The organism is Caballeronia sp. LZ043, from assembly GCF_031451075.1.
Classification (GTDB): Bacteria; Pseudomonadota; Gammaproteobacteria; order Burkholderiales; family Burkholderiaceae; genus Caballeronia.
The window spans coordinates 1-56,270 of the sequence record NZ_JARUXT010000011.1; the positions used below are offsets into that span (position 1 = coordinate 1).

A 56,270-nucleotide genomic window follows, 5' to 3' on the forward strand; every position below is an offset into this window, starting at 1 on the left:
TTCGCGGACCAATCAGGGAATGGCGCCACGGCCCAAAGAACGCAAGGTGGGCACGCGCACGCAGCGCGAACTGACCCTGGAGCGACTCAACGCGGCTGTATTGGGTTGCGCCGAAGAGCGGGCAGCCGCGGTGGGGAGATAATGATCTAAAGAAATTGGCAAGGCTTAAACCCTGACATTTCTAATGAGCCAGACATCGGACATTTGTATTTAGCCGTGACAAACTTTTGGGAGTCCGACCCGACGCGGCCAGTCGCGCTTCCCGAAAGAGGCAATAGAACTCAAGCTCATTCAGACCTGCCGCCGACAGTCATGGCAACCCATTCTTGCAATAAGTCGCAAACCCACGACATCCAGCCAAGCGTTCAGAATATCTCGACACTGCCGGAAAATCCGGATGTTCGAAGGGAGTACTGAGCCAACGGTTCACCGACAGTCCTATGGCAATGTCCGCGAGCGAAAAGTCTGTCCCGGCGACAAAGGCATCTGTCATTTCGATCTGACTATTCAGTATGTGCATGTGCTTGGTCCAGTTCCTGATCGACTCGGTTATGTGGTCCGGCTCCTGGTGAGAGGCGGATCGCCTGACCAAACCCAGGAACGCGTAACTCCATGAGCGATTCAGGTCCGTAGACTGCCAGTCCATCCATTGATCAATCCGCGCTCGTGCCAGCGCGTCAGATGGATAGAGATACTGGCCGCCATATCGTGATGCAAGGTAACGGATAATCGAGTTCGACTCCCAAAGAACGAAGTCTCCGTCCCGGATGACCGGGACGAGGCCATTGGGATTCAAGGCAAGGAATTCCGGCGTGTTGGTTGATCGAAACCCCGTTCCCCAGTCCTCTTGTTCAAAGGGAAGTTGCAACTCCGCACACACCCAGAGCACCTTGCGGACGTTGATTGACGATGCTTTTCCGAGAATTTTCAGCATGCGGGCGCCGTTGGAAATGTGGAACCGGTCAGTGCAGGCAAGCGGAATCTTGACCTTATTGTAGCGCCCGGCCCAGCGGTAATCGCCTGCCCCCGACTCGGAGCATGGGGCCGAGTCCGACCTCATCCTCCGCCCTTGCTCCTCGGCACACAGCGAACGATGCAATTTTTTGACGCGTAATCGCTTTATTTGTTGGCCGATGGTCTCCACAAACACTCGCCACCCGGTTCGTTCATTCCGTCCCCTGCACCACCTGATTCCAGACCGGCGCAGACAGATGCTGCGCGAAGTAATCGGCCAGCGCTGTGACCTTGGCCGGTCGCGCGCGCGCCGACGGCGTCACGAAAAACAGTCCGCCTCTCGTCAGGTGCCAGTCCGTCAGAATCGTTTCCAGGCGCCCGTCCGCCAGATATTCACCCGCGATGAACTCCGGCAGTTCTGCTATGGCGAGCCCTTCGAGCAGCATGGGCAGCAGCGCGTCGGAGTTGGTCACCCGCAGCGGACCGACGGGCGTAATCGGCTCTTCGTCGCCTGCATCGTTCACGAATCGCCACACATCGCTGCGCGCGCGGTAGGCATAAGACAGGCATGGCCTGTCGACGAGCTCGCGAGGATGCATCGGACGGCCGTGGCGCTGCAAATACCGGGGAGACGCGACGACCAGTTGCGACATCGGACACAGGCGTCTGGCCACCAGCGACGAGTCCGGCAATGCGGCGATCCTCAACGCCGCATCGAAGCCTTGCGCCACGATATCGACCGTGGCATCGGACAGATGCAGGTCGATCGACACCTCCGGACAGACCTCGAAGAAGCCCGGCAATAACGGCGCAACCCAGCGCAGGCCGAACGACATGGGCACGGCCAGACGCACGAGGCCACGCGGCTGAACCGACATTTCACGGGCCGCGTTTTCCGCTTCCTCGGCTTGCCGGTAGATGTCTCCGGCTTTCCCGGCGATCGTTCCGCCGAACTCGGTGAGCGCAAGTTGCCGCGAGGTCCGATTGAACAGCCGCGCGCCCAGCCGCTCTTCCAGCCGCGCGACACCCCGCGAGACAGTAGCGACCGACACGCCCATGGCCCGAGCCGCCGCTGCAAAAGAGCCCTCCTCGGCCACCTTGGCAAACATCGCCAGCCCTTCGAAATCCGGGAATCGGTTCATTTCATTTTTGCAATGATGGTTTGCAGGCGATTCTATTTCGAAAAGATCGGTGCGTCGATATTCTTCTCACATCGCTTCAACGAAGCACTCAACTGAACGCTCAAGGAGAAACACCATGGCAGGCAAGCTCGAAGGCAAGATCGCTCTCGTCACCGGCGGCACCAGCGGCATTGGCCTCGCGACGGCCAGGCGCTTCGCGGCAGAAGGCGCGCATGTGTACATCACCGGCCGTCGCCAGGCTGAACTCGATGCGGCCGTCGTGGAAGTCGGCAACGCCACGGGCGTACGCGTCGATTCGTCGAAGCTGGAACAGCTGGATGCGCTGTATGCGCAGATCCGTGACGAGCAAGGCCGGCTGGACGTGCTGTTCGCCAATGCAGGCGGCGGCGCGATGATCCCCCTCGGCGAAATCACCGAAGCGCACTACCACGACACGTTCGACCGCAACGTGAAAGGCACGCTCTTTACCGTGCAGAAGGCGTTGCCGCTTCTGTCGAAAGGCGCATCGGTCATTCTCGCCGGGTCGACGACGACCATCGAAGGCACGGCGGCGTTCAGCGTCTATTCGGCATCCAAGGCCGCGATCCGCAACTTCGCGCGCAGCTGGATTCTCGACCTGAAGGACCGCGGCATCCGCGTCAACACCATCAGTCCTGGCGCGACGAAAACGCCCGGTCTGGTCGAGCTTGCCGGGCCGGACGCTACCCAGCAACAAGGCTTGCTGGATTACCTCGCGTCGCGCATCCCGCTGGGCCGTGTGGGCGACCCGAACGAGATCGCTGCCGCGGCGCTGTTTCTGGCATCCGACGACGCGAGCTTCGTGAACGGCGCAGAGTTGTTCGTCGACGGCGGTCAGGCGCAAGTCTGAGGCGGCTTCCTGGTGTGGCAAGGCGAGGCTGCCTTGCTACACGCATCTGAAGAAGAAGGCCATGATCCAGCACCGCCCATTCGAAACGCTGGGGCGTATCGAGCGAGACTGGCTCGACGCACGACTGCATTTTCGCTTTGGCGAGATCGGTCGGCCGGAGCACTCGGCGCTCGGCGCGCTGCATATCTGGAACGACGATACGTTCGCGCCGCGGTCAGGCTTTGGCATGCACGCGCACGCGAACGTCGAGATCGTGAGCCTGGTGCGCTCCGGCGCGATCACGCACGAGGACAGCTTCGGCAACACGGGTCGCATCGAGGCAGGCAATGTCCAGGTGATGAGCGCCGGACGCGGTATTCGGCATGCCGAGCGCAACGAAGAAAACGAGCCTGCGCAACTGTTTCAGATCTGGTTGACGCCGCGCACTCGCGACGCTCAACCGCGATGGGCCCGGCGAAGTTTTGGTCTGGGCCAGCCTGAGGCAGGCTTCGTCATCGTTGCGAGCGGTGCATCCGCTGACATTGACGCTGGCGCCCTGCCGATCGATGCCGATGCCCGCCTGCTGGTCGCGGACATGCGCAATGGACAATGCCTTGCGCGCGCTTTGGCGAAAGATGCGCAGGCCTATATCGTGCCCATGACCGGGCGCATACGAGTGAACGATGTCTGTCTCGCGGCGCGCGATGGCGCGGCGGTGCGCAACGAGGCGGCGCTGTCGATCACTGCATGCGACTGCACAAGCATCGTGCTTCTAGAGACGCTCGACGGCTGATGCGTCTTCGGGACAGCGCTGGCACTTAACCTGGGAGAGAATCAAGCTGCCCACCAGGATTGAACCCGCGTCTTACGCGGGTTTTCTATTCGACGCCCGTGTGAAGTGACAACCTCTGCATGTTTGACCCGCGCCCGCACCCCTCAATACGCCCACCAGCCAGGCCCCCACAAGCCCCAGTTCCAGGCTGCGTTCTCGTTCATTTCGGCGTTCATGCGTTCCTGATCGAGGAAGCTCTGTTGTAGTTGGTCGCGCTTGAACGTATCCCATGCAGTTTCGTCGCCGATGTACAAGCACCCACACGCATAAGGGTCTGCGTACACGAAGATTGGCTTGCCGTCCTTGATCTTCTGGACCACGCGATTCGGCGGCAAGGTTTTCAGCTGTTGGCGCTGTTGGTCCGTCGTGACCGGGACGATGTGGAACCCGGCGGCTGACAAAAGATCGTCTTTTTGAGTGGCGCGCTGGGCCGGGGTGGCGCATGCCGTCATCAGCAGGCACGCACCAAGAACAGTCAAAAGCATAGGCCATCTGCGAATCATGATTCACCTCGAATGGGATAGACGAACAAGATCCACAGACTAGCGACAGATGCTTAGGTGAGAATGACAACCTGGAGGACGGTGCTCCCGCTCACCCCTTCGTCGCCCCGAACGTCAATCCAGCGACGAAATGCTTCTGCATCGCGAAGAACATCGCCACCGACGGCAGCGCCGCCAGGATCGAACCCGCCGACACGAGATTCCACGCCGTCGTCCACTGGCCCTTCAAGGCTGCGACACCGACCGTGATCGGCGCGGCATCGTCGCCTTGGGTGAGACACAAAGCCCAGAAATAATCGTTCCAGACGAACGTGAAGACGAGGACCGTAAGCGCCGCGAGCGCCGGACGAATCAGCGGCAGCACGATACGTGTGAACACCGTCCATTCGCTCGCGCCTTCGATGCGGGCCGCCTCGATCAACTCGAACGGTAACTGGCTGATGAAATTGCGGAGAAACAACGTGCAAAATCCGGTCTGAAACGATAGATGGAACAGGATCAGCGCGCCCACCGTATTGAACAATCCGAGGCTCAGCGAGAGATCGCGCACCGGAATCATCAGAATCTGGATGGGCACGAAATTGCCCGCGACGAACGTGGCGAACAGCGCCGTGTTGCCGGGAAAACGATAGATCGCGAGTGCGAAGCCCGCCATCGCAGCGAGCGCGATCGCGCCGAGCACCGCCGGCACGGTAATGAGCACACTGTTCATGAAGTAGTGCAGCATCGGCGACGCGGTGAGCGCCTCTCGATAGTTGGCCACGAGCGAGATGTGTTGCGGCCAGCCCCAGTAATTGCCGAGACTGAGTTCCTCGCTCGAACGCACCGACGTCACCAGCACGGCGATCATGGGCAATAGCCAGATCAGAAGCGCGATGGGAAGCGAGAGTCTATACAGACGCCGGCTGAGCGGCTTCCACTTCTGCACGGGCATCGGATACATGCTCGCTCCTCAGATTTCGTTGCGCAGCATGCGCCGCAAGTGATAGACGATATACACGAGCATGATCGCGAACAGCACCACCGCAATCGACGCCGAATAACCGATCCGGTAATACTTGATGGCCTGGTCGTACATGTAGTACGCGAGCACCGTCGAGCTTTCGAAGGGACCGCCGCCCGTCATCACCGAGATCAGATCGAAGCTGCGCAGCGCGCCGATCACGGTCACGACGATCGCCATGAAAGTCACGGGGCGCAATTGCGGCAACACGACATGCCAGAGCATCGTCCAGCCCTTCGCGCCTTCCATGCGCGCCGCTTCCAGTTGCTCGCTGTTGAGCGCCGTCAGGCCGGTCAGATACAGGATCATGCAGTAAGCGGTTTGCGGCCACAGCGCCGCGAAGACGATGCCGAACGTCGCATAGCGCGCGTCGCCGAGCACCGGCACGCCGTGTCCGAGTATCACCGCCAGCAGACCGAAGGTCGGATCGTAGAACCACGAGAAGATCAGCCCCACGACCACGCCCGACAGCACGAACGGCGCAAAGAACAGCGACTTGACGATGCGTATGCCCGCCACCGCCTGATTCAGATAGAGCGCGACGGCCAGACCCATCGGCGGCGCAAGGAGAAACAGCGCGAGCCAGATGATGTTGTTCTTCAGCGCGGTATAGAAGGTCGGCGCCTGAAACAGTTCGATGAAATTGTCCAGGCCGACGAAGGTCGGTTCCGTCATGCCGTCCCAGTTGTAGAAGCTGAGCCGGATCGACGAAAGAATCGGCCATATGACGTAGACGGCGACCATGACGCACGCGGGCGCGAGAAACAGCACCGCTGCCTTGCGTTGCCTGCGCGCCGTCGGCGACGGTCCGCGCCGCTTCGTTCGAGAATGCGGCGAACGTGGCGAACGTGGCGAACGTGGCGGATGGGACGCATCCGGCTCGCGCGGCTGCGCGTTGACGTCCTGACGGGTGGCGGAATGCGGCACGACGGCTCTCCTTCTCCTTTCTTCGCGGCGGCAGCGGCGCGCGGCATCGAGCCGTCGCGCGCCGGCTTGCCTTCGACCTTACTTCTTGTAGATGCGCTTGCGCGTCTGTTCGAGCTGGGCCAGGATACTGTCGAGCTTCGAAGGATCGGACACGAACTGCTGCATGCCCTTCATGCCTTCGTCGGCCATTTCCTTGGTCATGTCGCGATCATAGAACTGCGCAATGCCGCCCTTCGTGTTCGACAGGATCTGGAAGCCGATCTTCGAAATGGGATCGTCCGGCTCGGGCGACTTGCTGTTCGCCGAAAGCGACCCCAGCCCTTGCGCGAGTTTCACGCCCATTTCCGGCGTTTCCACGAAGGCGAGAAACGCGTGGGCATCGGCCTTGTTCTTGGCCTTCGCAGGAATGTGCAGCGACTCCACCGGACCGTCTTCGGCGGTCGGCACTTTCGGGTCAATGATCGGGAACTGGAAGTAGCCCATCTCCGGCTTCACGTTCGCGGGGAAGCCGCCCGTGATGAACGTGCCCATCAGCATCATCGCGGCCTTGCCCTGGAACAGGAAGGGCTGTGCGGCATCGAGATCGTAGGACAGCGAGTTGTCGATGAAATCCTTATCGTCGAGCAACTGCTTCCACGCGAGATAAACCTTCTTCACGCGCGGATCCGTGTAGGGCACGTTGCCCGCCATCAGCTGCTGATGAAATGCATTGCCGTTCAGACGCAGATCGAGATAATCGAACCAGCCGGCGAGCGTCCACGCATCGCGCCCGCCGACGGCGAACGGCGTCACGCCCGCTGCTTTCAGCTTCTTGCACGCGTCCATCAACTGGTCCCAGGTCTTCGGCTCTTCCGTGATGCCGGCCTTCTGAAACAAATCCTTGCGATAGAACAAACCCCACGAGTAATACACCGTGGGCGCGGCATACTGCTTGCCGTTGTAGCTCGACGATTCCTTGGTCGATGCATACATGCCGTCCCAGCCGTTCTTCTTCCAGTCGCCGCTCAGGTCTTCGAACAGGCCGCGCCGCGCGTAGTACGCCATGCGCTCGCCGTTGTGCCAGTTGACGATATCGGGCGCGACCGTCGACAGCCAGCCGGGCAGTTGCACCTTGTACGCTTCCTCGTCGATGAACGACACTTTTACGTCGACGTCGGGATGCGCCTTCTTGAAGGCATCGACGACTTCCTGCCATACCGCGCGCTGGCTCGCGCCCTTGAACGCGATGTTGATGGTCATCGTCGCGGCCTGCGCCGCGCTCGTGGTGAACGATGTCACGCCCATCGCCAGCGCGAACGCCGTTGCGGCGATGCGCATGCGTGTCTTGAGGCTGCCTGCTGTCATGTCTTGTCTCCTGATGATGTTGTGCTTTTTGTACGGCCTTCGCTTGTCAAGCTCGATAAATCGCCACGCCCTGCGGCTCCACTTCACGCGAACCGATGATGAAACGGTCGCCGCCAATATCGTCGATGGTGTAGGGATCGTTCGAATAATTGAAGACGTAAGTCAGCCCGCCACGGTGGCTCACGCGGATGCCGTCCGCAAGCGGCCTCGGCGCCAGACCCGCTTCTTTTGCAATGCGGGCGAAGAGCGTTTGCGTGAGCGCTTCGTCGAACAGGCTCGTGAAGTAATGCACCTTGTCCGCCTGGACATAAGCGGGATGTTCGTCCGCGAAGCGCACGTGTACCGTCGCTTGCGCCGGTTCGATCAAGTCGCGCCAATGACGCGCATGACCGCCCTCCACGGCTTCCGTCACGTTCGGCCGCATCGATTCGACGCGCCATACGCGCACCGGAAGAATCGAGGACAGCGAACCCGGCGGCAGGTTGGACGGAATCTGCACGCTCTCGGTCTTCGATCCGCAGCGCGGCCCGAACACGACATGCGCGCCCGATGCCATCAGCCGCGCGGCGAAGTCATCGGGGACGATGGGCAGCGGCGGCACGACGATCATCGCGTAGCCGTCGAGCGGTGCGTGCGCGGACACGATATCCACGTCGAAGCCGAGCGAGCGCAGCGCCGAGTAATACTCGAACGCAAAGCGCGGATAGAAAAAGTCCGCGCCTTGCGGGTGAATCGCGAACAGCCACTTTGCTGTGTAATCCCAGATGAGTGCGATCTTGCCGTGCACGGGCGCGTTGGCATCGGCGTGCGCTTCGACGCGGGCGATTTCTTCCGCGACGCGATGCGCCTCGCTGCCGCCCACATCGAGCCGGTTATCGGGCGTGTTCAGCCCCGCGTGCATCTGCTCCTGCGCAAACGGCGCCTGCCGCCATCTGAAGTACGACACGCAGCCCGCGCCGTGCGCGAACGCTTCCCACGACCACAGGCGCACCATGCCCGGCAGCGGCGACGGATTCCAGTGCGCCCAGTTGACCGGGCCGGGTTGCTGCTCCATCACCCAGAACGGCAGCTTCGACATGCCGCGATACACATCGTGATTGAACGATGCAAAATCTGGATGACCCGTGCGCAGATATTTCGCCTTCACTTCCGGCGCGTACCACTGCTCTTCCAGCGCGCCGAGCGGATAGCTGTCCCACGTAGCGATATCGAGATCGGCCGCGACGTCGTAGTGATCGAACTCCGTGAAAAGCTGCATGAAGTTGTGCGCGACAGGCCGCCCCGGCGAATGCGCGCGGATGATCTCCACCTGCATGCGGTTGTAGCGCGCGACTTCATCGGAGGCGAAGCGCTGATAGTCGAGGCGATGCGACGGATGCGCTTCCGTCACGGTGGCGATGGGCGCATCGATCTCGTCGAAGCTGCGATATTCCATGCTCCAGAACACGGTGCCCCAGGCGCGATTGAGCGCATCGACGCTGCCGTAGCGCGCCTTGAGCCACTGACGAAAACGCTGCACGGCCGCCGGCGAATAGCTGACCACGGTGTTGTGGCATCCGTACTCGTTGTCCGTCTGCCAGAATGCGACCGACGAATGCTGGCCATAGCGCTTCGCCACCGCCGTGCAGATCGCGCGCGACGCCTCGAAGTACGACGGCGACGAGAAATCGTAATGACGCCGCGAGCCGAACGCGCGCGGACGCCCATCGGCGCCGACGGGCAGCACGTCCGGATGCCGGTCGATCAGCCATTTGGGCGGCGTTGCCGTCGGCGTGCACATCACGACCTTCAATCCCGCCGCGCCGAGCACGTCGATCGCGCGATCCAGCCAGCCCCAGTCGTATTCGCCCGGCGACGGCTCCATGCGGCTCCACGCGAACTCCGCGATCCGCACCTGTTCGATGCCGAGCGCCTTCATGCGGCGCGCGTCATCCTCCCACATCGTTTCCGGCCAGTGTTCGGGGTAATAGCAGACTCCGAGACGCATCAGTTTTCCTTATAGGGTGTGGGCGACGGCGGCGAGCGGTTTCACGGAGAAATCATCCTGGGTAAAAAGATGGCAGCAGTCCGGGCGCGCCACGAAGCTCACGCGCTGTCCTCGGTCGACGTGCACATTGCCCGGCACCTTGGCGATCAGCACGCCACGGTCAGGCTGTTCGAGATGCACGTAGCTGTGTTCGCCGAGATGTTCGGTCAGCGAGACCGCGCGCGTGAGCGTGCTGCCCGCGTCCCGCGCATCGCCTGCCGACAGTTCCAGATGCTCGGGACGCACGCCGACCGTCACCGGCTCGTTCTCTTGCAAGCCGGTTCCGTCGACGGCGACACGCACCGCTTCGCCCGTCTGCACGAGCGTCGCCGTGACGCCTTGCGCGTCGATCGCGCTGACGGTCGCAGCCAGGAAGTTCATGCGCGGCGAGCCGATGAAGCCCGCGACGAAGCGGCTCGCGGGCCGGTGATACAGCTCGAGCGGCGCGCCCACCTGCGCGATGCTGCCGTGGCGCGCGGTGTCGGCGCCGGCGTGCAGCAGCACGATCTTGTCGGCGAGCGTCATCGCTTCGGTCTGATCGTGCGTCACGTAGACCACGCTCGCCCTGGCGAACTGCTTGTGCAGACGTGCGATCTCGATGCGCGTCTGACCGCGCAAGGTGGCGTCAAGATTGGACAGCGGCTCATCGAACAGAAACACGCCGGGTTCGCGCACGATGGCGCGGCCGATCGCAACGCGTTGCCGTTGTCCGCCCGACAGCTCGCGCGGCTTGCGTTCGAGCAGCGCATCCAGCTGAAGCACGCGCGCGGCCTCGCGCACGCGCGTGTCGATTTCGGATTTGGATTTTTTGGCCAGCTTCAGGCCGAACGACATGTTCTCGTAGACGCTCATGTGCGGGAACAGCGCGTAGCTCTGAAACACCATCGCCACGCCGCGCTCGGCTGCCGGCACGTCGTTGACCACGCGTCCGCCGATCAGCAGGTCGCCATCGCTCAGGTCCTCGAGACCCGCGATCATGCGCAGCAGTGTGGACTTGCCGCAGCCCGAGGGGCCAAGGAACACGCAGAACTCGCTCTCGCCGATGTCGAGATCGACATCGCGGATCACGGATGCATTATTCCCGTACGCTTTCTGCACGCCTCGCAACGAAACACTCGCCATTGCTTGAACTCCGTGATTTAATCGGTCCGGCACGGAGATTAAGCGCTTAACCTTGCGTACGAAAAAAATTGCTGCGAGTGCAGCATACGTAAGGCTTGTCTCCGTCAAATCGTTCTGGTGTTTCGCGCATAGTGCATGGCCTTCCTGAACGATGCAAATGCTGAACATGTCTCCCAGATACTGACCTCGCCCTCTGAATCATGTCCACGCTCAGCCAGGTTGCGAAGCACGCAGGCGTCACGGCCGCGACGGTGTCGAACGTGCTGCGCAATCGCGGGCGCGTCGGCGAGGAAACGCGCCGGCGCGTCCTGGAAGCGGTCGCCGCACTGAATTATCGCCCTCACCTCGCGGCGCGCGCGCTCGCGGAGGGACGCGCGCCGACCCTGGCGCTGATGGTATCCAGCATCGCCAATCCGTTTTATCCGGAGTTCGCGTTGGCTGTCGAACGGGCCGCGCGCGAGAGCGGGCATTTCGTGATCATCTGCAATACCAATGAAGATCCGCTGACGGGCCGCGCGTACCTCGAACAGATCGCGGGAACGCTGTCGGAGGGCGTGCTCGTGATGAACGCCAATCTCGATTTCGACGACTTGCATCGCACGCAGGCCGGCGGCACGCCTGTCGTGCTGTGCATGTGGGAGCGGCCCGCCGATCCGCCCGCGCTGCCGTGCGTCGCCGTCGACTTCGAACTGGCGGGAAGGCTTGCCGGCGAACATCTGATCGGACTGGGACATGAGCGAATCGGCGCAATCGTCGGCAGCAAGCCGATGGGCATTCATGCATCGCGCTACGACGGTTTCACCGATGCCATGCGCCGCGCCGGTCTCGACATCGCCGCGGGGAACGTGCTGCACGCGCCCGACACCGTGCAGGGCGGATACGCTGCTGCGCTCGCGCTGCTCGATCGCGACCCCGGCATATCGGCGATTTTCGCGACCAACGATCTTCCGGCGCTCGGCGCCATCGACGCCGCCGCCGATATCGGCCGCGCCGTGCCGCAGGATCTTTCCGTGGTGGGCATCACCGATATCCAGCTGGCGCAACAATGGCGGCCTCCGCTGACGACCGTCGCCGTGCCGACCGTCGAAGCGGCGAGCCTGGCCGTCTCGCTGCTGCGCGAATTGATTGCGCAGCCCGCGAGTCGCGCGAACCGGATGCGCGTCGCATCGGAACCGCGTCTGATCGTGCGTGGCTCGACGGCGCCTGTCGATCGGGCGCGGGCCGCCGATGCGGCGTGCCCGGGCCGGCCGTCTCTCCTATGACCTGCGCGAGTCGTAACAGCTCGCTGACAATATCGCAGATGTCCCAAAGCGCGGTTTTCGTTGCGGCCCGCAGGTCGGGCTCGCGGTCGTCAACAGACACTTCGCGACTGCGGCCCCGCTCACGATGGGCGCGCTCTATGGATAGACTGGCAAACTCGGCCTGCCCAATGCCTTGCCGGAGGCCTCCACAGGCTTGCCCCGATGCCTCATTGATGCAGAATCAGCGCAAACGCCACAACGACACGAACTGAATACGATGGACGATCCAGAATCGCTTTCCTTGGAACTATCCGATGGCACTAAGGTCTCCGCGCTGCTCCGAATGCCGGAGGACGCGCGAGCGGTATATGTCTTCGCGCACGGTGCCGGGGCGGGCATGCAGCATGTCGGCATGTCGACATTGGCCGACGCGCTTGCTGCGGCCAATGTCGCCACATTGCGCTACCAGTTTCCGTACATGGAGCGCGGCTCCAGGCGGGTCGACTCGCCTACCGTGGCACATGCTGCCGTGCGGGCAGCCGTCGCAGAGGCCCGCCGGAGGCTGCCAGCCCTGCCGCTCTTCGCGGGCGGCAGGTCGTTCGGCGGCCGCATGACGTCCCAGGCCCAGGCCATCGCCCCGCTGGATGGGGTACGCGGCCTTGCTTTTGTTGCGTTCCCGCTGCACCCCGCAGGCGCGCCCGGCGTGGAGCGGGCACAGCACCTGGCAGACGTCACGGTGCCGATGCTCTTCCTGCAGGGCACGCGCGACAAGCTGGCCGAGCTCCACTTGCTGAGGTCGGTCGTCGACACGCTGAGCCCACGCGCCACGCTGCATGTGGTGGACGACGCGGATCATTCGTTCCACGTGCGCGCGTCCTCCGGCCGGACCGACGCGGAGATCGTGCTCGAACTGGCACGGACGATGTCGGCGTGGTTCTTGGCCGAAGGCGAGTTCGCGCGCCTTACCTGAGCAAGCGCAGGAGTGCCTGTAGCAGAGTCGGGACGGCGAGCCGGCGAACTCGCCGTACTGCACTCGTTCGCTCAATCCCTTCGCTAACGGTGAATGGTCTGTCGCATAGCCACGAGAAGCGACAGCCGTCGCGGCGGCGACGATTTCCCAGTGCAGAATAAACAAGTTTGTCAGATCCGCGTGCGGTGACCCGCTCCCAGTATCGCGGAGAGCATCTGCCTTGGTTGGGTCGGCGTCGATCCGTGGGTGACCGCTTCGGGATGCGGCCGGAACCCGACCGAGGGGGCTCCGAACAGGGCGCATTGGCCGATCGCTGCCCGACGCGGTCGTCCGAGATCGATCCGAGCGGTCGATTTGCTGCCGGACGTCCGGCGTGGGAAGTCGCGGGCGCGCAACTGGTGGATGACGTCGCGCCCTTCGAGATCGCCAAGCTGCGCATGCTGAACGCGACCCACTCGACGCTTGCGTATCTGTCGATGCTCGCGGGCTTCGAAACTGTCAGCGACGCCGTCAGCCACGCGCCGCTGCGCACGCTGATCCACGCGATGATGACGCATGAGATTGCGCCGACGCTCGACGTGCCGGCCTCGTTCGACTTGCTCGCCTATCGCGATGCGCTGCTCGACCATTATGCGAATCCGGCGCTGAAGCATCGCTGCGCGCAGATTGCGATGGACGGCAGCCAGAAGCTGCCGCCCCGTATCCTGTCGACGATCCAGGCGTGTATCGCGCAGGGCCAGCCGTTCGAACGGCTGGCTCTGGCGGTCGCGGTGTGGTTCACGTTCCTGCGCGGAGAGGCCGACGACGGTACGCGCTATCCGATCAGCGATCCGCTCGGCGAGCGACTTGCGCAGCTGAGCCTGTCGGCTGCGAATGCGGAACAACTCGTCGATGCGATGCTCGCCGTACGAGAGGTTTTTTCCCGAAGCGCTCGCCAATGAGAATGCGTTGAGAGCTTCGCTCATTCGTGGCGTTCGATCGCTCGAAGGCGGAACGCGCCCGGCTATAGAACGTTATGCGGAGATGCGTTGAGCAGGCGGCTTTGCCGGAGTCTGTCGGGCTTGCCGGACCTTGGCTCGCTTAATGGGCGCAGACTGACGTTCAGGCCATAGATGGCGTAGAACGATATGGCGAAACAGATCGCGGCCGCTTGCAATTGCCAGACTTCTGCATGGAGAGCGACCAGTAGTTCGGAACAGGCCAGCGCCGCATAAGACAGCGCGAGGGCAATGCGCACGCCGGCCTTGCCGCCGCCAGGCCTGCGACGAAGCCGCTCAAGAGCCCCACTGCGCCGATGATCGACCACAGCCGCGCGATGGTCTCGAGCGGATAACCTCTCTCCGCAACCAGAAAGCTCGATACGAAATTCTGCCAGGGACCGCAGACCATCCCGGCCAGTGCCAGCAAGGTCCAGACGGTCAGATTGCGCGCTGTCGCCAGTCGCCGCCATCCGCCGGATGCGTGGCTGTTCTCCGCGGTCCTTGCGGTCTCGTGGACGAATACTTGCGATGCGAACACGCGGAGCGCGATAAAACCGCACAGCGTGATGGCAAGCGACGCCGATCCCGCCACGATCCACGGCTTGCGCCAGGCGTCGCCGGGCAGAAGCCAGGACGCCAGCACGCCATTGGCGACTTGCCCGTAGGCCGTGCAGCTGGATATGAGTCCATTGACACGGGACCGGTAGCAGGACGGCACGTTTTCGGCGACTGCGCCAGCAGTCGGTATGACCATGAGTGCGGCGGCTGCACCGAGACCGGCAAGAACGAACGCCGTCTGCACGACACTATCCACGCCGGCAAAGAGCAGCAGCCGAGCGATTCAGTCCTCCAGGCCGACCGGAATCGCAAACTCCAGCAGCGGCGCGTGCTGCTGACAGCCGTACATGTCGGACTCGCCGAGCCGCCCTTGCGGCAACTGCCGGCGCATGGTCACCTTGATCGCCTGTCCGCGCGGCACCGCAAAGATCGACGTGATCATGCCCTCCTCCACGCCGAACAGTTCGGCCATGGCGGTCTTGGTGAAACGCCCCGATTCCCACACCGTATCGAAGTGAGCAGCGTCCTCGAACAACACGTCGAACGTGAGCAGAAACGGACCGGCGTTCTTGCTGCGGATCACCGTCGCGAGCGACGAAAGCGGAACCGTTGTCATGATGCGAGCGCCTCGAAATGAACGGGAAAGAGCGCCGTCGCCGACGCAGTCTTCAGCAGGTGATACGCGGAAAATTCGTACACGGGCCCGGCATCGATTTCGGATGGCGAATACGGAAACGCGAGATTGCCCGCCGTGTTGTACATGCCCGGAAAGCTCACGTGCAACAGCGTCCCGCTGATGAAATGGGCCGCCGCATGCGCGAGCGACTGCTCGTGCGCGACCGCTTCGATCACGAGACCGAGTTCGTGGCTCGTCGTTTTTCGCACGGGTTCGAGTCCACGCATCACGCCGTCGCGGCCGTAGACGTGGAACTGAACATCGAGGTCGGGCGCGTCGAAATACGCGAGCGCGGCGGCTTTCGCATCCGCGAGCAGCGTGTCGATGCGCGCGACCATCGTCGGGCAGCGCACGCCCGCCACGGTGATGCTCCGGTAACCGCGCCGCCGCGCGCCTTCGAGCTTGACCCAGTAATCGTCCGCCTCAATGAACCGCGACCCCGTCACGCGCACTTCGCGTTCGCTGATCTGCACGAAATTGCATGTTGACAGATCGAGTTCATGTCCCGGCCCCGCCTGCAGAAACGGGTTCTCGCGTTCATACAGCGTGTGCGCCGCCACGGACGTGAGCGACGCGCGCCGGTTCAGCCCGCCCGGTTCCAGCGTGAAACCCGTTGCGTCGATGGTGCCCATCATCACGTCCGTGCCGTGCGGCTCGGCGGAAAACGCGCCGCATTCGAGAATCTTGCCCATGTGGATGGCCAGCCCCGGATCGGCGCCCTTCCAGATCGGGAACGCGGCGATCACCGAGTCATCGCACGCGCGGCCCGCGATGATCACGTCCGCGCCGGCCGCAAGCGCCTCGACGATCGGCTCGTGTCCCATCTGCGCGACGATCGCGTGGCTCGCTCGCGCCTCCTCGGCGCTCAGTTCCCAGCCCGCCTCGAAGTCGCGCACCTCGCCCAGGCCCACGGCATCGGCAACGACGCCCGCGGGAATATCGGCGTATATCCACGCGAGACGCAGACTCAGCGTCTGCTCCGCGACGATGCCGCGCACGATGCGCACCACTTCGTCCACGTGCGCGCGTGTGCCCGCACCGCCCGCGCTGCCGACGATCACCGGAATCCCCGCCCGCCTGGCCGCCACGATCATCGTCGTGAGTTCGCGGCGAATGCTGATTTCCGACACCAGCGCTTCGCCCGAGCCGAGGTAATGCGGGCCCGGATCGGTCGATCCGGCGTCGACGGCGATCACGTCGGGCCGCATCGACATCGCGCGTTCGAATGCTTCGTCGGCGAATCCATAGCCCAGCGTGCAGGTGGGCGTGAGTACGCGTATTGGCTTGTCCATCCGGGACCTCATGATGACGCACGATGCGTCGTGAAAGATCAAAGCGCGCCGCCCCGGTCGCGCAACAGTTCGAGCCGGGCGACCTCGTCGATGCAGTTGATGCCGAGCAATCCCATGTTCGTGCTGATCTCGCGCTTCAGGATCGCGAGCGCGTGCGCGATGCCGGCTGCATCGGCGGCGGCGGCGGCCAGCAACATCGGCCGGCCGACGAACACGAAGCGTGCCCCGCCATGCAGCGCCTTCAGCACGTCCGAGCCGCGCCGCACGCCACCGTCGTACAGGAGCGTCAGCGTGTCGACACGGGCGGCGATCGCCTCCAGTGCATCGAGCGAACCGACCGCGCAATCCACTTGCCGTCCGCCATGATTCGACACGATGATCCCGTCGATCCCGGCTTGTTCCGCGATCACCGCGTCGGCGGCGGACATGACGCCCTTGAGCACGATGCGTCCGTTCCAGCGCCGGCGAATGTGCTCCAGATGCGCCCACGACAGCGCGCCGCGCCGTCCGATGTCGCGCACGAGCGAGCGCGAGAACACCGGCGGCCCAGCGACCGCGTCCATGTTCTCGAAGCGCAACGGACGGCGCCTGAGCACGCTCTCGCCAAGCACGCGCCAGCACCACGACAGCCGCGTCAGCGCCTGCCATGCCAGCCGCGCGCCGGGCCTCACGGGCGACCGGAAACCGTGTTTCTCCGCGTATTCATGCTGGCCGTGCACCGCTGTATCGACATTGATGACGAGCGTATCGAAGCCCGCTTGCGCAACGCGATGGAGCATCGGATCGATGCGCGCGGCATCGCCCGGAATGTAGGCCTGGAACCAGCTCGTCGGGCCCGCCGCGCGCACGGTCTCCAGCGGCGTCAGCGACGCGCCGCTCAGGATGAACGGCACGCCCGCAGCGGCGGCGGCGCGGGCGAGCACTTCGTCGCCGTGAGCGGCGGCCATCCGGCTGAAGCCCATCGGCGCAATGCCGAACGGACTTTCATATTCGACGCCGAACAGGGTGGTGCGCGTGTCACGCCGCTCGATGTCCACCAGCACGCGCGGCACGAACGCCCGCGACTCGAAGCCGCGCAGATTGCGCCGATGCGCCGCGCCGTCCTCGGACCAGCCGGACACATACGCATACATCGCCGCGGGCAGGCGACGTTTCGCGAGCGCCGCGAAGTCGTTCAGGCACAACACGTCGCGCAGACTCGCCGGCAGGTCCGGCGCCTCGACGCGGCGTGCGTGCATCTGCGCTAGCGCTGCGGTTCGCTCGTCTGCGCCTGCGGCAGCGAGAACATCTCGCTGATCGACACCCCGCCCCGAATGCCATCGATCCACTTCGCCTCCTTCAACAGATGAGCCTGCGCCGCTTCGAGAACCTGGTCGGCGATTGCCAGCGGTACGATGACCACGCCGTCGTCGTCACCGAGCACGATATCGCCGGGGCTGACGGGCGCGCCCGCCGCCGCGATGGTCGCATCCACCGTGCCGCCAAAACCGTGATGCGGGCCGCGCGGCACGACCGAGCGGCAGAACATGTTGAACTTCAGGCGCCGCATGTCCGCGACATCGCGCACCGCGCCGTCGACCACCGCGCCGCCGAGCCGGCGATGCACCGCTTCCTCGGCCATCACGCCGCCCCACACGGCGATGTCTTCCGCGCCGCCCGCGTCCACGACGAGCACCTCGCCGGGCCGCGCGCTGCCGATCACGTTGCAGATCGGCCCGCAATCCCCGACCATCGTGGCGATGGTGCGCGCCTGACCGCATAGCCGCGCGCCCGCGAAGATCGGCTTGATGACCGACGCCATCACCTGCGTGCGGTTCATGCAATCGGACGCGACGGCCGGCGGGATGAGCCGCCACTGCGCGAGCACGGCGTCAGACAGTTGTTTGAAGTTCACATCGAGCTGGTGATAGGCCATGGCGGTCGCTTTACCGGTGTGATGCGGGCACGGCGTCGCGCCAGCCCGGGTTGACGTTGTTGCGCAAGCGTCCGTGCACCAGATAGTCGACGAGCATCTGCGCGGAGAACGTGCGCATGTCGAGATAGCCGGCTTCGGAATAGAACGCGGCGTGCGGCGTGACCACGAGACGCCCCGCGAGCCAGGGCTCGTCGTTGCGCCACGCGTCGAGGAGCGGCGGCAGCGGCACCGGCGGTTCGGACGGCAGCACGTCGAGACCGGCCGCCGCGAGATGTCCGGCGCGCAGCGCGCGATAGACCGCGTCCACGTCCACCAGCTTGCCGCGTGCGATGTTGATGAAGATCGCGTTCGGCTTCATCGCGTGGAACTGCGCGTCGCCGATCATGAAGCGCGTTTCGTCGGACAGCGGGACGTGCAGGCTGACCACGTCGGCGCGCGCAAGCAGCGCATCGAGCGAATCGACACGCTCGTAGCCGACACCGAGCTCGTGCCCTTCCGGCAGATGCGGATCGTAATAGACCACATGCATGTCATGTGCCGCTGCGCGCCGCGCGATCGCCGTGCCGATCCGCCCCATGCCGATCGCGCCGAAGGTGCCCCCGCGCAGACGCCGCACGACCGGCACGTTCTCCGCGACGAAACCGCGTGCGGGATCGGCCTTCAGGCGCGCCTCGTATGAGCCGAGTCCGCGCGCCAGGAACAGCATCATGGCGATCGCGTGATCGGCCACCTCCGTAGTGCCGTAGTTCGGTACGTTCGACACCGGAATGCCGCGTTCGCGGCAGGCCGCCGTATCGACGTTGTCGAAACCGACCCCCACGCGCACGATCATCCGGCAACGCGCCAGACGGCTCACCACGTCACGCGTGATCTTCATGCGATGCCAGACGAGGATCGCATCGCATGAAGCCCAGGCGTCGTCGGGAATCGCCGCGGCGTCGGTCTCGTCGAAGACCTGATAGTCGATGAGCGCGCCGGTCACGCCCCGTTCGACATCGAGATCGCGCAGATGCGCGTCGGGCACCAGTACCTTGAGTGGTTTTGACACTTCTCCTCCGTTTGATTCACGCCGCCGTGCGCGACAGGATCTTGCCGAGAAAGCTTCTGAGGCGCGCATCGCGCGGCGCGTGAAAGATGTCGGCCGGCGCACCGGATTCGACGATGGTGCCGCGGTCGGTAAAGAACACGACGTCGGCCACTTCTTCTGCAAAGCGCATTTCATGCGTGACCAGCACGCAGGTCATGCCGTCACGGCTCAGATCCCGGATCACGGCAAGCACTTCGCTCACCATTTCGGGGTCGAGCGCGGCTGTCACTTCGTCGAACAGGATGATCGCGGGCTGCATCGCCAGCGCGCGCGCAATCGCGACGCGCTGCTGCTGCCCGCCCGACAACTGCGCCGGATACGCGCTCTCCTTGCCGGTCAGGCGCACCCGCGCGAGCAGGTCGAGCGCGCGTTGCCTCACTTCGTCGCGCGGCTGATGCAGCACTTGCATCGGCGCCATCATGATGTTTTCGAGCACCGTGCGATGCGGAAACAGGTTGTACTGCTGGAACACCATCGACACCTGATGCCGCAGCGGCACGAGGTCCCGGTCGCGCTTCAGTTGGTCGACCGCGAACGAACCGACGCGAAGCGTGCCGCGATCCACCGGAATCAGGCCGTTCAAACAACGCAGCAGCGTCGACTTTCCCGAGCCCGACGGCCCGATGATGCAGGCCGTCTGCCCTTTCCGGATCGTCATCGAGACGCCCTTGAGCACGTCGGTGCCGCCGAACGCCTTGTGCACGTCGACCAGTTCGATCAGCGGCGCGTGTTGCTGGATCACGTTCATTGCTTCTCCCGGATCTGTCGTTCAAGGCGACGGCTCAAGGTCGCAAGCGGAAAACTGAAGAGGAAGAACAGCAGCAGCACATAGAGCTGCACCGCCGTTGCATAGTTCGAACCGTCGCTCGCGGTGATCGTGTTGGCTACCGAGAGGACATCGGAGGTCCCCGTCACCACCGCGAGACTCGTGCCGATGAAAAGGCCCGCATACACCGTCATCATGTTGGGCAGGATCAGCGGAATGGCCTGGGGCACGACCACGTAACGCAGGATCTGGTTCTTGCGATAGCCGAGCGCGCGCGCTGATTCCCACTGTCCGCCTGGTATCGCCTCGATGCCGCCACGCATGACTTCCGCGACGTTCGCCGTCACCGGCAGCGAGAGCCCGACCACGGCCTTCACGAACGGCGAGAACGGAATCATCATGCCGAATGCCGGCACGTAGAACGGCAGCAGATACAGCATCGCGTAAAGCGCGATCAGCCAGGGCGTGTTGCGCAGCAGATTGACGATGCCGAGCGCGGCGAAGCGCACCGCGCGCGTGTTCGAAATCGTGCCGACGCACAGCAGCACGCCGGTGCAGAGCGACACGCCCATCGCCGCGAGGCTCATCAGGATGTTCGCGCAGAAGCCGCCCGCGAGTCCGGTGCCGGGCGCGCCGGTGAGCAGCAACGCGCTGCGCGATGCGAGCAGCGCGAAGGCATCGCCGCTCGCGCGGCCGTAGCAGCCGACGAGCGCCGCCAGCAGCAACAACGGCACGCCGATCATGCCGTACACGAACGCACGGGTCTCCGGCTGCATGCCGCGTGCGGACGCCAGCGGTTTGAGCGTGGTCGTCGCGTTCATAGGCCGTACCCCGGAATCCGCACCGCGCGCCCGATGCGCCCCGCCACCATCGACGCAAACGAAGCCAGGATCAGATAACAGACCCACACCACCAGCATCACTTCCAGATTGCGGAAGTTGTCGAGCGTGATCTGCGTGGCGTAGTACATCACGTCGGCCACCGCGACGAACGCGGCCTGCGACGACGTCTTGATCAGACTCACGATGTTGTTGGTCATCGGCACCATGGACAGGCGCATCGCCATCGGCAACTGGATATGCCAGAAGGTGCGCAGCCGCGAATAGCCGAGGCTGCGCGCGGCATCGACGGTCGCTTGCGGCACCGCATGCAGGCCGGAGCGCACGATCTCCACCGCGATCGCGCCGTTATAGAGCGCGAGCGACAGCACCATGCACGTGAAGCCGCTAAACACCGGAATCTGCTGACCGGTCGCCAGATTGCGCAGCGACAGGCCCAGCTCCGACAACGTGAAATACAGCACGAACAACTGCACGAGCGGCGGTGTGTTGCGCAATAACTCGACGACGATGGTGGTCAGCGTTTCCAGCAGCGGCATGCGGAAATAAATCACTGCCGCGCCGACGATGCCGATCACGAACATCAGCGCGATCGCACACACGCACATCGCGACCGTCGTGCCTACGCCGCGCACGAGCCAGGTCTGATACAGCGGATCGGCCAGCCAGGTGAAGTCGAGACTCATGGGCGTCCCTTGCGCATGTGGTCCGGGTCGGCGCACGCGATTACTTCGCGGACGCCTGCTGCTCGGTTACGAACTTGCTCGTGCCCATGTTGTAGGTCTTTTCCGCGTTGACGAGCACGCCGGCCGTTTCCGCCCGCTTGATCGACTGATTCAGCGCGGCGAGGAACTTCGGTTCGTTCTTGCGCACGCCGCCGACGATGGGCACGAATTCGTAGGCATCGAGCGCGATCTTGTCCTTGTCCTTCCAGCCGTCTTCGTTGACCTTCAGCGTGAGATTCGGACCGTCGTAGGCAATCGCCTCGCACCGGTTGTCCTGGAACGCCTTGTACATCTGCGCCGTGCCGGTGAAGAGCACCGTGTCCGCGCCGAGCTTCTCCTGCAGTGCACGGTTATACATGTTGCCCTGGCTGCCGCACACCTTGCGGCCCTTGAGGTCTTCCCATTTGCCGATGGTCGTTGTCTTCGGCGCGAGCAGCACCATGCCGGCCATCATGTAGTACGGGTCCGTGAAGTCGATCACCTTCGCGCGGTCCGGGTTCTTGCCGAGCGTGGCGAAGATCACGTCGATACGGCCCGCGTTGAGCAGTTCGATCCGGTTCGACGCCACGACCGGCACAAATTCGATCGCCGTGTCGGAGCCGAACATGTCCTTGGCGACGAACTTCGCCAGATCCACTTCGAAGCCGATCAACTGGCCCTTGCTGTCGAGATAACCGAAGGGCACGTAGTCATTGCGGATGCCGACGACGAGCTTGCCGCGTGCCTTGACCATGTCGAGCTGATCGGCGCGCGCCACGCCGGAAAGCCAGCCGAAGCCGAGCGCGAGCATCATCAGAACGACCCACCACGAACGCTTCGACATGAACATCTCCATAAGAAGAAACAGGTGAAACGCGTCAGCCGTTCAACGCGGTGAACAGCGTCTGGCATGAGGCTATTCTTCGATCGCGTCCTATAATAGTCAAATAGGACAAAATTCACTGTTTATAAGGCTGGCTTATGCAGGCATCGAGTCATGAATGTTCGTCAACTTGAGGCGTTCCAGGCCGCCATGTCCGCCGGAAGCCTGACCGCAGCGGCCGGTCTGCTGGGCGTATCGCAGCCGGCGGTGAGCCAGTTGATCGCACAGCTCGAAAGCAATTGCGGGTTTTCCCTGTTCACACGCGCTGGCACGAAAATGCGTCCTACCCGCGAGGCAGAGGTGCTCTATGCCGAGGTGCAGCGCATGTTCATCGGCGTCGGGCGCGTGGCGGGCGTCGCCAAGGCGCTGCGCGACCAGTCGTGGGGGGCGCTCAGCATCGCGTCGTTTCCGGTGCTCACGCGGCGCGTGCTGCCAGGAATCGTCACGACGTTTTGCAAGGATCGGCCCGATGTGAAGTTCAGCGTCGAGAGCATGCGGTCGAACTCGCTTCTCGACGCGATCGCGACGCAACAGGTCGATCTCGGCTTCAGCGTATTGCCGGGCGATCGGCCCGAACTCAACAGCACCTATGTGTGCACCTTGCGGGGGGTCTGCATTCTGCCGAAGGGGCATCGACTTGCTGCGCGGCGGCTCATTCGCGCAAAGGATCTGGATGGCGAGGCTTTTGTCGCGCTCGGGCCGCAGGACCATTCGCGCTTCCAGATAGACAGGATCTTCGAGGAAGCGGATGTGCAGCGGCGTATTCAGATCGAAGTCGGTCAGTCCGAGACTGCCTGCGCGTTCGTTGCGAACGGCATGGGTGTCGCAGTGGTGGATCCGATCAGCGTCTACAACAATGCCGGAGCGGACTTCGTCGTATGCGCATTCGAGCCGAAGATGGAATTCGAAATCTGGCTGATCCGGCCGAAGATCGCGCGGCCCTTCGCGTTGATCGAAACGTTCGCTGCGTACGCTTCCGGGGAACTCGTTCGTCTCGCGAACGAGTCGTTTCCTGATCGGCGTTAGGCATTCATTCTTTAGGAGCCGTGGGGGCTGAACGACTTTCGTCAAACCGCATCGACGAGTCTCTCAGCATCCTCGAGCATGCCTCTCGCAGCTTGCCGCAATAGCGCGATCAGCTCGTCACGATCGAAATCCGCTTCCCGATCCTTGGGCCACACCGCGAAGTAATCGAAGAAGATTGCCGGTTCGAAGCGCCGATACACCAGCCGGTCGCGTCGGGCGACGTCCATTCCGAACACGTCGGTGAGGGTCACACCGACGCCCTCCTCGGCCATCCGGATCGCCGCCGCCATCAGCGGCGCCTGCATCACTTCGTTGGGCCGCGCGTTCTCGACCAGGAACATTCGGTCGATGCCCGCCTGCGCGCTCTCGACTCGCGAGAGACTGACGTAATTGACGCCATCCAGATCGCTCGCGCGGATCAGCGGCCGTTGCGCGAGCGGATGGTCCTTCGGCATCGCACTGTAGATCGGGCTGCGGATCAGCGCGGCAGTCTCGAGCCCGTGACTCGGCTGCCCCCCGACCGCGACGCCGATCTCCAGCCGCCGCGTCGCCAGGACGTTCAGCAGATTCGGCGTGTCATAGGTGTAGATCAGAATCGACCGCCCGGTGCGGCGTTGCCAGTCGGGCAGCACCTTCGGCAGCAGCGACACCGCGATCAGCGGCACCGAGCCAAGGGCGATCGGCTGCACTTCGCTGTTGATCACGCGCGAGACGATCTGATCGATGTGATCGATGGTCGAGAACAGCACGTTGGTCTCGTTGTACAGCTGGTAGGCCAGCGGCGTCGGGATCAGCCGTCCGAGCTGCCGGTCGAACAGGCGGATGCCCGCGTAGTCCTCCGCCTGCGCAATGATCTTGCTGACCGCGGGCTGCGACAGCCCCAGCGCGCGCGCTGCCGCCGAGGCGCTGCCGCCGGTGATCACCGCGCGAAACGCCGCCACGTGCTTCAACTGCAATTGCCCACGCTTCAAGTCCACCTCCTATAACCAAACGCATGCCAGCATAACGAAAATCGCAGTTCCGCCGGCAAAATCGGAGTGATAAGGTGCGCTTACTCACTCGCTGGTCCCTGATTCATAAGGGATTACGCGCAGATTGATGCATGCCTGACCCTATGCGCTAAAGAATAACTTACGGAGACAACATGTTCGAAAGCATCGACGTCGGACCGAAACGCCCCGGTCACCCGATCTCCGGCGTGGTCCGCAAAGGCGGCCAGGTCCTGACCGTGCAGACCCCGACTGACAGCGCGACCGGCACGCTGGTCGACGGCGGCATCGAGACTCAGGTACGCCAGGTATTTCACAAGCTCGACCGCGCAATGCAGGCGGCCGGCGGCACGCTCGCCGACGTGATGCTGGTGCAGGTCTATCTGACCGATCCCGCCGACTGGGCGCCGATGCACGCGATCTGGACCGAGACCTTCGCCGATCCGTATCCCGCGCGCGCGACGGTCGTCGTCAAGCAACTGATGCTGGAAGGCATGCGGATCGAAATCGTCGTCAACGCGAACCTGGGCTGAATTCGGCGCCGCCGTCAGGCGGGCAAACTTTGCGGATCGAAAGGAGAGAAATGCCATGAAGGGGTGCTCGAAGCTCGTCATGCAGGCGCTGATGGTTGCGCTGAGCCAAGCCGTCGCGATGTCCGCGCACGCGGATACCGCGCTGACGAAAACGCTGCCGCAATCGGTTCGCGAGGCCGGCACGCTGCGCGTGATCGCGTCGCCGAACAGTCCCCCGATGATCTATGCGGGCAAGGACGCACGTACGCTCGAAGGCATGGAAATCGATCTGACACAGGCGGTCGCCGATGCGCTCGGCGTGAAGCTCGAGCTCACGTCCGGCACCTTCGACAGCCTGATTCCGTCGATCGCCGCAGGCCGCGCGGATCTCGCGGTCGGTTCGATCGGCGATCTGAAAGCGCGCCAGTCGCAAGTCGATTTTGTCGACTACGTGAAAGCGGGTGTCGGCATGGCGGCGCCGAAAGGCAGCGGCGGGGGCATCAAAGGTTTGTCGAGCCTGTGCGGCAAGACCGTCGCGGCGGTGCGCGGCACCTTCCAGGAACGCGAGCTGTCGGCGCAGCAGGCCAAATGCAAGACGCAAGGCAGCGCCCTCGACATCCAGACGTTCACCGATGCATCCGGCGCCGTGCTGGCGTTGCGCTCGGGACGCGCCGACGTATGGTCCGGCGACACCGCCCAGGTCGCGTACGCGGTCAAGCAGTATCCGAACGCGCTTGAACAGGTCGGCGACATGCGCATCATCGCGTTGCTCGGTTATGCGGTCGGCAAACAGAACACGCAGTTGCGTGACGCCGTCAAGGCGGCGCTCGATCAACTGCAGGCCAACGGCAAATATCGGCAGATCCTCGACAAGTGGGGACAAGGCGATACGCGAGCCGACAAGATCAGCATCAACGACGCGTGGCTCTGACGCGCACCGCCATCATGGGAAATCAATCAACGTATGGCGCGGGAGCACGCGCCGCCGAAGCGCCGCCGACCGTGCCGCCTGACACGCGCCCGCAGGCGTCGCCGCCGGAAGAATTCACGGTCGTGCCTCTGCGCCATCCGGGCCGCTGGCTGTGCGCGGCGCTGATGCTGTTCGTGCTGCTCTCGATCGCCGATCTGCTGATCACCAATCCGCGCTGGGAATGGCGCACCGTGCTCGACTATCTGTTCAGCGCGCCGATTCTGGCGGGCGTCGGCAACACGCTGCTGCTGACGGTGCTCGCCGAGATCGTCGGCATCGGTCTGGGGATCCTGCTGGCGATCATGCGGTTATCCGAGAATCCGCTGCTGTCGTGGTCGAGCGCCGGCTTCACGTGGATCTTCCGTGGCATTCCGCCGCTCGTGATGATCCTCTTCATCTACTTCTTCTCTGCGCTGGTGCCGACCTTGTCCATCGGCATTCCGTTCGGCCCGTCGATCAAGCTGATCGCCTCCCACAAGGTCCTCCCGCCGAGGGCGGCGGCCGTGTTCGGCCGGGGTCTCGCGCAGGCCGCGTACGTCTCGGAGATCGTGCGATCGGGGATCCTGTCGGTGTCGGCGGGACAGAGCCGCGCGGCGCTCGCGCTCGGCATGACACCGTTGCGCGCAATGCGTCACATCATCTTTCCGCAAGCGATGCGCGTGGTGATCCCGCCGCTCAGCAACGAAGTGATCTCGATGGTCAAGGCGACTTCGCTCGTCAGCGTGATCGCCTATACCGAACTGCTCACGACCGTGCAGGTGATCTACGCGCGCACCTTCGAGCAGATTCCCCTGCTGATGGTGGCGGTGATCTGGTACGGCGCGATCACGACCGTGCTGACGCTGGTCCAGAGCCGGATCGAGAAGCGTCTGAACAAGTCGGTGAAAGTGATGAAGAAGGAGAAATGATGAATGCCATTCCAGACACCGACGCCGCTGCGCAGCGCCGCAAGGTGATGGTCGAGGCACGCGAGGTCGGCAAGCATTACGGCGCCTTCGAAGTGCTGAGCGGCATCAACCTGCGCGTCCATCAGGGCGAGGTGGTCTGCATCATCGGTCCGTCCGGCTCGGGCAAGTCGACGCTGCTGCGTTGCATGAACCACCTCGAACACGTGAACGCCGGACGCCTTTTCGTCGATGGAGAACTGGTCGGTTATCGGCAGGACGGCAACCGGATCTACGAGCTCAAGCCGAGCGAAGTGTGTTTGCGGCGTCGCGACATCGGCATGGTGTTCCAGCATTTCGATCTTTTTCCGCACATGACCGCGCTCGAAAACCTGTGCCTCGCGCCGCAGGTCGTGTTGAAGCGCTCGAAGGCGAGCGTCGAGAAAGACGCGCTCACGCTGCTGGAGCGGGTCGGTCTCGCCGACAAGGCGCAGCATTATCCGTCGCAATTGTCGGGTGGCCAGCAGCAGCGCGTGGCCATCGCGCGGGCGCTGACGATGCAGCCGAAGATCATGCTGTTCGACGAACCGACTTCGGCGCTCGATCCGGAACTGGTCGGCGAAGTACTGAAGGTGATGCAGGACCTCGCGAAGTCCGGCATGACGATGGTGGTCGTCACGCACGAGATGGGCTTCGCGCGCGAGGTCGCCGATCGCGTGGTCGTGATGGACGGTGGCCGCATCATCGAGGACGGATCGCCCGGGCAGATCTTTTCGAATCCGCAGACGGACAGAACCCGATCGTTCCTCGATCGGCTGCTGGCCTGATGGCCGCACTTACAGCTTTGGAACGGGGCTTCTTGCAATGGTCGATACAGTGATGGTAATCGGCGGCGGCGTCGCCGGACTGTCTGTGGCGCGCAATCTGCAATTGCTTGGACGCAAGGTCGCGATCGTCGATCCGTTGCCGTCGCCGGGCGCCGCGTCGTTCGGCAACGGCGGCTTCATCTCGCCTGACAGCTTCATGCCGGGCGCGCAACCCGGCATGCTGCGCAAGGTGCCGGGCTGGCTGCGCGACCCGCTTGGTCCGCTCACCATCCATCCGGCCTATGCGCCACAGGCTCTGCCGTGGTTCATCCAGTGGCTGCGAGCCGGCCAGATCGACCGCATGACGACCCTCGCGAAGAGCCTGCACGCATTGCATGCCCCTGCGCTGATCGAATGGCGTCGTCTGCTCGGAGACGAGCTTTATTGCCGCTACATTCGAGAGGATGGCGAGGCGATTCTCAGCGACGTACCGCCGCAGGGATCGGCCGCCGACGTCGAGCGGCAGTTGACCGAGCGCTACGGGTTGAACGTCGAGACCCTCTCTCGCGCCGACATCGAGCGTCTTTATCCGGGAATAGACGCAGCGGTGCGGTTCGGCGTTTTGAAGAAAGGGAACGCACATACCGTGAGCCCGGCGGAACTCAATCGCGCGCTAGCCGAACGGATCGTCGAGCACGGCGGGACGTTTCATCGGGAGAAGGTGCTGAAGCTGATTCCCAAAAACGGCGAATGGCTGATCCTCACCTCGACAGGCAATCACAGCGCACGCGACGTCGTGGTGGCGGGCGGCGTATGGTCTATGCAGCTGCTGGCGCCGCTCGGCATCCGCATTCCGCTCGAGAGCCAGCGCGGCTATCACGTGATGGTCGACACCGAGCGGGTGAAGATCGGTGTGCCTTTCATTCATCGTGGTCGCGCGATCGGCCTGACGCCGATGCTCGACGGCCTGCGCATCGCGGGCAGCGTCGAATTCGGCGGCGTCGACGGCATGCCGAACGAACAGCGCGCGTTGCACGCGCTGCAGCAGGCGCGGGAACTGTTCCCCGCGCTGATCGAAGCGCCGCATCGAATCTGGACCGGACAGCGGCCGTCGACGCCGGACAGTCTGCCGGCGATCGGCGCGGCAGGCGAACAGCCAGGCCTCTGGCTTTGCTTCGGGCATGGGACCTACGGGATGACTGCGGCACCGCCGAGCGGGCGCATGCTGGCCGATCTCATTACGTCCAGACAGCCGTCCATCGATCCGGCGCCCTACTCGCCGCGTCGCTTCCATTGAAAGCCCGACGTCATTGATGAATTCGAGGAGTCCAGGATGAGTGGTGCAGCACGCGTGAGAATGCTCTCAGCGGACGAAGTCACGGCCTATGTCGAACCTCTTGCCGATGTCCTGATCGACTGCGTTGAAGGCGGGGCGGCAGTCAGCTTCATGTTGCCGCTTGCCAGGCACAAGGCAATCGAGTTCTGGAAGCGTGCCGCGAGCAATGTGGCTCGCGGCGAGCGAGTCTTGCTGATTGCGGAAGATCTCGATGGCCGAATCGTCGGTACCGTGCAGTTGATTACCTCTTTTCCTGAGAATCAACCCCAGCGCGCGGATGTTTCGAAGATGCTGGTGCGTCGCGATGCGAGAAGGCAAGGCGTCGCTGCGAGCTTGCTGGCGGCAGTCGAAGATGTCGCGCGCGAGGCTGCCAAATCGGTCCTGCTGCTCGATACGGAGACAGGCAGCGACGCAGAACGACTTTACGAACGCGCGGGCTGGCAGCGGGTCGGCGAAGTGCCAGACTGCGGCTACACGCCTGATGGCAAGCTTTGTGGGACGACTTTCTTCCACAAGCGACTGTCACCCGGTGATGTCCGGTTTACGGGCGCGACGCGAATGCGGCGCTTCCGCCAGGGATTGCCGGTCGCGTGACACGCTTCCCATCAAGGCTCATTCGCGGAAGGGCAGACCGGTTTTCCCTTCGGCGCGCATGTCGAAGGTGTTGAGCGTCAACTGGGTCATGCGTTGGAGTTGGCGCAGGCGCTCCAGGCCGAGCGGGACAATCGGCGCATCGGCAGGCACCTACCGCACACATCGGGGCGAGGCGCCCCGCTTCGTTCAAGCCCGATCCTTCGGCCGCGTGAGACCAACCTGAAGAACAAACCCGACATCCGGACAGCGCGGAGTGACAACGCTATAAGCTGCTTTTCATTTACGACCGGCGCTCCACGCATTCCCACGTACGCCTCATACCTCGGTCATCGTCTCCCTGACCCACTCTTCCAGCGACGTCACCCGGATACCGCGCTGCGCATTGAACGTCTGTCGCTTGTCCCACGCCACCCCGCGCCCCTGAGCAAACACCACGCGGTACTTTCGCAATCCATCGTGTGGCGCCTCGTCCAGCTGCCGCTCGAGTTCCGGCACGGTCCATTCCTTGCGCTGGACCTTGATGCCCAGCAGCCGGTCAACCGTATCCGCTACCTCTCGATACGTCACCGTATCGCCCGCGACATGCACGACGCGATTCGAGATCGACGGCGTCGCAAAAAGGATCTCCGTAGTCAGCGCGGCGATGTCATCGGCGGTGGTCACGGTCACCGCATTGTCCAGGCTTCCGAGCGCGTTCACGGTATGCGTGTCGAGATCGACGACACCGAACGACTTCTCGAACAGAAAGCTCGTGAACATGCCCGTCGAAACAATCACCCACTCGGTTTGCGACTGGCCGCGCAGAAGGTCGCGCACATCGAGTTGTTCATCGAACAGATCCTGGGCGCTGCCCCTGCCGATGATGTCGTAGTCCACGCCGAACTGCCACGGGAAATACCGCCTGACGCCGGCATCCAGCGTCGCGTGCGCAATCTTGATCTGCACGCCCGGGCCGCCTGCGAAGCCTGTGCATGAGATGACCGTATCGAACCGGCGAAAGATGGCGGCGAGTTCGGCGCGCGTTTGCGTGGCGAGATTCGCCGCAACGAATTCGAGGCCCAGTTCGCGCAATTCGGCTATGTCCTTCTGTTTGCCTGGATTGTCGGACGCGATCGTCGAGGGACGTAGCAACACGGCGAGCGAGACATTGTCCGCGTGCCCGATCTGCCCGGAGAGACTTCGCAGCATCGCCATGCCTAGTTCGCCGGCGCCCAGAACAAGAATCGAGTTGTCGTTCGACATATGCATTACCTGATGAGAATACGTGACGTGGTGAAAACGGCTCCGCGACGCATGACATCGCATGAAGATGAGCCTTGAACGCTTCGGAGTGTAGGTGTGCAAGCGCTATTCATTGTTCGTCGCGTGTGAATACAGAAAGCGATGGCGCGAGCAGCGCGCAGGGTTGGTAACATGGAAGCGTTATCGGCATTCGCTGCGCAGACCGCTCATGGACAAACTTCTGGCAATGGCAACGTTCGTGAGAGTCGTCGAAGCACGAAGCTTCAGCAAGGCGGCGGAAACGCTGTCGATGCCACGATCATCGGTGACGACGATCGTGAAGAATCTCGAAGCGCATCTCGGCACCGCCCTGCTGCGCCGAAGCACGAGAAGTCTCAGCCTCACCGAGGCGGGCGCGCGCTACCTGGCTTCCTGCCAGAGCATTCTGGCCGAGGTCGCCGACTCGGAAAGCCAGCTCTCGGCAACCGCGGCCGGACCACGCGGGCGGGTTCGGGTGGATATGCCGGGGGTCATCGGCCGTTCAATCGTGTTGCCTCGCCTGCATGAGTTCGAGGTTCGCTTTCCCGACATCGAGCTGGTGCTCGGCTTAAGCGATCGTCCCTCCGATCTCATCCACGAGGGTATCGATTGCGTGATTCGCACCGGGTCGCTCGCGGACTCGGGTCTCATCGCGCGACCGTTAGGCAGGCTCGCCTGGCTGACCTGCGCTGCGCCTCGCTATCTGAAGCAATATGGCGAGCCGGAGTCCGTGGCCGCGCTGAGCGCTCACCGTATCGTCAACTACCTGTCGAACGCGACCGGCCGGCCGCTCGACTGGCGCTTCAGCGTGGACGGCAAGGATATGAGCATGACGCTCCGCAGCCGCTTCTCGATCAATGACACCGAGGCTTACGTTCAGTGCGGTCTCGAAGGACTCGGTCTGATCCAGGTCTCGGAGTTCGCGGTAGCGCCGTATCTGCAAAGCGGGCGGTTGAAGGAAGTGCTCGCACAGGCGCGATGCCGTCCGGTGCCGGTTTCGATTGTCTATCCCAAAGGCCGTGCCACTGTGGCGATCAGGACGTTCGTCGACTGGATCATCGAGATTGCCGCTGCCGATCTGGCGCAGTGAATGGCCGGCTCGACTTCACCGACGACGAGAGAAGCCTTGCACACAGTCTTCGAGATGTTATCTCACGGCCGATCGGTGATCACGCGTGAAGCTTTCACGCACAAGGCCACGCCGGTCGGGTGTTCGGGATTCGGCTCCTGCCCGATGAATGTCCCGTTTTTTCAGTCACCATGACTGATCCGCAACGCGACTTGCAAAGGGCACAAAATCCTGGCGTGCGTGATACGGACATCGAATACTCCTGTTGAATCTTCAGCTCGGCTCCGGAGGACGTTGCTCCAAGCCGCACATCGGGCATGGACGTGGCCGCGAACCACTCGATCACGGACTCAATTGTCCGGCGTCATATGAGCGCGGACAACGGCGGAAGATGTCGACTTCCGGACAAGGCCGACGCAGCGGTTCGTCCTTTCCCCCCGCGACCGCGCCAGCTTCCAATGTACGGAACTCATCGTGCCGCCCGGTTGACCGCGATTTCCGCTCCTTCCTACCATCGACACAGCAGATCAGGCATTTCAAGCCCGCGCGGCGATGTCAGCGCAAGCGCGGTCACGGCCAACGCGCGATGAACCGGATCGAACACGCGTAACAGGAAGGAACATGGATACGCCAGGCAATAGCACCGATACCCTCAGCCTCATCGATTCCACCGGGTGGAAACCCCTGGCCGGCTTCGAAGGCGTCGAAGTGCTCACGCTCGCCAGCGATTTCGACGAACCAGGCAAAAAGGGCCGGCGCACGCGCCTCGTGCGGTTCGCCCCGGGCGTCGAAACCCGGGACCCGCTGGTTCACGACTACTTCGAAGAGACGTTCCTGCTCTCCGGCGATGTCCACGGCATCCGGCAGGCTGCGGCCTTCGGCACGTTCACCGAACAGGCATTCGTGCGCCGGCCGCCCGGCACACCCCACGGACCGATCCGCTCCGAGGGCGGATGCGTCCTGCTCGAGATGCACTACTACCCGGACTGAGTTCCGCCGGATCAACCGAACGTGCGGCCCTGCGGCCCCGCAGCCCCCCGGCAGCACACGACGCGCATCCAGAATCAGGATTCCCATGCCGAACAAGACAGCAATTGGCTTCATCGGGCTCGGTCAGATGGGTGGCTCGATGGCCGAGCGCCTCCTCGCCGACGATGTCGCCCTGCATATCCACGACCCTTCTCCGGCGGCGGCCAGCCGCTTGGTCGCCCGGGGCGCCATCGCACATGATTCACCGCGCCAGGTCGCCGACGCCGCCGCGATCGTGTTCGCCTGCCTGCCGAGCCGCGAAGTCGCCGAAGCGGTCGCGCTGGGTCCGGAAGGCGTCGCGCAGGGCAGCGCGATCCGCGTCCATGTCGAGATGTCGACGATCGGCAAGACCTGCATCGAATCGATTGCCGATGGATTGGCCGCACGATCCATCCAGACCGTCGACGCGCCGATCAGCGGCGGCCCGCCGGCCGCGCGCGAAGGCAGGCTCGCGATGATGGCCGCAGGTCCGGCGCAGGCTGTCGCGCAGGTCACGCCGTGGCTCGCGCGCATCGGCAAGCAGGTCTACGTGCTCGGCGACCGGCCCGGCCAGGCGCAGCTCATGAAGCTCATCAACAACACGCTGATGGCCACCAATCTCGTCGCCGCATCCGAGGGCCTCGTGATGGGCGCCAAGGCCGGGCTCGACGCGGCCGTCATGTTCGAGGTGCTGCGCGCCGGAACCGGACACAGCGCCTCGGCGGACGACATCCTGGCTCGCGTGGCGCTGCCGCGCAGCTTCGACTTCGGCGCACGACTCTCGATCGTCGAGAAGGACGTCCATCTCGGCCTCGACGAGGCCACCACGCTGGGCGTGCCGGCCCGGGTCATGCAGGCCGCCGCGCAGATCTGGGACGAGGCCGCGCAGAAAGGCTGGGGCGAGCGGGACTTCTCGTCGATTCTCAAGCTGATCGAGGAACGCGGCGGAGCGGAAGTCCGCCGCGTGACGTAGCGGCATCGGGCGCACTTTCGCATCGCGGAACAGTTGCGCACCGTGTGTTGTCTGTCGCCGGCTTCGCCTATGTAATGCGTTCACCCGGATGCTCATGTGCTCCGGACCGTGACGGAAAGCTCGCTGCACAACCGATAGCGTCGACGCTGCTGCGTACGAGAGCTTGAACAAGAAAAGGAAGGGGACACCATGAGCAGGATGCGCATTGCATGTTTCACGATGCTGACGGTGATGGGCGGATTCGCGTCTCCGAACCTGGTGCGCGCCGAAGGCACGATCCCGATTGCAGGTTCCTTCGACCTGAGCGGCGCCGCCGCCGATGTCGGACGCGACGTCCTCAACGGCACGCAATACGCGGTGAAGGTGGTGAACGATCGCGGCGGGGTGCTCGGCCAGAAGCTGGATCTGCGCTATCAGGACAACGGCACCAATCCGCAGCGCGCCGTCGATCAGGCGACCAGCCTCGTGCGCGACGGCGCCAAATTCCTGACTTCGCCACAATCGTCCGCGAGCGCCATCGCCGTGAGCAAGGCTGTGGCGGCCCGCTTCAAGGTGCCGATGTGCGCCAACTCGGCCAACTCGGACGACATCACGATCAAGGACTTCCATCCCTACGTGTTCCAGATCGGCGCGAGTTCGTACATGGAAGCGCGCGCGCTCGCCGCGCGCCTCGCCAAGAAGCCGTACGTGCGCTACGCCGTGGTCTCGGCGGACTACGCCGGCGGGCGCTCGGGCGCGAACCGCTTCAAGCAGTCGATCAAGGAACTCAATCCGAAGGCCGAGATCGTCGTCGAGGAATATCCGAAGTTCGGGGCGACGGACTACTCCGCGTCGCTGAACAAGATTCTGGCGGCCAAGCCGGACTACGTTTGGACCTTCCTGTTCGGCTCCGATCTCATCACCTTCACGAAGCAGGCCCGTGCGCTGGGCTTTTTCAAGCAGATCGACAACAAGTTCATGGCGCTCTATGACGGCAACACGCTGAAAGCCCTCGGCGCGGATGCCGCGGTCGGCACCGAAGGCTTCCAGAGAGCGCCGGCCAATCTGCTCCTCACGTCGTCGCCGGAGAGCAAGGCCTATATCGAAGGCTACAAGAAGGTGTACGGCTCGTACCCGTCTGACTGGACGACGCTGGCCTACGACTGCGTGATGACATGGGCGCAAGCCGCGACCCGGGCGAAATCGATCGAACCGGCCGACGTCATCAAGACGCTCGACGACGGCGAATTCCAGTCGGTACGAGGCGCGTTCCGCATCGGCAAGTTCGATCATCAGGCCGAGGTGCCGATCTATATCGGCACCGTTGCGCAGGATCCCGCATTCGGTCAGCCCGTATTGAACATCACGGACATCATCCCCGGCCAGACGGTCCGTCCGACCGAAGAGGCCCTGCGATCCATGCGCGGCAAGTAATCACGACTCGACGAGGAGCGGCCGATGTCCCTGCAATTGTTCTTCGCTCAAATCCTGACCGGTATCGCCACCGGCGCGCTGTACTTCCTCGTCGCGTCGGGGCTCACGCTGGTCTGGGGCGCGCTCGGCGTCGTCAATCTCGCGCACGGGTCGTTCTTCATGATCGCGGCGTTCTCCGCCACCACCATCGTGATGCAGCTCGGCCCGAACCTCGGGCTGCCCGTCGCGCTGCTGGTCGTGCCCGTGATCATGGTGGTGTTGAGCGCCGCGCTGGAAGTCTCGCTCTTCAGACGAGTCTATGCGGGCGGCATCTGGGGGCAGCTGCTTCTGACGTTCGGGCTGGTTCTCGTCATCAACAACCTGATCCGCTGGATGTTCGGCTCCCTGCCCCGCTCGGTCGCGGCGCCCGATCTGCTGCGCGGCTTTGTCGAAGTCGGCGGGATTCGCATCGCGCAGTATCAGGTGGCCGTGATCGTGGTGACGGCCATCGTCTCCTGCGGACTCTGGTATCTGCTCGCCAGGAGCCGGACCGGCAGGCTGATCCGGGCGGCCGTCGACGATCCGGCCATGCTCGGTGCAGTCGGCGTCGATGTGAAAGTGCTGCGCACCAAGGTCATGGCGCTTTCGGCCCTGCTTGCCGGGGTCGCGGGTGTCGTCGCCGCGCCCCGGGGCGCCGTCAATGCCACCCTCGATGTCCAGATGGTCGTGATCGCCTTCGCGATCATCGTCATCGGCGGACTCGGCTCGGTGTGGGGCGCGCTGACGGCCGCCATCGTTGTCGGCGTCGCGGAAGCGGTGTCGACGATCTTCATCGACCAGGGCAGCGAAATCGTCGTCTTCGCACTCATGGTGCTGGTTCTCGTCGTCAAGCCTTCCGGACTTCGCACCATCATTCAGCATTGAGGAACGCCCCGTGGAACGCCTCTCCCTCCGGCAGATCGTGCTCATCCTCGCCATTGGCGCGTTCTGCGCCGCGCTGGTGCTGGTCATTCCCGAAGTGCGGCTGCATTCCATCGCCCGCGTCGCACTCTTCGCCGGCGCCGCGATGTCCCTGAACCTGCTGATCGGCAACGCGGGACTGATCTCCGTCGGCCAGGGCATGTTCCTGGGAATCGGCGCTTATACGGTCGCGATCGCCAACATCAAGTTCGATATTCCGTTCGGGCAGGCCGCCCTGCTCGTCGTCCCGATCTCGCTGGTGCTGGCCTGTCTCGCCGGCGCCGTCGCGTTGCGGGCGCGCTCGCTGTTCTTCGCCCTGCTCACCCTGGCGATCGCGCAGGTGTTCTATGTCCTCGCGGCGCGCAACTACAACCTGACCGGAGGCGACGACGGCCTCGTCGGCATCCTGATCCCGGCCTGGCTCGACAGCGAAGCCGCGCAATACCTGCTCGTCGTGTGCAGCACGACCGCCATCTGCCTCGCGCTGCTGGTGCTGCTGGCGTCGCCGTTCGGCGCGACCTTGCGAGCCGTGCGCGACAACGCCGACCGGGTGGCCTCGCTGGGCGGCAATCCGCGGCTCTACGAGTTCAGCGCGTTCGTCATCACGGGCGTGATCGGCGGCTTGCTCGGCATCGTCGCCGCGGCGATCAACCGCTCGGTCGAGCCGAACATCGTCTCGTGGACCACGGGAACCGAACTGCTGGTGATGGTGGCGCTCGGCGGCCGCTCGACCTTCCTCGGTCCGATCACCGGCGCCATCCTGCTGGAACTGGCCCGCTCCAACATCCAGCGCTATTCGGATCACGCGGATCTGGCCGTGGGGCTGATCGTCATCTGCTGCGCGGTGTTCCTGCCGGAAGGCATCGGCGCCGCCCTGCGCGTGGTCTTCACGAGGCTGAAGACTTCACGGCGGGTTGCACGCGACGAGGTGCGCGCATGACTTCCGCACTCGCGCAGCCGGTTCTGTCCGCCGACAGTCTGACCAAGTCCTTCAGCACCTTCACGGCGGTGCGCGGCGCCTCGATCGATATCCACAGCGGCGAGGTGGTGGCGATCATCGGTCCGAACGGCGCGGGCAAGACCACCTTCTTCGATCTGCTCACGGGGCGCAAGATTCCGGACAGCGGCACGGTCCGCATCTTCGGCAAGGACGTGACCCGCATGCCGCCCTGGCGGCGGGTGCGCCTGGGCCTGGCGCGCTCGTTCCAGGTCAGCAGCGTGTTCGGGACGCTGAGCGCGCTCGAAAACGTGCAGCTCGGCATCGCGCTCGCGAAACGTCAGGCCTGGCATCCCTTCGGCCTCGCGGTGCGCCGGCATCGCGATCATGCGGCGGCGCTGCTCGAGGAAGTGGGTCTCGCCGATCGCTTGCATCTTCCGGCTGGCAAGCTCTCTCACGGCGATCAACGTTCGCTGGAACTGGCGGTCGCCCTGTCGTCGAACCCGAGAATCCTGCTTCTGGACGAACCGACGGCCGGCATGGGCGTAGCGGAATCGGCGGAGTGCCTGGAACATATCAGCGCGATCACGCGCAAGAACGATATCCCCATTCTCTTCGTCGAACACGACATGAGTATCGTGTTCAGCTTCGCCACGCGGATCGTCGTGCTGGCGGCGGGCGAAGTGATCATGAACGGCAGCCCGGCCGAAGTCAGGGCAAACGAGCGCGTCCGCGAGGTCTACTTTGGTGAAAATCTCTGAGCCGATGTTCCAGGTTCGCGGACTCGACGCCGGCTACGGCAACGTGACGATCGTACGGAATGCCAATGTCAGCATCGAGGCCGGCGAAGTGGTCGGGCTGGTCGGCCGCAATGGCGCGGGCAAGACCACTTTCATCTCGTCGATTGCAGGGCTGATCGACAGCACGAAGGGTTCCATTCTTCTGGAAGGTCACGAACTCGCCGCCCTTCCCTTGCATCGCCGCGTTCAGGGCGGCATTGCGATCGTTCCGAGCGGCGGACGGCTCTTCAAGAATCTGACCGTCGCGGAGAATCTGGCGATAGGCCTGACGAGACCGTCCGGGAACGACCTGCTGCCGGTCTTCGAGCTGTTCCCGGAGCTGAAGAAACTGCGCGAACGCAACGCCGGCAAGCTGTCGGGCGGTGAGCGCCAGATGGTGGCCATGGGCCGCGCGATGCTGCTCGAGCCGAAACTCCTGCTGCTCGACGAACCCACCGAAGGCCTGGCGCCGATCATCGTGCTGCGGCTGGCCGACGCATTGCGCCGGCTGCTCGAACGCGGCGTGGCGATGCTCATCGCGGAACAGAATGTGAAGTTCACCGACCTGATCTGCAACCGCCGATACATGATCGAGAAAGGCAGCATTACCGCCTGAACGGCGTCGCGCGGCGGGAACGATCCCGCCGGCGGGATCGCTCCGTCTCAGACCATGGCACTGCGCGCGTCGGTTTCACGCGTGCTGGCGCGGCTCAGCAGAAAGCCCGTATAGCCGGCCGCCGCGACGTCGTCGCACTTCTTGCGATAGGTGCCGTGGCCGCCGAGATAGGGCAGGAAAACATGCGGCTTGCCCGGAACATTCGCCCCGACATACCACGAGTTCGCTTTCAGGTAGAGCGTCTTCGCGACGACCTCCTGAACGTGCTGCATCCAGTCCTCTTCGGCCTGCGCATCGGCGTCGATGCGTTCGACGCCCAGTTTGCGCAGGTCGATCATGCAGCGCGTGATCCAGTCCACATGCTGCTCGATGCTCATCGACATGTTCGCGAGCGGCCCCGGACTGCCCGGCCCCGTCACCGTGAACAGGTTCGGAAAGCCGCTCGTCATCAGGCCGAGATAGGTTTTCGCGCCGCCCGACCACTTGTCGGTCAGCGTGCGCCCATCGATGCCGCGCACGTCGATACGCGTGAGCGCGCCGGTCAGCGCATCGTATCCGGTGGCGTAGATCAGCACGTCGAGTTCGTGCAGGCCTTGGTTCGTCACGATGCCTTCCGGCACCACGCGATCGATCGGCGTCTGCTTCAGGTCGACCAGCGTCACGTCGGCGCGGTTATAGACGCCGTAGTAGGTGTCGCCGAGGCACGGCCGCTTGGTGCCGAACGGAAAACCGCGCGGCATCAGCTTCGCCGCGACCTGCGGATCCTTCACGGTCTCGCCGATCTTGCCGCGAATGAACTCGGCGACCGTCTCGTTCGCGGCCTCGTTCGACAGGATGTCGCCATAACACATGCGAAAACCGAGCAACTGGCTGTTCTCCCATGCGTTCTCGTACTTCTTCAGGCGCTCCTGCGGCGTCGCGTCGAGCGCCGATTCGACCGGAAACGGCACCGCAATGCCGAAGCGCGTAAGACGGCTGACCGCGCGGCGTTCCGCATAGATCGCGCGCACGCGGGCGCGCATCTCCGGCGTCAGCGGATGATTCTTCGCCGGCACCACATAGACGGCGGTGCGTTGAAACACCGTCAGATGCCGGCACTCTCCGGCGAGCGCCTGAATCACCTGAATGCCCGACGAGCCCGTGCCGATCACGCCGACGCGCTTGCCCTCGAAATTCACCTCGTGATGCGGCCAGCGGCCCGTGTGATGGCTTTCGCCGGCGAACGTGCCGATCCCCGGAATTTCGGGCGGCTTCGGCACCGACAGCACGCCCGTCGCGGGCACGAAGAAGCGCGCATGCGTGACCTTTCCGTCGGAGGTCGTCACGCGCCAGATATTGCGCTGCTCGTCGAATTCGGCGGCTTCGACTTTCGTATTGAAACGGACGTGCCGGCGCAAGTCGAAACGATCGGCGACGTGATTCAGATAGCGCATCAATTCCGCCGACGTCGGATAGCGCTCCGGCCAGTCCCATTCGTCCTGAAGCTCGGGCGAAAACGAATACGAATAGTCCCAGCACTCGAGATCCACGCGCGCGCCGGGATAGCGATTCCAGTACCACGTGCCGCCGATGCCGTCGCCGGACTCGAAAGCCTGGATGCGGAAGCCCGCATCGGTGAGACGCTTGATCGCATACAGCCCGGCAAAACCGGCGCCGACGACGACGGCGTCCAGTACGTCGTTCGAGTGTGGGTTCATCTGAATCGTCTCCTGGGAAATGAATCGTTCTTCGCAGGAGTCCATTGAATCGCCGCACGGCGGCAGGCATCAATCGGGACGTGAACCTTATCCCGTACATTGAAATCGGTACGGAGCCCGGTTCAGGCATGTCAGGCCCGTCGCCGTTCCGCGCAGCCGCCGCCCGTTTCAAAGTACGGCAGACGCGCGTCGCGGGCGTTGACGCGGCACTGGCCGGCTCGGCATCGTGGATGTCATCGAACCCAAGGAGTGCGATGCCGTGTCCACTGCCCTGCAACGCCTGATCGACAAGGATCTGATTCGCGACGTGCTGCTGCGCTACGCACGCGGCGTGGATCGTCGGGACTGGGAGCGCGTCCGCGCCGCCTTCTTCGAGGATGCCCGCGACGATCATGCGGACTTCGAAGGCACGCGGGACGCGTTCATCGCCTGGGTCAGGCAACGTCACGATGCGCCGAGCCTCCTCAAATCGACGCACTTTCTCGGCAACTGCCTCGTGGAATTCGCGTCCGATACCGTCGCCGCGGTCGAAACGTATTTCATCGCGCGGCTGGAACTGACGCCGGAGGCCGGCGCGCACCGGTCGATGCTGGCCGCGCAGCACGCCGGGAGCGCGCAGAACAGCCGGGTTCAGGTGTCGGGACGTTATGTCGACCGCTTCGAGAAGCGCAACGAGGATTGGCGGATCGCGCAGCGCCGTACCGTGTTCGATGCCATCGAGTCGCAACTCGTCGATGCCGCCGACAACTCGCTCGATCCGGCCTGGACGCTCGGCCGCCGTGATCCGCACGATCCGGTGTTCGCGGCAAGGGCGGAAATCGGCTTGATCTGACGGGCCGGTTTCCGGACGAACACGACACCCTGCAGGAGGATTCATGACATTGCGCAGAAACGCGCTCGTAGTGGGCGGCGCCGGCGGGATCGGCGCGGCGTGCTGCGCGGCGCTCGCGGCGGACTGGACGCCGATCGTCGTCGACCGGGACGCGGACGCCGCCGGACGCGTGGCCGCCGAAACCGGCGGACGGGCTTACCGGCTCGACGTCGGCGACGTCGCTGCCATCGAATCGTGCATCGCTACCATCGAACACGAATGCGGCGACATCGACGGGCTCGTCTTCGCGGCGGGCGTGATTCCGCCGGCGCAAGGTCCGGCGCAGGTCGATGCGCCGGTCTGGGACGCGATCCTCGATATCAACGCGCGCGGCGCTCATGCGGTGAGCCGCCTCGTCGGATTGCGCATGGCGTCGCGCGAACGCGGCAGCATCGTGATGATTGCGTCGCTCGCCGGCATGATGCCGACGCCGCACCTCGCGTACGGCCCGTCGAAGGCCGCGATGATCAACCTGGCGGGCGCGCTGGCCGTCTATCTCGGGCGGCAAGGCGTGCGCGTGAATGCCGTTTCGCCGGGGCCCGTGCGCACGCCGGTCATCGAAGCCAGCTATGCGCGCGGCGAGCGCGATCCCGCCGTCATGGCGCGGCAGACGGCGCTCGGTCGCGTGATCTCGCCGGGCGAACTGGCCGGGCCGATCGCCTTTCTGCTGGCCGATGCCGCCGCGGCGATCACCGGCACGAACCTCGTCGTCGATGCGGGTGCGAGCGCCACGCTGGGCTGGAACCTGTTCGGCGGCGTGGAGACCGTGCTGGCCGGATTGCAGCCGCAACGATAGACGCAATCGATCAGGAGACGAACGTCATGAGCCTCGACATCGAAACCCGCGCGTTCGTCGACACGCTCGCCGCGGCGGCGACGAAGCCGCGCCATCTGCTGACGCCGGACGAAGCGCGCAGCGCGTTCGCACGCATCAGCACGCTGCTGTCCGCCGGCGCCGAGGTGCGCGCGACCGTGCCGCTCGAGATCCCGGTCGATGGCGGCACGCTCCGCGCCCGCCTGTTCGTGCCCGCCGAAGCGCCTCACGCGCTACTGGTGTATTTCCACGGCGGCGGCTGGGTCGTCGGCGGGATCGACGAATTCACGCCGCTGTGCCGCGAGATCGCCGCGGGCGCGGGCGTCGCGGTGGCGCTCGTCGAGTATCGCAAGGCGCCGGAACATCCGTTCCCGGGACCGGTCGACGACGCCTGGCAGGCCGTGCGCTGGCTCGCCGCACAACAGGCCGCGCTGCTCGGCGCCGAGCTGCCCTTGCTGGTCGGCGGGGACAGCGCGGGCGGGAACCTCGCGATCGCGGTGACGCTGCTTGCGCGCCGCGAGCGGACGGTGTCGATTGCCGCCCAGCTGCTCGTCTACCCCGTGACGGATTGCGATTTCGATCGACCTTCGTATGTCGCGCCGGATAACCAGTTGCTGACGACGCGCGACGCGATGCTGGCCTACTGGAACCACTACGCGCCGGCCGGATCCGCCCGGGCGTCGAGTCTCGCCGCGCCGTTGCGCGAGCCGGATCTTTCCGGCCTGCCGGAGGCGATCGTCGTCACCGCCGAGCACGACGTGCTGCGCGACGAGGGCGAGGCCTATGCACTGCGGCTGGAACAGGCCGGCGTGCGGGTCCATCATCTTCGCGCGCAAGGCCAGATGCATGGCTTCCTGATGATGATCGGCGTGCTGCCCGGCAGCCGCGACGGCCTTCGCTTCATCTGCGACCGGCTTCGCAGCGTGACTGCGCGCCCGGCCCGCTGACGCCGCCGGCACCCCGGGCATGCCCCAGCGTTGCCTCCGGCACGGCAGTTGTACCATCCGGGATACTCAGCGCACCGCGCCGGCCCTAGCGCCTCAACAGCAAACCAACGACGGAGACCCGCATGCAACCCGGCAGATCCTTGCCGACTCACGTCGATGCCCGGTCCGATAACGGTCCGCATGGCCTCGACACCGCGTGGCCCAAAATGCCGCGCGGCGAACGCGCGCCGGGCGGCGCGATGGTGACGCCGCTCGTGCGCGGGCTCTCGATTCTTGCCGCGTTCACCCCTGACAAGCCGTGGCTGGGCAATCTGGAAATCGCACAGGCAACCGGCATTCCGGCGCCAACCGTGCTGCGCCTCCTGAAGTCGCTGCTCGCGCTCGGCTACCTGCATCAGGACAAGGCAAGCCGCAAGTATTCGCTGGCTGCCGCGTCGCTGGCGCTCGGCTACGCGGCCATCGCCGATCCCGATCTGCTGCGGCTCGCCGGCATTGAAATGCAGAAGCTCGCTCAAGCCACCGATACCTATGTGCTGCTCGGCACGCGCGACCGGCTCGACATTCTCATTCTGGATACGCGGATCGGCAGCCGCGCGGTGCTCGATCTGCGGCTGCGGCCCGGCATGCGCATGCATATCGCGTATTCGCTGATGGGATGGGCGCTGCTCGCCGCGCTTCCGGATTCGGAACGCGCGTATCTGCTGGGTGAACTCGAACGGCGCCCCGACGACAACTGGCCGACCATCGGCCGCCGGACCCACGAAAAGATCGCCCAGGTGCGCGAACTGGGCTTCGGCATGCTGCACGGCGAATGGGAGCCGGAGCTCGCGTGCGTCGCCGCGCCGGTGCCGCTGCCCGATCGGCCGCCGCTCGTGCTGGGCTGCGTCGGCCGCACCGCCCGTCTCGCGCAAGCGAGGCTCGAACGCGAACTGGGGCCGCGGCTCGTCGCGATCGCCGAGACCTTGCGTGGCCGCGTACCGGTGCCGGTCTGAATCCGCCCGCTCACGATGACGCACGCGCCCGTCACGCCCGTCACGCTCACGCTGGATCGCGGCCTGCAGATCCTGCGCGCGTTCCACGCCGCACGTGCGCCGCTGAATAACGGCGAGCTGGCGCAGCGCACCGGCATGTCCCGATCAGCCGTCTCGCGCCTGACCTCGACCCTGATACAGCTCGGCTATCTTCGTCGTGTCGCGGGCGGTTCCCGCTTCGAACTGGCGAGCGGCGTGTTCGGCATCGGTCATGCATATCTGGTGAGCAATCCCGTCACGCGGCTCGCGCATCCGCTGATGCAGCGGCTCGCCGACCGGCTCGACGTCTCCGTCGCGCTCGCTGCGCCCAACGGGCTCGACATGCTGTATGTCGCGCATCGCACGAGTGCGCGCATTGCCACGTTGCGGCTGGGCGTCGGTTCGTTGCTGCCGATGGGCCTCACCGCGATCGGGCGCGCATGGCTCTGGGGGCTGCCGGAACCGCAGCGGCAGCACTATGTGGCCCGTCTGCTGGAGGCCGCGGGCCCGCAGCGTGAAGGCCTACGCAGCGAAATCGACAGCGCCTTCGACGATCTGCGCAGCAACGGCGTGTGCATGTCGTTCGGACAGTTCCAGCGCGATGCCTATGGCATTGCCTTGCCGGTCCGCATCGGCCGCGAAGCCGTGCTGATGTCGCTGAGTTGCGGCGCAATCCGGTTCCAGCGCGATATCGACGCCGTCAGGCAGCGCGTCGTGCCGGCGCTCAAACAGGCTGCGCTCGAACTCGAAACGGAATTGCGCGACGTGCGCCACGAGCCGTAGCCTGAGCGCTTACCGCTGTGCTTCATGGATCCACGCCGCGATGTCGAGCAGCGCCTGCTGCGCCCGCGCGCACACGGCGCCCATGCGGAGAAAGCCGTGAATCAGGCCGTCGTGACGCCATAGCGTGGTTGCCACGCCCGCCTCCGAAAGGCGGCGCGCGTAGGCCTCACCTTCGTCGCGCAGCGGATCGAATGCGGCGGTGACGACCAGCGCCCGCGGCACGCCCGCGAGCGATGTCGCACGCAAGGGACAAGCATGCGGGTCCGCTGCGTCCATTTCGTCGGCGAGATAGTCGGCCCAGAAGCGGATCATCGCCGCGCGCGTCAGCGAATAGCCAGACTGGTTGTCGAGATAGGAAGGCGTCGGCGGCGTGTGGTAGCCGGTCACCGGATAGACCAGCACCTGCGCGCGCAACCCGGGCCCGCCTTCGTCGCGGATACGCAGCGCCGTCACCGCGGCGAGATTGCCGCCGGCACTATCGCCTGCCACGACGATGCGCGCCGGATCGACCGAGAGCGCATTCGCATGGCGTTCGACCCAGCGCACTGCGTCGAGGCAATCGTGAACGGCGGCGGGAAAGCGATGCTCGGGCGCGAGCCGGTAGTCGATGGCGATCACGGCCGCGCCGCTGCCGATGCACAGGTCGCGGCAGACGTGATCGTGCGTGTCGAGGTTGCCGATCACGAAACCGCCGCCGTGAAAGAACACCGTGATGCCCTGGCTTCGCGCACGCTGCGGCCGGTACAGCCGCGCGGCCAGCACGCGGCCGTCAAGCGCGATGGACAGGGCGACCGACTCGCCCACCGGCGTACGCCGTTCGAGCGGCGGAAAGGCGAGACTCGCGCGCAGTGCGTCGACGGAGAGCGTCTCCATCGGCGGCGCGGATTCGAGCGTCTTCAAAACCGCGGCAATGTCGGGATCGAGCGCCATGACGCTCACACCGCCAGCGTCGGCAAGCCGGAGATGACGAAGCCGCGATAGCCGTCGCGCACGACTTCCTCGCAGATCGCCTTGTACCGGTGATAGCCGCCCACGTACGGCATGAACACGCGCGGCTTGCCCGGCACGTTCGCGCCCGTGTACCACGACTCCGCCAGCGGATACAGAGTGGCATCGGCCGTTTCGTTGACATGCTCGATCCAGCGCGTTTCCGCGTCCGCATCCGGCTCGATCGTCCGGCTTCCGCGCGCGTCGAGCATCGCGACGCATCCGGCGATCCAGTTCAGGTGCTGCTCGATGGCGCACACCATGTTCGCCTTCACGGACGGGCTGCCCGGCCCCGTCACGATGAACAGGTTCGGGAATCCGGCCGTCATTAGCCCGAGATAGGTGCGCGGCCCGTGCGCCCATTTCTGCCTGAGGGTCAGGCCGTCGCGCCCGCGAATGTCGATATCCGCGAGCGCGCCGGTGATGGCGTCGAAACCGGTCGCGAACACGATCGTATCGAGCGCGTAAGTGGCCGCGGCGGTCTGCACGCCCGTTTCCGTGATCGCGACGATCGGCGCCGACTTCGTATCGACCAGCTTCACGTTCGGCCGGTTGAACGTCTCGTAGTAGCCCGTATCGAGACACAGGCGCCGCGCGCCGATCGGATGATCCTTCGGCACGAGCAACTCGGCGGTCGCCGGATCCTTCACCGTGCTGCGGATCTTGCCGCGCACGAATTCGGCGGCCGTATCGTTCGCGGCCTTGCTGGTGAGCAGGTCCTTGTACGAATACAGAAAGCTGATGCTGCCGCCGTTGCGCCATTTCTCTTCGAACTTCGCGAGACGCGCTTCGGCTGTGTCGTCGAGCGCGTTCTTCGTCGGCGCCGGATGCCCTGCTATGCCGAACGGCGTGTTCTGCGCCTCGGCACGCCAGAATCCGTAGCGCGTCTTGTGCCGGTCGCGTTCGTCGGCCGACAGCGCACGGTTGCGCGCCGGCAGCGTGAAGTTGGCGGTGCGCTGGAACACGATCAGCTCGCTCGCCTGCTGCGCGATGATCGGAATAAGCTGGATGCCCGAAGAGCCGGTGCCGATCACGCCGACCCGGCGTCCCGTGAAATCGACCGGTCGGTTCGGCCAGCGGCCCGTGTGATGCCAGTCGCCCTTGAAGGACTCCAGTCCCGCGAAGTCCGGAACACGCGGCAGCGACAGATTGCCCGTCGCCATCACGCAGAAGCGCGCGGTGGTGGTCTGCCCTTCGGCGGTGGTGATGCGCCAGAGGTTGCCGGACGCGTCGAAGGCCGCCGACTGCACGCGCGTGTCCAGTTGAATGTCGCGGCGCAGATCGAAACGATCGGCGACGTGATGGATGTAGCGAAGAATGTCGGCCTGGGTGGAGAAGCGGTCCGGCCAGTCCCATTCCTGCTGAAGGTCGTCGGAGAACGAATACGAATACTCGAGACTGTCCACGTCGCAGCGCGCGCCGGGATAGCGGTTCCAGAACCACGTGCCGCCGATGCCGCTGCCCGCTTCGAACGCCCGCACCCGCAAGCCCAGCTTGCGGAACCGGTACAGTGCATAGAGGCCCGCGAATCCCGCCCCGACGATTATCACGTCCACATCCGGCGTGACACCGGCCTGATCGACATCAGGATGGCGCATGGAGCGTCTCCATCGGTTCACGAGAAGGGTGATTGGCCCGCGATGATCCGAAGCTCAGGCCACCGACCGTTTCGAAGTAATGCCGCCGTCCACCGTGAAGATCGTGCCGCTCGTGTAACCCGAGCGGGGCGACGCGAGATAGACGAACAGGTCAGCGATTTCCTCCACCGTCGCGGCACGCCCGAGCGGATAAGCCGCCATCAGTTCGGCGGACCGCGCTGCGTCGCCGAGCAGCCGTTGCGCATGACTTCTCAGCACCTTGGCGATCCGCTCGGTGCTCACCGGACCGGGATTGACGCCCACGACACGGATCCCGTCCTCCAGGCTGCGGCCACCCAGCGCGCAGGTGAAGGCCATGAGCGCGGCATTGCCGGTCGAGCCCGCGATGTAGTTGAAGTCGAAGTTCTGGCCGCCGTTGCCGATGTTGTTCAGGATCACGCCGCCGCCCCGCTCCTTCATGCGCGTGTAGATCACACGCGTGAGGTTGACGTAGCCGAACACCTTCAATTCCCAGCCCCGCCGCCACGCGTCTTCATCCACATCCCAGAGCGTGCCGCCGGGAATCGCGCCGGCGTTGTTCACGAGGACGTCGACGTCTCCCGCGAAGGCCGCGAGTTCCGCGATCGCGCCGGACTGAGTCATATCCAGTGCGAGCACCTCCACCTGCGCGCCGTGCGCATCGCGCAGGGCGGCTGCCAGTGTGTCCAGCTTGTCGGCGGAACGTGCCGTCAACGCGAGGTGGCAGCCCTCGGCGGCGAATGCCCGGGCGAGCCCTTCGCCGATGCCCTGCGATGCGCCGGTGATCAGGACGCGCCGGTTTGCAAGTTTCATGTCCATGGTGATTCCCGTCTCCCCCGTTTTGTTCGCGAGCGTGACAGCCGTCGGGAAGCGCGGCCGCCTCCGGCATTGAACGCCGGATACGCAGGCCATGGCCGCGCGCCGCGCACGTTGTTCCGTACTTCGACAGGCCGCCCGCGAATGCCGGTCATCCGGTCAATAGATGGTGACGCCGCTGTCCACCGGAATGATCTGTCCGGTGGTGCGGCATGACTCGTCCGATGCCAGATAGACGGCGACATGCGCCATGTCCACCGGCTCGCACGGACCGAGCAGGCAATCGGCTGCCAGTTTGCGCAGTTCCTCGCGCTCGTCGACCAGATGCCGCACGCGCTCGGAGAGCGTCAGCCCTGGCGCGATCGCGTTGATGCGGATGCGCGCCGGCGCATATTCCAGCGCCATCGACCGGGTCAGCGCATGGACGCCGCCCTTCGCCGCCGTGTAGCAGTCGCGCTCGGCCAGCGCCATCAGCGCGACCATCGACGAGAAATTGATGATGGAGCCGCCGCCCGTCTTCTGCAGATAAGGAATGCCGTATTTGCACACGAGAAACGTGCCGAACAAGTCGAGCTTGATGGCGCGCCAGAACTCGTCTTCCGGCGCCTCGGTCACGCGTGCGTCGGCGGGCGTCGATCCGCCCGCGGCATTGCACAGGACATCGATCTTGCCGAACGCCTGCGCCGCGCGTGCGAGGCCGTCGCAGACGTTCTGTTTGTCGGTGACGTCGAGGCGCACCGGAATGATCCGGTCGCCGCCGCCGCTGGCATCGGCCGCCGCTTCCGAGAGATGCGCGTGAATGTCGCCGGCGAGCACGCGCGCGCCCTCGGCGATGAAAAGCTTGCAGATCTCCGTGCCGATGCCGCCACCCGCGCCGGTCACGAACGCAACCTTACCTTCCAGCCTTGCCATTTCACGTCTCCTTTGGAAAAACGAAGTGTCTGCCCGGGCATCCGATGACGGCAGCCGGCGCCCCGTCCACTCGCTCCCGTGTATCCCGGGTCCGCGTCATTCGATGACGACCGCCTGTTCCTGCAGATGCCGCGCGGCCGCGACCAGCCGCGGTCCGAGTTCCCGTTCGACGCGCGCACGCCCCAGCCGGACGCTGTGCCCGACACAGGCGAGCACCAGCGGCGTCTGGTCATGCAGCACCAGCGGCACGGCGAGAATCGTCAGGTCCGGTTCCCATTCGCCGAGCGACACGCAATAGCCGAGGTTCTGCACCTGCGAGATGCCCTTGCTGATGCGGCGGCGCAGGCCGGGCCAGTCACGTCCCGCACGGCGTTCGATATTGCCGAGCAGATAGAAGCGTTCGAGCTCGGGCAAGGCCGCCAGCAAGGCCCAGCCCATCGGCGACGACGCGATGCCGAGCCGCGTCCCCGCGTACAGCGTCAGGTCGATCGAGGCTGGCTTGCCCGCGCAGCTCTCCAGTACGATCACCTCGAGCCGGTCCCGCGTGCCGAGCATCACATGCGTGCCGTTGGTGTTCGCGAACGCCTGCATTTCGAGTTGCGCGAGCAGTTGCACGCTGGAATGCGCGATCGCCGCGTAACCGAGCGACAGCACCGGCGCCGCCAGCCGATACTTGCGGCGCTGCGTGGAGTGATGCAGATAGCCGAGCGCGACGAGCGAACGCGTGAGCCGCGAAACCGTCGGCGCGGGAATGCCGGTTTCGATCACCAGTTCCTGATTGCCCAGCCAGGGCTCGTGGGGTGAAAAGGCGGCGAGGATCGCCAGGCTCCGCGCCAGCGGCACGACCATGCCTCGCGATGCCGGACCGCCGTCCGCCGCGCCGCTGTCTCCGATCGAAGCGTGGTACCAGCTCGCGTCTTCCTGCCCGAACAAGGGCGACGCTGTCAGGTTGACCTGCGGCGGCATCGATTGCTCCGTGTTGTCCCGATTCCATGAGCGACCCCGAATGGCATGGACCGATCGTTCATCGCGGCGCGCCGGGCAGCCAGGCGGCACGCGACAAGCATTCATCTCATGCAGGGCATTACACGCGCCGCACGGAAACGAGTCAAAGCAAAGCGTGCAAATGTTCCGTATTCTGGAATGAGACCGATGCGCGAACCCGTCGGCGTACCGCATCCGGCACGAACCGCGGCCTTACCAAGGTACGGAACAGAGTCTTCGCACAGGTTGACCCACAACCGGCGCCGTCACATCGTACGAACTCGGATCCAATGACGTCACCTTCATCATGCCGCTCCCAGTCGATTACCGGATGACCCCTCCCCTCTCCCTCTCGCGCAGGCCGGCTCGCAGCCACCCAGGAGACCGATCATGAGCAATGTCGAAACCGGCAAGGTCTGGCATCCGGGTGAGCGCGAGTTGCAGAACGCCGGCATCGTGAAGCTGATGCGCGCGCTCGACGTGTCTTCGTATGACGAACTGATGCGCGTATCGATCGAGGAGCCCGAGCGCTACTGGACCATCGTGATGCGCGAATGCGCGATCGCCTGGGACGTGCCGCCCACCGGCTATGCGGACCTGTCGCGCGGACCGCAGTTTCCGAGCTGGTTCCCCGGCGGCAGGCTCAACTGGGTCAACACGATCTACGCATGGGGCCGCGAGCCTTCCACCGCGCAGCAGAGGGCCGTGGTGGCGGAGCACGAGGACGGCAGCGTGGGCACGCTGACCTATGCCCAACTGGAAGAACGCACGCGCGATTTCGCCGCGGGTCTCGCGCAACACGGCGTCAGACAGGGCGACCGTGTCGGCCTGCTGATGGAAAACGGCGTCGAGGCGACGGTCTCGCTGCTGGCCATCGTGCATCTGGGCGCGCTGGTCGTGCCGCTGTTCAGCGGCTTCGGCGTCGATGCGATCATCGCGCGCCTGTCGGCCGCCGAGGCGCGCATGGTGATCGCGACCACGGGCTTCGCGCGGCGCAGCCGGCGCGTGAACGTGGAAGGCGCGCTGCGCGATGCGTGGCGCGCGTTGCCGCTGCTCGAACACGTGATCTGGAAACGGGCGGAAGGCGACACGGCGCAGGATCCGCGCGATCTCGACTGGCAGGACACCGCGACGCGGGCGCAAGGCCTGGGCGAAGCGCCGGTGACCGTCACGCCCGATACGCCGTTCATGGTGATCTATACCTCGGGCACCACGGGCCGGCCCAAGGGCGTGGTGCACACGCATGGCAGCTTTCCGATCAAGGTGGCGCACGACTCGCTGATCCATTTCGACGTGCATCCCGGCGACGTCTATTGCTGGCCCGCCGACATGGGCTGGATCGCGGGCTCGCTGGTGCTCGGCTGTGCGCTGCTGCGCGGCGCGACGCTGGTGTGCTACGACGGCGCCCCCGATTATCCCGACTGGTCGCGCATGGCGCGCGTCGTCGAACGGCACAGGATCACGCACTTCGGCTCAGCGCCCACGCTGATCCGCGGGATGGCCAGCAACGAGGACGTCGCGCTCCAGGGCGACCGCTCGACGGTCCGCCTGCTGATCACCGCGGGCGAAAGCATCGCGCCCGAGCATTGCAGCTGGTTCATGCAGCGTTTCGGCGACGGCACGGCGCCCGTCATCAACTACACGGGCGGCACCGAAGCGTCCGGCGCGCTGCTTGCCAGCGTGCCGATCCGTCCGATTCCGCCGAGCGGCTTCAACACCGTTTCGCCCGGCGTCGCGGCGGACGTGGTGGACGCCGAAGGCCGGAGCGTGACCGGCGAAGTCGGCGAACTGGTGCTGCGGGCGCCCTTCCTCGGCATGACGCAATCGTTCTGGCGCGACGACCAGCGCTATCTGGAAACCTACTGGCAGACCATTCCGGGGCTCTGGGTGCACGGCGATCTGGCTTTGCGCACGCCCGACGGCAACTACTTCATGATGGGCCGCTCCGACGACACGCTCAAGGTCGCCGGCAAGCGCCTGGGTCCCGCCGAAGTTGAGGAAGTCGTGCTGGAACTGCCCGACGCGGCCGAAGCCGCCGCGATCGGCGTGGCCGATGCCGACAAGGGCCAGAAGCTCGTGGTGTTCGTCGTGGCGCGGCCCGGCGCGAGCATCGCGGGCGCGAATCTGGAGGCGCTCGTGGCCGACCATGTCGGCAAGCGCCTCGGACGCCCCTTCAGGCCCGGTCAGGTGCATTCGATCGCGCAGCTGCCCAAGACCCGCAGCTCCAAGATCATGCGGCGGGTGCTCCGCAGCGTGTATTGCGGGCTGCCGCCGGGCGATCTGTCGTCGCTGGACAATCCTGCCGCGCTCGACGATGTGCGCGCGGCGGCGACTTCGGCCTGACCCGGACGACGCCTGACCTTGGGAACGGGCAGGTTCGCAACCGGGCCACGCGCCGGCAATGCCGGGTCCGCTCGAACGCCGACGAATGCGCGTGCATGGAGCGCAGCCGGAACCGCTACAGGTTCGAACCTCGATCGCGCGCCAACGACTTACACCTGGACAAGAACATGAAAGTACTCGACGGCATCAAGGTCCTGGATTTCGGACGCTTCATCGCCGGACCGTTCTGCTCGGCGCTGCTGGCCGACTATGGCGCCGACGTCATCCGCATCGACCGCGTGGGCGGCGGCGAGGACCGCTTCATCGTGCCCGTGACCGCACAGGGTGAAGGCGCGCTGTTCCTGCAGGTCAATCGCAACAAGCGCTCCATGACGCTCGACCTCGATAGTCCGGAGGGACGCGAGATCGTGCGCAAGCTGGTCGCCGATGCCGATGTCGTGATCGCCAACATGCCGCCGCGCACGCTCAAGAGCCTGGGGCTCGACTATGACAGCCTGTGCGAGATCAAGCCCGACATCATCCTCGTCGCCTCCAACGCGTTCGGCAACAGCCGTGCCGTGCGCGACCGCGTCGGGTTCGATGGCGTGGGCCAGGCGCTGAGCGGCGCGGTGTACATCGCGGGTACGCCCGACCGGCCGCAGAAGGCCATGGTGCCCGTGGTCGACTTCGCCACGGCCTTTTCCTGCGCGCTCGGCGTCATGCTGGCCCTGTACGAGCGCCAGCGCAGCGGCATGGGTCAGGAAGTGAGCGCGTCGCTGCTGTGCACGGGGCTCAACATGGCCAGCGGCGCGCTGATCGAGGAAGCTTTGCTTGGCCTGGATCGTCAGCCCACGCTGAACCGCGCGTCCAGCTACGCCCCTTCCGACATCTTCAAGGCCACCGACGGATGGTTCATCACCCAGGTCATCGGCCGCGCGATGTTCAAGCGCTGGACGCACCTGATAGGCCGCCCGGAGCTGCTCGACGACCCGCGTTTCGCCGACGATACGCAGCGCGGCATCAATGGCGAGGTGCTCAGCGACCTGATGAGCCAGTGGTGCATGGACAAGACCCAGGCCGAGGCGCTGAGCGCGCTCGAGCAGGCGCGCATTCCGGCCAGCCCGGTCAACTCGCCGCGTCAGGTGCTGGAAGACGAAACGGTCCGCGCCGCCGACGTGATCCGCTGGATGGACTATCCCGGCGCGCCGAAGAAGGTGCCCATCTTCGCCACGCCGGTGTCGCTGTCCCGCACGCCTCCGGAAATCCACACGCGGCCGCCGCTGACCGGAGAACACACCGATGAGATTCTGATGGGACTGGGCCTCGACGCGCAGAAGGTCGCCGAGTTGCGCTCGCGGAAGATCGTGTGATCGCCTGAGCCATCCGGGCGATCCTTCGCCCGGTTATCCCGCAAGCACGCTTCTCCTACATGCCCAGATAGGCGCGCTGGACCCGCTCATCGCCGGCGAGCGTGCGTGCGTCGCCATGCTGCACGACTCCGCCGCCCTCCAGCACATAGGCGTGATCCGCGATGCGCAGCGCGACCTCCGCGTTCTGCTCGACCAGCAGGACATCCACGCCCGAATCGCGGATTACGTGAATCACCCGCGCGATCTGCTCGACCACGGCGGGCGCGAGTCCGATGGTCGGTTCGTCGAGCAGCAATACGCGCGGCGCGGCCATCAGCGCGCGCGCCACCGCCACCATCTGCTGCTGGCCGCCGCTCAACGTGCCGGCGGGCGCGCCGAGCTTCGCGACCAGATCGGGGAAATAGCCCATACAGCGTTCGAGATCGGCGCTGACCGCGCGGGCGTCGTCGCGGCAATACGCGCCCAGTTCGAGGTTCTCGCGCACCGTCATGCTGCCGAACAGGCGTCGCCCTTCCGGCACCAGACACAGTCCGCGCCGCACCCGCGCATCCGCCGAGGCCGCGTCCAGCGTCTCGCCGTGCAGCGTCAGACTGCCCGCCTGCGCCGGCACGAGTCCCGCGATGTATTTCATCAGCGTCGACTTGCCCGCGCCGTTCGCGCCGATCAGCGTCACGATCTGCCCGCCGCGCACCTGGAAACTCGCGCCGCGCACGGCCGGCACCGCGCCGTAACTGATCGATACGCCGGACACGTCCAGCACGATGTCGTCCTGCCTGGTCTCAATGTGCATGCTCGGCTCCGAGATACGCTTCGATGACGCGCGGGTCGCGGCGAATGTCCTGCGGCGTGCCGGTCGCCAGCATGCGTCCGTGATGCAGCACGACGATGCGGTCGCAGACCTGCATCACCGCCTTCATGTTGTGCTCGACCAGCAGCACCGAACTGCCGAACTCGTCGCGGATGCGCTCGAACACCTCAAGTGTGGCGGCGACTTCCGTCTGGTTCAGACCGGTGAGCGGCTCGTCGAGGCACAGGATGCGCGGCCGCGACGCGAACGCGATCGCAATGCTCACGAGCCGTTGCAGGCCGTGCGGCAAGGTGCCGGCGATGTCGTCGAGCTTGCCTTGCAGCCCGAGCAGACGTGCGGTCTCGCGCACCCGCTCCAGGCGCTGCGCACGCGGCACCGCCCCGAGCGTGCCGATGAGGATGTTGTCGGCCACGCTCATGCTGCGCATCAGGCTGCCGTGCTGGAAGGTGCGCGCAAGGCCTTTGCGGTTGATGCGTTCCGGCGACTTGCCGGTGACGTTCTCGCCGTCGATGACGAGCGTGCCGCGCGTCGGCGCGATGAAGCCGCTGATCAGATTGAAGGTCGTGCTCTTGCCGGCGCCATTCGGTCCTATCAGGCCCAGCACTTCGCGTTCGCGAATCTCGAAGCTCAGGTCGGAGACCGCGAGCAGTCCGCCGAAACGCCGCGCGATGTCGCGCGCTTCCAGCAAGGGTCGGGTGGCGGAACTCTGCATCATGCGCCTCCGTTCGAGCGAATGAGCGCCGCGCGGCGTGACTTCGCGCGCGTGATGCCGCCCTGCACGAAGCCCATGATGCCGCCGGGCAGCAGCAGCATCGCGAGGACGATCGCCGCGCCGTAGAAGATATGCTCGCTCGCGCCGAAGCTGAGCGTCACGCTGCCGAGCAACACCAGCAGCACCGCGCCCGCTACCGGCCCGAGCGGGTGATGCTCGCCGCCGACCTTCAGATAGGCGAGCGCCAGCGTCGACAACAGAAAGCCGAAATCGAGCGGGCTGATGACATTGTTGGCGAACGCATGCAGCGATCCCGCGATGCCCGTGACGAAGCACGAGATGCAGAAGCACGCGATCTTCACCGCATGCACGCGGATGCCGACCGAGCGCACCACGCTCTCGTTGTCGCGCACGGCGATCAGCAGCTTGCCGAACTGCGAGGTTTCGAGCACGAACAGCGCGAGCATCAGCAACCCGGCGACGAGCACGACGAACGCCGGAAAGCCGGCGCCGAACGCGGCCGGCGGGAAGATGCCGACCATGCCCGAGTTGCCGCCCAGCCAGTCCGAGCGCGTATAGACGATGCGCATCACTTCCGAGAAGGCGAAGCCGATCAGCAGGAAGTACGGTCCCTTGGTGCGCAGCGTGATGAAGCCGAAGACCGCGCCGATTGCACAGGCGAGCACGCCGCTCGCCAGCAGCGCGATCGCGAAGGGCAAGTCCCACAGCGTCGTGGACACGCCCGCCGCGTAGGCCCCGATGCCGAAGAACGCCGCCGTGGCGAAGTTCAGTTCGCCCATCAGCAACACGAAGCGCAGGCTGGACGCGTTCAAGGCCGCAATCGCGCACCACACGACGAGATTGGCCGCATAGCCGTTGCCGGCGAGAAGACTCGCGGC

General features: G+C 64.9%; 56 protein-coding genes and 1 pseudogene (1 of these 57 running past the window's edge). 27 read left to right on the forward strand and 30 right to left on the reverse strand.

Features of this window, described 5'->3' with window-relative positions; all coding sequences use genetic code 11:
- Positions 1–310: 310 nt before the first annotated feature.
- Complete coding sequence (locus QCE64_RS34335; RefSeq protein ID WP_310008675.1) at positions 311–934, reverse strand: glutathione S-transferase; 624 nt, start codon at positions 932–934, stop codon at positions 311–313.
- 232 nt (positions 935–1,166) lie between these two features.
- On the reverse strand, positions 1,167–2,096 hold the full coding sequence (locus QCE64_RS34340) for a LysR family transcriptional regulator (protein ID WP_310008677.1): 930 nt from the start codon (positions 2,094–2,096) through the stop codon (positions 1,167–1,169).
- Between the two features lie 115 nt (positions 2,097–2,211).
- Between QCE64_RS34340 and QCE64_RS34345 the strand changes: the two genes are divergently transcribed.
- Both QCE64_RS34345 and QCE64_RS34350 read left to right on the forward strand, forming a co-directional pair.
- Positions 2,212–2,964 (forward strand): SDR family oxidoreductase, encoded by a 753-nt coding sequence (locus QCE64_RS34345; RefSeq protein WP_309927968.1) that lies wholly within the window; start codon positions 2,212–2,214, stop codon positions 2,962–2,964.
- 61 nt (positions 2,965–3,025) lie between these two features.
- Positions 3,026–3,736 carry a pirin family protein gene (locus QCE64_RS34350; protein ID WP_310008679.1) on the forward strand — a complete coding sequence of 237 codons (711 nt, stop codon included), beginning with the start codon at positions 3,026–3,028 and terminating at the stop codon, positions 3,734–3,736.
- A gap of 143 nt (positions 3,737–3,879) precedes the next feature.
- Here the strand turns inward: QCE64_RS34350 and QCE64_RS34355 are convergent, their stop codons facing one another.
- The 6 genes from QCE64_RS34355 to QCE64_RS34380 all read right to left on the reverse strand — a co-directional run bounded on the left by QCE64_RS34355 (position 3,880) and on the right by QCE64_RS34380 (position 10,700).
- Entirely contained in the window at positions 3,880–4,260 is a 381-nt protein-coding gene (locus tag QCE64_RS34355) for a hypothetical protein (protein ID WP_310008682.1), read from the reverse strand.
- A gap of 109 nt (positions 4,261–4,369) precedes the next feature.
- Positions 4,370–5,221, reverse strand: a complete 852-nt coding sequence (locus QCE64_RS34360; RefSeq protein ID WP_310008684.1) for a carbohydrate ABC transporter permease — start codon at positions 5,219–5,221, stop codon at positions 4,370–4,372.
- A gap of 9 nt (positions 5,222–5,230) precedes the next feature.
- On the reverse strand, positions 5,231–6,208 hold the full coding sequence (locus tag QCE64_RS34365; protein ID WP_310008686.1) for a sugar ABC transporter permease: 978 nt from the start codon (positions 6,206–6,208) through the stop codon (positions 5,231–5,233).
- A 78-nt stretch (positions 6,209–6,286) separates the two neighbouring features.
- On the reverse strand, positions 6,287–7,525 hold the full coding sequence (locus QCE64_RS34370) for an ABC transporter substrate-binding protein (RefSeq protein ID WP_404987859.1): 1,239 nt from the start codon (positions 7,523–7,525) through the stop codon (positions 6,287–6,289).
- A gap of 73 nt (positions 7,526–7,598) precedes the next feature.
- On the reverse strand, positions 7,599–9,539 hold the full coding sequence (locus tag QCE64_RS34375) for a beta-galactosidase (protein ID WP_310008688.1): 1,941 nt from the start codon (positions 9,537–9,539) through the stop codon (positions 7,599–7,601).
- Positions 9,540–9,548: 9 nt separating this feature from the next.
- On the reverse strand, positions 9,549–10,700 hold the full coding sequence (locus tag QCE64_RS34380; RefSeq protein WP_309917569.1) for a sn-glycerol-3-phosphate ABC transporter ATP-binding protein UgpC: 1,152 nt from the start codon (positions 10,698–10,700) through the stop codon (positions 9,549–9,551).
- Positions 10,701–10,900: 200 nt separating this feature from the next.
- On the opposite strand from QCE64_RS34380, the gene QCE64_RS34385 reads away from it, so the two are divergent.
- The 3 genes from QCE64_RS34385 to QCE64_RS34395 all read left to right on the forward strand — a co-directional run bounded on the left by QCE64_RS34385 (position 10,901) and on the right by QCE64_RS34395 (position 13,852).
- Positions 10,901–11,962, forward strand: a complete 1,062-nt coding sequence (locus tag QCE64_RS34385; RefSeq protein WP_310008690.1) for a LacI family DNA-binding transcriptional regulator — start codon at positions 10,901–10,903, stop codon at positions 11,960–11,962.
- Between the two features lie 256 nt (positions 11,963–12,218).
- Positions 12,219–12,911, forward strand: coding sequence for an alpha/beta family hydrolase (locus QCE64_RS34390; protein WP_310008692.1), 693 nt, complete (start codon positions 12,219–12,221; stop codon positions 12,909–12,911).
- A gap of 302 nt (positions 12,912–13,213) precedes the next feature.
- The gene (locus QCE64_RS34395; protein WP_404987826.1) at positions 13,214–13,852 is read left to right on the forward strand and encodes a hypothetical protein; all 639 of its coding nucleotides are present in this window, start codon (positions 13,214–13,216) and stop codon (positions 13,850–13,852) included.
- A 160-nt stretch (positions 13,853–14,012) separates the two neighbouring features.
- On the opposite strand, the gene QCE64_RS34400 is transcribed toward QCE64_RS34395, so the two are convergent.
- The 10 genes from QCE64_RS34400 to QCE64_RS34445 are packed head-to-tail and all read right to left on the reverse strand — an operon-like array spanning position 14,013 to position 22,572.
- On the reverse strand, positions 14,013–14,705 hold the full coding sequence (locus tag QCE64_RS34400) for an MFS transporter (protein WP_404987827.1): 693 nt from the start codon (positions 14,703–14,705) through the stop codon (positions 14,013–14,015).
- A gap of 27 nt (positions 14,706–14,732) precedes the next feature.
- A complete protein-coding gene (locus tag QCE64_RS34405; protein WP_309930541.1) occupies positions 14,733–15,065 on the reverse strand; it encodes a DUF4387 domain-containing protein in 333 nt (110 codons plus the stop codon).
- Positions 15,062–16,417: an acyclic terpene utilization AtuA family protein gene (locus QCE64_RS34410; RefSeq protein WP_310008695.1), complete on the reverse strand. Its 1,356-nt coding sequence runs from the start codon at positions 16,415–16,417 to the stop codon at positions 15,062–15,064. The genes QCE64_RS34405 and QCE64_RS34410 overlap by 4 nt, the downstream gene beginning before the upstream one ends.
- Before the next feature lie 38 nt (positions 16,418–16,455).
- The gene (locus tag QCE64_RS34415; RefSeq protein ID WP_310008697.1) at positions 16,456–17,655 is read right to left on the reverse strand and encodes an alpha-hydroxy acid oxidase; all 1,200 of its coding nucleotides are present in this window, start codon (positions 17,653–17,655) and stop codon (positions 16,456–16,458) included.
- A gap of 5 nt (positions 17,656–17,660) precedes the next feature.
- Positions 17,661–18,332, reverse strand: a complete 672-nt coding sequence (locus QCE64_RS34420) for an RraA family protein (protein ID WP_310008699.1) — start codon at positions 18,330–18,332, stop codon at positions 17,661–17,663.
- 10 nt (positions 18,333–18,342) lie between these two features.
- Entirely contained in the window at positions 18,343–19,380 is a 1,038-nt protein-coding gene (locus tag QCE64_RS34425; RefSeq protein ID WP_310008701.1) for a C-terminal binding protein, read from the reverse strand.
- A gap of 16 nt (positions 19,381–19,396) precedes the next feature.
- Positions 19,397–20,167: an amino acid ABC transporter ATP-binding protein gene (locus QCE64_RS34430; protein WP_309917590.1), complete on the reverse strand. Its 771-nt coding sequence runs from the start codon at positions 20,165–20,167 to the stop codon at positions 19,397–19,399.
- A complete protein-coding gene (locus QCE64_RS34435) occupies positions 20,164–21,006 on the reverse strand; it encodes an ABC transporter permease subunit (RefSeq protein ID WP_310008703.1) in 843 nt (280 codons plus the stop codon). The genes QCE64_RS34430 and QCE64_RS34435 overlap by 4 nt, the downstream gene beginning before the upstream one ends.
- The gene (locus QCE64_RS34440; protein WP_309917596.1) at positions 21,003–21,710 is read right to left on the reverse strand and encodes an amino acid ABC transporter permease; all 708 of its coding nucleotides are present in this window, start codon (positions 21,708–21,710) and stop codon (positions 21,003–21,005) included. The genes QCE64_RS34435 and QCE64_RS34440 overlap by 4 nt, the downstream gene beginning before the upstream one ends.
- A gap of 40 nt (positions 21,711–21,750) precedes the next feature.
- Positions 21,751–22,572 carry a transporter substrate-binding domain-containing protein gene (locus QCE64_RS34445; protein WP_309917599.1) on the reverse strand — a complete coding sequence of 274 codons (822 nt, stop codon included), beginning with the start codon at positions 22,570–22,572 and terminating at the stop codon, positions 21,751–21,753.
- Between the two features lie 153 nt (positions 22,573–22,725).
- Here QCE64_RS34445 and QCE64_RS34450 point away from each other — a divergent pair, with 153 nt between their 5' ends.
- The gene (locus QCE64_RS34450; RefSeq protein ID WP_309917603.1) at positions 22,726–23,637 is read left to right on the forward strand and encodes a LysR substrate-binding domain-containing protein; all 912 of its coding nucleotides are present in this window, start codon (positions 22,726–22,728) and stop codon (positions 23,635–23,637) included.
- 41 nt (positions 23,638–23,678) lie between these two features.
- Here QCE64_RS34450 and QCE64_RS34455 read toward each other — a convergent pair whose 3' ends face one another.
- Entirely contained in the window at positions 23,679–24,608 is a 930-nt protein-coding gene (locus QCE64_RS34455; protein WP_310008705.1) for a LysR substrate-binding domain-containing protein, read from the reverse strand.
- 173 nt (positions 24,609–24,781) lie between these two features.
- Between QCE64_RS34455 and QCE64_RS34460 the strand changes: the two genes are divergently transcribed.
- The 6 genes and pseudogenes from QCE64_RS34460 to QCE64_RS34485 all read left to right on the forward strand — a co-directional run.
- Positions 24,782–25,159 (forward strand): RidA family protein, encoded by a 378-nt coding sequence (locus QCE64_RS34460; protein ID WP_309917610.1) that lies wholly within the window; start codon positions 24,782–24,784, stop codon positions 25,157–25,159.
- A gap of 55 nt (positions 25,160–25,214) precedes the next feature.
- The gene (locus QCE64_RS34465; RefSeq protein ID WP_309917614.1) at positions 25,215–26,069 is read left to right on the forward strand and encodes an ABC transporter substrate-binding protein; all 855 of its coding nucleotides are present in this window, start codon (positions 25,215–25,217) and stop codon (positions 26,067–26,069) included.
- A gap of 14 nt (positions 26,070–26,083) precedes the next feature.
- Positions 26,084–27,016, forward strand: coding sequence for an amino acid ABC transporter permease (locus QCE64_RS34470; protein ID WP_310008707.1), 933 nt, complete (start codon positions 26,084–26,086; stop codon positions 27,014–27,016).
- Between the two features lie 47 nt (positions 27,017–27,063).
- A complete protein-coding gene (locus QCE64_RS34475) occupies positions 27,064–27,819 on the forward strand; it encodes an amino acid ABC transporter ATP-binding protein (protein ID WP_404987861.1) in 756 nt (251 codons plus the stop codon).
- Positions 27,820–27,856: 37 nt separating this feature from the next.
- The gene (locus tag QCE64_RS34480) at positions 27,857–29,095 is read left to right on the forward strand and encodes an FAD-binding oxidoreductase (protein WP_309917622.1); all 1,239 of its coding nucleotides are present in this window, start codon (positions 27,857–27,859) and stop codon (positions 29,093–29,095) included.
- Between the two features lie 36 nt (positions 29,096–29,131).
- A pseudogene (locus QCE64_RS34485) lies at positions 29,132–29,656 on the forward strand (GNAT family N-acetyltransferase); the annotation flags it as partial.
- A gap of 90 nt (positions 29,657–29,746) precedes the next feature.
- Here the strand turns inward: QCE64_RS34485 and QCE64_RS34490 are convergent.
- Positions 29,747–29,878 (reverse strand): hypothetical protein, encoded by a 132-nt coding sequence (locus QCE64_RS34490; protein WP_309917628.1) that lies wholly within the window; start codon positions 29,876–29,878, stop codon positions 29,747–29,749.
- A gap of 165 nt (positions 29,879–30,043) precedes the next feature.
- On the reverse strand, positions 30,044–30,970 hold the full coding sequence (locus tag QCE64_RS34495; protein WP_310008709.1) for an aromatic alcohol reductase: 927 nt from the start codon (positions 30,968–30,970) through the stop codon (positions 30,044–30,046).
- A gap of 94 nt (positions 30,971–31,064) precedes the next feature.
- On the opposite strand from QCE64_RS34495, the gene QCE64_RS34500 reads away from it, so the two are divergent.
- From QCE64_RS34500 to QCE64_RS34535, 8 genes are all read left to right on the forward strand, one after another.
- Positions 31,065–32,078, forward strand: a complete 1,014-nt coding sequence (locus tag QCE64_RS34500; RefSeq protein ID WP_310008711.1) for a LysR family transcriptional regulator — start codon at positions 31,065–31,067, stop codon at positions 32,076–32,078.
- A gap of 600 nt (positions 32,079–32,678) precedes the next feature.
- Positions 32,679–33,047 (forward strand): cupin domain-containing protein, encoded by a 369-nt coding sequence (locus QCE64_RS34505; protein WP_309917637.1) that lies wholly within the window; start codon positions 32,679–32,681, stop codon positions 33,045–33,047.
- 85 nt (positions 33,048–33,132) lie between these two features.
- Positions 33,133–34,038, forward strand: a complete 906-nt coding sequence (locus QCE64_RS34510; protein ID WP_309930567.1) for an NAD(P)-dependent oxidoreductase — start codon at positions 33,133–33,135, stop codon at positions 34,036–34,038.
- A 189-nt stretch (positions 34,039–34,227) separates the two neighbouring features.
- On the forward strand, positions 34,228–35,451 hold the full coding sequence (locus QCE64_RS34515) for an ABC transporter substrate-binding protein (protein WP_309917643.1): 1,224 nt from the start codon (positions 34,228–34,230) through the stop codon (positions 35,449–35,451).
- 24 nt (positions 35,452–35,475) lie between these two features.
- Positions 35,476–36,354, forward strand: a complete 879-nt coding sequence (locus tag QCE64_RS34520; protein WP_309917646.1) for a branched-chain amino acid ABC transporter permease — start codon at positions 35,476–35,478, stop codon at positions 36,352–36,354.
- A gap of 10 nt (positions 36,355–36,364) precedes the next feature.
- Positions 36,365–37,330 (forward strand): branched-chain amino acid ABC transporter permease, encoded by a 966-nt coding sequence (locus QCE64_RS34525; protein WP_309917649.1) that lies wholly within the window; start codon positions 36,365–36,367, stop codon positions 37,328–37,330.
- The gene (locus QCE64_RS34530) at positions 37,327–38,088 is read left to right on the forward strand and encodes an ABC transporter ATP-binding protein (RefSeq protein ID WP_310008713.1); all 762 of its coding nucleotides are present in this window, start codon (positions 37,327–37,329) and stop codon (positions 38,086–38,088) included. The genes QCE64_RS34525 and QCE64_RS34530 overlap by 4 nt, the downstream gene beginning before the upstream one ends.
- Complete coding sequence (locus tag QCE64_RS34535) at positions 38,075–38,722, forward strand: ATP-binding cassette domain-containing protein (protein ID WP_309917655.1); 648 nt, start codon at positions 38,075–38,077, stop codon at positions 38,720–38,722. The genes QCE64_RS34530 and QCE64_RS34535 overlap by 14 nt, the downstream gene beginning before the upstream one ends.
- Positions 38,723–38,769: 47 nt before the next feature.
- Here the strand turns inward: QCE64_RS34535 and QCE64_RS34540 are convergent, their stop codons facing one another.
- A complete protein-coding gene (locus QCE64_RS34540; protein WP_310008715.1) occupies positions 38,770–40,419 on the reverse strand; it encodes an NAD(P)/FAD-dependent oxidoreductase in 1,650 nt (549 codons plus the stop codon).
- A gap of 259 nt (positions 40,420–40,678) precedes the next feature.
- Between QCE64_RS34540 and QCE64_RS34545 the strand changes: the two genes are divergently transcribed.
- The 5 genes from QCE64_RS34545 to QCE64_RS34565 all read left to right on the forward strand — a co-directional run bounded on the left by QCE64_RS34545 (position 40,679) and on the right by QCE64_RS34565 (position 44,844).
- Positions 40,679–41,251, forward strand: coding sequence for a nuclear transport factor 2 family protein (locus tag QCE64_RS34545; protein WP_310008718.1), 573 nt, complete (start codon positions 40,679–40,681; stop codon positions 41,249–41,251).
- Between the two features lie 43 nt (positions 41,252–41,294).
- Positions 41,295–42,086, forward strand: coding sequence for an SDR family oxidoreductase (locus QCE64_RS34550; protein WP_310008720.1), 792 nt, complete (start codon positions 41,295–41,297; stop codon positions 42,084–42,086).
- Between the two features lie 26 nt (positions 42,087–42,112).
- Positions 42,113–43,051, forward strand: a complete 939-nt coding sequence (locus QCE64_RS34555) for an alpha/beta hydrolase (protein WP_309917666.1) — start codon at positions 42,113–42,115, stop codon at positions 43,049–43,051.
- A gap of 122 nt (positions 43,052–43,173) precedes the next feature.
- Positions 43,174–44,043, forward strand: coding sequence for an IclR family transcriptional regulator (locus QCE64_RS34560; protein WP_309917669.1), 870 nt, complete (start codon positions 43,174–43,176; stop codon positions 44,041–44,043).
- Positions 44,044–44,058: 15 nt separating this feature from the next.
- On the forward strand, positions 44,059–44,844 hold the full coding sequence (locus tag QCE64_RS34565) for an IclR family transcriptional regulator (RefSeq protein ID WP_310008722.1): 786 nt from the start codon (positions 44,059–44,061) through the stop codon (positions 44,842–44,844).
- A 9-nt stretch (positions 44,845–44,853) separates the two neighbouring features.
- Here the strand turns inward: QCE64_RS34565 and QCE64_RS34570 are convergent, their stop codons facing one another.
- From QCE64_RS34570 to QCE64_RS34590, 5 genes are all read right to left on the reverse strand, one after another.
- On the reverse strand, positions 44,854–45,774 hold the full coding sequence (locus QCE64_RS34570) for an alpha/beta hydrolase (protein ID WP_309917673.1): 921 nt from the start codon (positions 45,772–45,774) through the stop codon (positions 44,854–44,856).
- 5 nt (positions 45,775–45,779) lie between these two features.
- Complete coding sequence (locus QCE64_RS34575) at positions 45,780–47,429, reverse strand: NAD(P)/FAD-dependent oxidoreductase (RefSeq protein ID WP_310008724.1); 1,650 nt, start codon at positions 47,427–47,429, stop codon at positions 45,780–45,782.
- 54 nt (positions 47,430–47,483) lie between these two features.
- Positions 47,484–48,266, reverse strand: coding sequence for an SDR family oxidoreductase (locus QCE64_RS34580; RefSeq protein ID WP_310008726.1), 783 nt, complete (start codon positions 48,264–48,266; stop codon positions 47,484–47,486).
- Between the two features lie 156 nt (positions 48,267–48,422).
- The gene (locus QCE64_RS34585; protein WP_309917685.1) at positions 48,423–49,175 is read right to left on the reverse strand and encodes an SDR family oxidoreductase; all 753 of its coding nucleotides are present in this window, start codon (positions 49,173–49,175) and stop codon (positions 48,423–48,425) included.
- Positions 49,176–49,271: 96 nt separating this feature from the next.
- Entirely contained in the window at positions 49,272–50,141 is an 870-nt protein-coding gene (locus QCE64_RS34590) for a helix-turn-helix domain-containing protein (protein WP_309917688.1), read from the reverse strand.
- A 408-nt stretch (positions 50,142–50,549) separates the two neighbouring features.
- On the opposite strand from QCE64_RS34590, the gene QCE64_RS34595 reads away from it, so the two are divergent.
- A complete protein-coding gene (locus QCE64_RS34595; RefSeq protein WP_404987836.1) occupies positions 50,550–52,502 on the forward strand; it encodes an AMP-binding protein in 1,953 nt (650 codons plus the stop codon).
- Positions 52,503–52,669: 167 nt separating this feature from the next.
- Positions 52,670–53,851: a CoA transferase gene (locus QCE64_RS34600; RefSeq protein WP_309917690.1), complete on the forward strand. Its 1,182-nt coding sequence runs from the start codon at positions 52,670–52,672 to the stop codon at positions 53,849–53,851.
- Positions 53,852–53,906: 55 nt separating this feature from the next.
- Here QCE64_RS34600 and QCE64_RS34605 read toward each other — a convergent pair whose 3' ends face one another.
- The 3 genes in view from QCE64_RS34605 to QCE64_RS34615 are tightly spaced (each overlapping or abutting the next) and all read right to left on the reverse strand, a layout consistent with a single transcriptional unit that may run on beyond the window.
- The gene (locus QCE64_RS34605; protein WP_309917693.1) at positions 53,907–54,641 is read right to left on the reverse strand and encodes an ABC transporter ATP-binding protein; all 735 of its coding nucleotides are present in this window, start codon (positions 54,639–54,641) and stop codon (positions 53,907–53,909) included.
- Positions 54,631–55,374 (reverse strand): ABC transporter ATP-binding protein, encoded by a 744-nt coding sequence (locus QCE64_RS34610; RefSeq protein WP_310008728.1) that lies wholly within the window; start codon positions 55,372–55,374, stop codon positions 54,631–54,633. The genes QCE64_RS34605 and QCE64_RS34610 overlap by 11 nt, the downstream gene beginning before the upstream one ends.
- Positions 55,371–56,270, reverse strand: partial view of a branched-chain amino acid ABC transporter permease gene (locus tag QCE64_RS34615; RefSeq protein ID WP_310008730.1) — the 3' portion only. Its footprint extends 51 nt past the window's final position; only the last 900 of its 951 coding nucleotides appear in the window; the start codon falls outside the window, past its right edge — the gene reads right to left on this strand; its stop codon occupies positions 55,371–55,373. Before QCE64_RS34615 ends, QCE64_RS34610 begins: the two co-directional genes overlap by 4 nt.

Coding starts and splice junctions, on each gene's coding strand:
- QCE64_RS34445 (WP_309917599.1), bottom strand. CDS start 22,572: ATGTCGAAGCGTTCGTGGTGGGTCGTTCTGATGATGCTCGCGCTCGGC.
- QCE64_RS34520 (WP_309917646.1), top strand. CDS start 35,476: ATGTCCCTGCAATTGTTCTTCGCTCAAATCCTGACCGGTATCGCCACC.
- QCE64_RS34600 (WP_309917690.1), top strand. CDS start 52,670: ATGAAAGTACTCGACGGCATCAAGGTCCTGGATTTCGGACGCTTCATC.
- QCE64_RS34560 (WP_309917669.1), top strand. CDS start 43,174: ATGCAACCCGGCAGATCCTTGCCGACTCACGTCGATGCCCGGTCCGAT.
- QCE64_RS34335 (WP_310008675.1), bottom strand. CDS start 934: ATGCTGAAAATTCTCGGAAAAGCATCGTCAATCAACGTCCGCAAGGTG.
- QCE64_RS34605 (WP_309917693.1), bottom strand. CDS start 54,641: ATGCACATTGAGACCAGGCAGGACGACATCGTGCTGGACGTGTCCGGC.
- QCE64_RS34585 (WP_309917685.1), bottom strand. CDS start 49,175: ATGGCAAGGCTGGAAGGTAAGGTTGCGTTCGTGACCGGCGCGGGTGGC.
- QCE64_RS34470 (WP_310008707.1), top strand. CDS start 26,084: ATGGGAAATCAATCAACGTATGGCGCGGGAGCACGCGCCGCCGAAGCG.
- QCE64_RS34530 (WP_310008713.1), top strand. CDS start 37,327: ATGACTTCCGCACTCGCGCAGCCGGTTCTGTCCGCCGACAGTCTGACC.
- QCE64_RS34375 (WP_310008688.1), bottom strand. CDS start 9,539: ATGCGTCTCGGAGTCTGCTATTACCCCGAACACTGGCCGGAAACGATG.
- QCE64_RS34595 (WP_404987836.1), top strand. CDS start 50,550: ATGAGCAATGTCGAAACCGGCAAGGTCTGGCATCCGGGTGAGCGCGAG.
- QCE64_RS34555 (WP_309917666.1), top strand. CDS start 42,113: ATGAGCCTCGACATCGAAACCCGCGCGTTCGTCGACACGCTCGCCGCG.
- QCE64_RS34495 (WP_310008709.1), bottom strand. CDS start 30,970: ATGTCGAACGACAACTCGATTCTTGTTCTGGGCGCCGGCGAACTAGGC.
- QCE64_RS34415 (WP_310008697.1), bottom strand. CDS start 17,655: ATGCACGCACGCCGCGTCGAGGCGCCGGACCTGCCGGCGAGTCTGCGC.
- QCE64_RS34345 (WP_309927968.1), top strand. CDS start 2,212: ATGGCAGGCAAGCTCGAAGGCAAGATCGCTCTCGTCACCGGCGGCACC.
- QCE64_RS34385 (WP_310008690.1), top strand. CDS start 10,901: ATGTCCACGCTCAGCCAGGTTGCGAAGCACGCAGGCGTCACGGCCGCG.
- QCE64_RS34515 (WP_309917643.1), top strand. CDS start 34,228: ATGAGCAGGATGCGCATTGCATGTTTCACGATGCTGACGGTGATGGGC.
- QCE64_RS34540 (WP_310008715.1), bottom strand. CDS start 40,419: ATGAACCCACACTCGAACGACGTACTGGACGCCGTCGTCGTCGGCGCC.
- QCE64_RS34420 (WP_310008699.1), bottom strand. CDS start 18,332: ATGGCCTATCACCAGCTCGATGTGAACTTCAAACAACTGTCTGACGCC.
- QCE64_RS34440 (WP_309917596.1), bottom strand. CDS start 21,710: ATGAGTCTCGACTTCACCTGGCTGGCCGATCCGCTGTATCAGACCTGG.
- QCE64_RS34450 (WP_309917603.1), top strand. CDS start 22,726: ATGAATGTTCGTCAACTTGAGGCGTTCCAGGCCGCCATGTCCGCCGGA.
- QCE64_RS34570 (WP_309917673.1), bottom strand. CDS start 45,774: ATGGCGCTCGATCCCGACATTGCCGCGGTTTTGAAGACGCTCGAATCC.
- QCE64_RS34550 (WP_310008720.1), top strand. CDS start 41,295: ATGACATTGCGCAGAAACGCGCTCGTAGTGGGCGGCGCCGGCGGGATC.
- QCE64_RS34430 (WP_309917590.1), bottom strand. CDS start 20,167: ATGAACGTGATCCAGCAACACGCGCCGCTGATCGAACTGGTCGACGTG.
- QCE64_RS34465 (WP_309917614.1), top strand. CDS start 25,215: ATGAAGGGGTGCTCGAAGCTCGTCATGCAGGCGCTGATGGTTGCGCTG.
- QCE64_RS34460 (WP_309917610.1), top strand. CDS start 24,782: ATGTTCGAAAGCATCGACGTCGGACCGAAACGCCCCGGTCACCCGATC.
- QCE64_RS34480 (WP_309917622.1), top strand. CDS start 27,857: ATGGTCGATACAGTGATGGTAATCGGCGGCGGCGTCGCCGGACTGTCT.
- QCE64_RS34405 (WP_309930541.1), bottom strand. CDS start 15,065: ATGACAACGGTTCCGCTTTCGTCGCTCGCGACGGTGATCCGCAGCAAG.
- QCE64_RS34410 (WP_310008695.1), bottom strand. CDS start 16,417: ATGGACAAGCCAATACGCGTACTCACGCCCACCTGCACGCTGGGCTAT.
- QCE64_RS34355 (WP_310008682.1), bottom strand. CDS start 4,260: ATGCTTTTGACTGTTCTTGGTGCGTGCCTGCTGATGACGGCATGCGCC.
- QCE64_RS34575 (WP_310008724.1), bottom strand. CDS start 47,429: ATGCGCCATCCTGATGTCGATCAGGCCGGTGTCACGCCGGATGTGGAC.
- QCE64_RS34340 (WP_310008677.1), bottom strand. CDS start 2,096: ATGAACCGATTCCCGGATTTCGAAGGGCTGGCGATGTTTGCCAAGGTG.
- QCE64_RS34475 (WP_404987861.1), top strand. CDS start 27,064: ATGGTCGAGGCACGCGAGGTCGGCAAGCATTACGGCGCCTTCGAAGTG.
- QCE64_RS34610 (WP_310008728.1), bottom strand. CDS start 55,374: ATGATGCAGAGTTCCGCCACCCGACCCTTGCTGGAAGCGCGCGACATC.
- QCE64_RS34505 (WP_309917637.1), top strand. CDS start 32,679: ATGGATACGCCAGGCAATAGCACCGATACCCTCAGCCTCATCGATTCC.
- QCE64_RS34390 (WP_310008692.1), top strand. CDS start 12,219: ATGGACGATCCAGAATCGCTTTCCTTGGAACTATCCGATGGCACTAAG.
- QCE64_RS34360 (WP_310008684.1), bottom strand. CDS start 5,221: ATGTATCCGATGCCCGTGCAGAAGTGGAAGCCGCTCAGCCGGCGTCTG.
- QCE64_RS34380 (WP_309917569.1), bottom strand. CDS start 10,700: ATGGCGAGTGTTTCGTTGCGAGGCGTGCAGAAAGCGTACGGGAATAAT.
- QCE64_RS34350 (WP_310008679.1), top strand. CDS start 3,026: ATGATCCAGCACCGCCCATTCGAAACGCTGGGGCGTATCGAGCGAGAC.
- QCE64_RS34510 (WP_309930567.1), top strand. CDS start 33,133: ATGCCGAACAAGACAGCAATTGGCTTCATCGGGCTCGGTCAGATGGGT.
- QCE64_RS34590 (WP_309917688.1), bottom strand. CDS start 50,141: ATGCCGCCGCAGGTCAACCTGACAGCGTCGCCCTTGTTCGGGCAGGAA.
- QCE64_RS34580 (WP_310008726.1), bottom strand. CDS start 48,266: ATGGACATGAAACTTGCAAACCGGCGCGTCCTGATCACCGGCGCATCG.
- QCE64_RS34435 (WP_310008703.1), bottom strand. CDS start 21,006: ATGAACGCGACGACCACGCTCAAACCGCTGGCGTCCGCACGCGGCATG.
- QCE64_RS34370 (WP_404987859.1), bottom strand. CDS start 7,525: ATGCGCATCGCCGCAACGGCGTTCGCGCTGGCGATGGGCGTGACATCG.
- QCE64_RS34565 (WP_310008722.1), top strand. CDS start 44,059: ATGACGCACGCGCCCGTCACGCCCGTCACGCTCACGCTGGATCGCGGC.